Raw genomic sequence first — 55,339 nt, 5'->3', positions numbered from 1 at the left:
CGAAGATCATCGCCAGGGGGATCCACCACAGCAGCTTGTCGACGCGATCCACCCAGCGGCGCCGGCGCCCACCACCGGCGGCGAAGAGGGCGCTGCGGCGCCGGCCCCAGAACCCCAGCAGGGTCATGCGGCGGCCGCCAAGGGCAGCAGGCGTGCTGCCAGATCACGGAAGGCCTGAGCCGTGAGCGATTCCGGGGCACTCAGCACCGCCGGGCGGCCGCCATCTCCCCCCTGCACCACCGCCAGCTCCATCGGCAGTTGGGCCAGAAGGGGCACCTCGCTCTCTTGCGCCAATTGGGCGCCGCCACCGGCACCGAACAGCTCGTAGCGCTTCTCTGGCGCGTCGGGCGGAATGAAGGCGGTCATGTTTTCCACCACCCCCAGCACCGGCACCCCCAGCTGCTGGAACATCGCCAGGCCGCGGCGCGCATCCTGCAGCGACACCATCTGCGGCGTGGTGACGATGATCACGCCTGCCATGGGCACCGCCTGGGCCAGGCTGAGCTGGGCATCGCCAGTACCCGGTGGCAGATCCACCACGAGCACGTCGCGCTCACCCCACTCCACCTGATAGAGGAACTGGCGAATGATGCCGTTGAGCATCGGCCCACGCCAGATCACCGGCTGATGGGCATCAATCAACAGCCCCATCGACACCATGGCGATGCCACAGCTCTCCAGGGGCGTAAGGATCTGGGCGTTGCCGCTGCCCTGCACCTGGGGCGTCTGATCCGCCACCCCCAACATCGTGGGGGCGTTGGGGCCATAGATATCGGCATCGAGCAATCCCACCTTGAGGCCAGAGGCCGCCAGGGCACAGGCCAGGTTGACGGCCACGGTGCTCTTGCCCACGCCACCTTTGCCGCTGCTCACGGCAATCACTTGCTTCACCCCGGGGATGGGCTGGCGCTCAGGCCCGCCGCCGCCATGGCCCGCGGCACCGATCGGAGCCTGCTGATGGGGGGCAGCCGCCGGCGCCGGGGGCGGTGCCAGCTCGATCTGCACATCCTCAATACCGCCCAACTGCAGCAGGGCACCGCGGGCGTCGGCGGCAATGCGCTCACGCTGGGCATTGGCATACCCCGGCAGGGCCAGGCGGAACACCACCCGGTTGGTCTGCACGCGCACCTGCTGAATCCACTCCAGCTCCAACAGGCTGCGGCCGCTGCCGGCGTCGGTGAGGGACTCGAGGGCGGCGAGGGCCTGGGCTAAGGCCTGATCTGCGCTGGCCATCGGGCTGGAGGAAAGGACCCGGATCCTAGAAGCGGTTGCCGGAAGCACCAGCGGCCAGCCACGCCACGCGAACCGCATCCTGCGATCGTGATCACGAAGCCTCTCGAAAGCTTGTGCGCCGGCCGGGTGAGCTGAAAAGGTGAGGCGGTTTGCCGGAGCCCCGCAGGGGTTGCACTGATGTTGAAGGGCCTGCTGTCGCGAGCCAAAGCCAAGCTGGGCAGCGCCCCCGCCCCGGCACTGGAGGCCCCACCGGCCGATTCACGTCAGCGGGCCAAGGCGCTGCTGATGGGCCTGCAGGATTCGATCTGCGCCGGGCTGGAGCAACTCGATGGCACCGGCCGCTTTGCCGAAGAAAGCTGGGTGAGGCCCGAGGGCGGCGGCGGTCGCTCGCGGGTGATGAAGGGCGGCCGCGTGTTCGAGCAGGGCGGCGTGAACTTCTCGGAGGTGGAGGGCAGCGAACTACCTCCCTCGATCCTGAGTCAACGCCCGGAGGCCAAGGGCCATCGCTGGTTTGCCACCGGCACCTCGATGGTGCTGCACCCCCGCAACCCCTACATCCCCACCGTTCATCTCAACTACCGCTATTTCGAAGCAGGCCCGGTGTGGTGGTTCGGCGGCGGCGCCGACCTCACTCCTTATTACCCCTTCTTAGAAGACGCCAAGCACTTCCACAGCACCCTCAAGGGCGCCTGCGACAGCGTGAACCCCTCTTTTTATGAGGTGTTCAAACCGTGGTGCGACGAATACTTCTATCTGAAGCACCGCGATGAAACCCGCGGTGTAGGCGGCATCTTCTACGACTATCAAGACCCCCGCGGCGTGCTCTACAAGGGCCAGAACCCCGCCGGGCCCGCCGCCGCTGCCGGCCAGCGGGTGGGCGCCCAACCCCAGAGCTGGGAGCAGCTGTTCGCCCTGGCCAGCGCCTGCGGCAACGCGTTCCTGCCCAGTTATGCGCCCATCGCCGAGAAGCGCCAGCACACCCCCTACGGCGAACGGGAACGGCAATTCCAGCTGTATCGCCGCGGCCGCTATGTGGAGTTCAACCTGGTGTTCGATCGGGGCACGATCTTCGGCCTGCAGACCAATGGCCGCACCGAATCCATCCTGATGTCGCTGCCGCCGCTGGTGCGCTGGGAATACGGCTACCAGCCCGAGGCCGGCAGCCGCGAGGCGCTGCTCACCGATCTCTTCACCAAGCCCCAGAACTGGCTGGGCGACGACTCACTGATCGCCCGCTGCCAGCCCCACGGCGCTGTGAACTGACGGCTGAGGCGACACGGCGAGGGGCTGCGGCCGCTCGCCGACCCCCAGCTCCAGGGCATTCACCACCCGCATGGTGATGGTGGCAAGAGCCTGCTCGCGGCTGGCTGGATTGCGCAGCGCCGTTTCCAGTGGGGCCTCCAACTTGCCGATCTCCAGCAAGGTGATGCCCCGGCGGGGCCCGCCCAAGCCGCCGCGGAAGTGGCGCGGATAGCCGCCGAACGCCTGGGCCAGGCTCTCATCGATGCTGCTGTGGGGGCGATGCAACGCCGGGATCACGCCGGAGCCCACCCCATCGGGGCCGTAGGCATCGAAGTGGATCTCGAGGGCATAGCCACCGGCGGCGGCATGGACCTTGCCCACGCTCCAGTTGGTGCGGGGGTCGTTGCCGTTGTGGATCGTGCGTACGGGCGGCTCATAGAAGCGGATCGCAAGGCCGCGCTGCTGGCCCAACGCCACCACACGCCGCGCCACTTCGAGGTTCCAGTAGAGCTCGTCGCGGATGCCGGGCTGCATCGGCCGGGCCCCGGCCAGATCCACGGCCGCCCCGGACGTGCCCGCACCGGCGATGCCCTGGGAATCAGCGTGGCCAGCCATCACCAGGATCTCCACCTCGCGCCCCAGCTGGCGCCGCCCCACCCAATCGCGCTGCAAACGGCTGCGCACGCCGGTGAGCGGATCACGGCCACCTGTGCGGGGTGCGGGTGCCTCGGCCGCCGCCGCCAGCCCCAGGGTGGCCAGCAGCAATCCCACCAACAACACACTGCGGCGAAGGCCAGTCGGGCAGGCCATGCGTGACGGCGTCGATGTCAACTGATCACTCTGGCTCAGATCGGGGAGCTCAGCAGATTCCCATCGCTGAACAGACCCAGCTGCGGCCCCAATTCCTGCTCCAGCGCAATCAGCTCATCACGGTGGGCACGCAGGCGCAGGGCGCTGCCGGTGGCCTGGTCATGGCTGATCAGGCGCAGCTCCACCACTTCGGCGCGGGCGGCGCGGCGGCGATACAGCACCCCGGCGAGGGGTCCCAGACCGATCAGCAGCAGCGGCCACCAGTGCAACGGCGGAATCAGTTGGCGCAGCACCAGCCCCAGGCAACCGGCCCCCACACCCCCCAGCAGCGAGAGCAGCACCGCCAGGCCGCCACTGGCCTGCACCTCGCCGCGGAAGCGCAGCAGGCGCCGCTCCGGGTTGCTCTCCTGCTCCAGCCAACCGCGCTGCTTGAGCCAGTCGGCCATCACGGGCAGCACTTCGAGGGGCGGCCGGGAGGAGCGCACCTCCACCACGGTGGTGCGGTCTTTACTGGCGGCCCGCAGGAAGAACACCAGGCCGACAGCCAGGAGCAGGGTGAGCAGCAGGGTGGAACCCAGAGCTGGGGGCATGCGCGCCGCCGTGCAGATGGGCTTCATTCTCCTCAAGCCAGTGCCGCCATGGCGTCATCAGCTCCTGGGCCGCATCGCGGTGCTCATCCAACAGGTGCAGCATGCGCCGCGGCCGGCCTCGGCTGGGGCAGCGCTGGCTGTAGCTGCTGATCGCCCCCTCGTGATCGAGAAAGTGGATCGACTGCTGCAGCACCGTTTCCGACAGCCTCAACTTGGGATGCGCATCGCTGAGGTCGTGCATCAGCGCGGTGGGGTAGCTGTCGCGCTCAAGCAAGCACTCGAGGATCCAGCAGACAGCCAACTCCAGCCCCAGATGCTGAATGGGGGGCTGCTCAAAAAAGGCTCGGATCGCTCCAAGACCCGAGGGCCCCGAGGGGCGGGGGGATCGCATCACAAAGGCCCGGCGGCACACCCATCTGCTAGCGCAGTCTCATTTCGATTTTCAAGAGCGAAAGATGATCTTGGGTTTTGCCGGTGCATGGCCGGCGGTCCGCGACGATGGCCCAAGCTCCTGCCTCCACCTTGACCAGCCCCCAATCCAGCGGTCCCGTTGCACCGGCCGCCGGCTCTAACCCGGCCCGCTTCGCCGTGCTCGATGGCGATCTCACGCCGGAATGGCATGAGCTGCTCGGCCGCTCCAGCGCCCTGGCGGTGGACACCGAAGCCATGGGCCTCGTGCATGGCCGTGATCGCCTCTGCCTGGTGCAGATCAGCGACGATCAGGACAACGTGTGCTGCATCCGCATCCTGCGGGGCCAGAGCGAAGCCCCACTGCTCAAGCAGCTGATGGAGCACTCGGGCATCGTGAAGGTGTTCCACTTCGCCCGCTTCGATGTGGCAGCCCTGGGCGAGGGCCTCGGCATCGCCGTGAATCCACTGTTTTGCACCAAGGTGGCCAGCCGCCTGGCGCGCACTTATACCAACCGCCATGGCCTCAAAGAGCTGGTGAGCGAGCTCTGCGGGGTGGAGCTCGACAAGGGCGCCCAGAGCAGCGACTGGGGCCGCGTGGAAGAACTCAGCGAGACACAACTGGCCTATGCCGCCAACGACGTGCGCTACTTGCTGCCCGCCCGGGAACGGCTGACCCAAATGCTCGAGCGCGAAGAGCGCCTGGATCTGGCGCAGCGCAGCTTCCAGTGCATCCCGGTGATTGCCGAGCTCGATCGCGGCCGCTTCGGGGCGATTTTCGAGCACCGCAGCTGAGCCAAGGCTCAGTCGTCGCCCAGGTAGTTCTCTTCTTCCTTCACCGCTTCGAGGAGCACGTCGAGCAACTGCCTGGATTCCTGGCTCACGCCCTCGCTCTCCACCAACAGCCGTTGGGCGATGAGCAGGCGGCCAGCGTTGTCGCGCACTTCCTCACGGGCGGCCACCAGATCCACCTTGCGGCGGGCGGCGGCAATGCTGATGCTCAAAGCGCTGGCCAGCTTTCCGCAGGCCATCACGTAGTCCTTGTCCTGGGGGGCTGCCATGCGAGCTGCAGAAGGCCTAGCGCCATCATCCCGCCTGGCCTGCAGCCGGCTCGAGCAGGCGCTGCTCCAGCAGCCGTGCCAGCGCTTCACTGCCGCCGGCTGCGCCCATCCGGCGCCTGCCGATCCGGCCCAGGGCATCCCGCTGCGGTGGATCGTGCAGCAACAGCGCCAGGCGCATGGCCAACGCCTCCGCCGTGCGGCACACCTCCACCGAGCCCCCGAGCAGGCGGCTCTGGCGCTGGGCAAACCCCAGCTTGAACTGGGGGCCGGGCCCCGGCAGCGACAGAGCCGGCACGCCCAGCCCTACCAATTGTTCGGTGGCCGTACCGGCGGCTGCCAAGCCGATCTCTGCGCAGCCGGCCCAGGCCGCAAATCGCCCGGGCCCCACCGCCAGCAGCACAGGGCCCCGCCGCCAAGCCGCCGCCGCCCGCAATGACGGTGGCGCAGCCGCCGGCTCAAACCCCAGGCCGCCCAGCAGCGGCGCCCATTCCTCGGGGGCCGGCCTGGAGCCGCAGGGAGCCAGCACCAACAGGGGATCCTGCTCCTGAAGCAGCGCCAAGGCTTCCAGCAACCGGCGCAGATTGCCCAAGGCCTCGGGCATGCGGCTGCCCCCCAACAACAACAGACGCCGGCAACTGCTCAGCTCCTCGGGGAGAACTTCAGCCCGCAAGCCGTCCATCATCGGGTTGCCGGGCGCCAGCGCCTGCACCCCGTGCCGCCGCAGGCCGCGAGCGGTGAGGCGATCGCGCATGGCCACCAGGCGGCAGCGGCGCACCGCCATCAAGGCCCATTCCCAGGGATCCCACTCGCTGCCCTTGCAGCGGTGATAAAGAGCCGCCAGCCCCGCCGAACCCGGACCGCTGGCCCAGGTGTAATCGCTCTTGGGCGTGCCGATGAAGCCATAGGGAGCGCCGCTGCCCCAGGCGAGCAGCAGCGGCAACAGATCCCCCACGGCCAGCACCGGATCACCGCGGCGCCCCCAGCGGCGCACCAAGCGCCATTGGCGCCAGCTCAGGGTCAGCACGCCAGCCCAGAGATCAGCCAGCAGGCCCCGCAGGCTCTGATTGCTGAAACCACCACTGGGGAGGTGGCGGCGCGGGCCCACCCGGCGCAGCACCCCGGCCGCCTCGGCGGCGGCGAAGGCTCCGCCCTCGCCCACCAAGGGCATCACCGCAATCTCCAACTCGGGCCGGCGGCCATGAAGGGCCTGAAGCACCCGCAGAGCGATGAGGTCTTCCCCATGGCCGTTGCTCAGCACCAGCAAACGGCCGGGCATCCCGTGACTGATACGATCCGCCCTGGGAGTTTGCTCCCACCCGGCGGCATGGCCAAGTGGTAAGGCAGAGGATTGCAAATCCTTTACCCCCAGTTCGAATCTGGGTGCCGCCTCTGAATTTTGAAACCACAGAGGCGCCTTATCTGGTGCCCTGACGAACAGGAGTAGGCGTCGAGGCACCATATCTGGAGTCCTCGGTTGTTGCGACCTGGCGATCCAGTCCCCTCTCAGGCGGAAGGTGAGCGGAAGGTGACAAGGGGTGCGCCTCTGGTCTTGGAAAAGGTTCCCAGGATTCACCTTCCCAGCGCCTGTCGCTCAACTCATTGCGCCCAATCCACACCGAGGTGCTCAAGGGCACCACGCAGCATCTCCACGACGCCCACAGCGCCTCCTGGACGCTGCGGATGCCACCCAGACCACGCCTGGTACTGGACGCCCCTCCCACCCTTGTTGCGGCGCCTCAGCACCCGCAGGGCAATCACCTGGATCACGGGACACCAGGGCACCATTTCCCCCTGAAGGAACGCTGAGAGCACCGAGTCGGCGATAGAGCAGCACCCTCCATCCCCCCCCCGTGGCGGATGAGGGACAGAACCGAACAGGAGATGCCGCGGCGAAGGGTGGCGATATGCGATATAGTTATGCCCCCCCTAAAAGCAGATGGCGACAGTATCAGCACCATCCATTACCAATAAAACTTCACCAAACAAGAGCAAATACCGCCCCGAGATTGATGGTCTGAGGGCATTTGCGGTGGTTGCTGTCATCATCAATCACTTCAACAAGAACCTGCTGCCCAGCGGATATTTGGGCGTTGATATTTTCTTCGTGATTTCGGGATATGTGATCACTTCGTCGCTGGCGGGCAGGGAGTCCAAGAACTTCCTGGATTTCCTTACTGGGTTTTATGTGCGACGGATCAAGCGCCTGGTGCCTGCACTGGTGGTCTTCGTCCTGATCACCAGTGTTTTGATATGCCTTTTCAATCCTGATCCCACGCTTGCCCTGATAACAGGTGGCACCTCGCTCGTTGGTTTGTCAAATCTCTATCTACTCAATCAATCAACCGACTACTTCGCCCAATCAACGGAACTGAACCCCTTCACGAACACTTGGTCACTTGGGGTGGAAGAGCAGTTTTACCTACTGTTCCCATTCCTGATCTGGTTCTCAGGGTTCGGGCGGCAGAAGGACAAAGGAGCACGAAATCTATTTCTATTAGTTGGATCGCTGACGATTGCTTCACTAATCAGTTTCATTTACCTGTATCAGATCAATCAACCTGCTGCCTACTTCCTGATGCCACCTCGGTTTTGGGAGATGGCAGCAGGATGTCTAATTTTTATTGGTTTTCAGAGGAGGGCAAGGGTTGAGCAAGCATTAGAGCAGGTTCCACCTCTTCTAGTAATGCTGGCAATGGTGGGGGTGATGTTCCTGCCCATTGGCGCAGCAGTTCCTGCAACCATATCAATTGTGCTGCTTTCAGCAGTGCTGATTGCCTGCCTCAAAAAAGGAACTATGACATATCACTTTTTCACCCTTGAAAAGGTCGTTTATGTGGGTCTGATCTCTTATTCGCTATATCTATGGCACTGGTCAGTGCTTTCAATAAGTCGTTGGACTTTGGGCATTCATTGGTGGTCTGTCTTTTTGCAAGTTCCCGCCATGTTTTTTATAGCATATCTATCTCACAAGTATATTGAGAGTCCATTGCGCAAAACAAGGCATATCCAAAGCATCCAAACGGCAATAGGAGCAGCACTTTTGACAACGAGCGTGAATGCGTCTATTATTTTCCTCCTAAACCACAAGTCGGCAAATGTTTTCCAATTTGCGAACCCCCAAGTGCGACTAATTGAAAAGCGGCTTGACAATGGAAAAGTTTATAGATCATTGATTTTAAAAGATTCTGATAGTTGGCAGAAATGGGGGCAAGCAGCAGGTATCAAGAAGACCAAGGGGTGCCATAAAAGCGACTTGATAAGAGAATCAGATTTGAGCAAGTGCCTTGGAATTGACAAAAGCGATGGGTTCAAGAGCAGAATTTATGTTATAGGAGATTCTCACGCAAGTGCATATGCCCCAGGTCTAACGAACGCATTTCCAGACGCCGCGGTTAGAACTTATACAGTGGGATGGGGGTGTGCATATCTACCTAGATCTACCGCAGCACATATATCACGAATCAAGAACTTTAATTGCAATGACTACATTGCCAATATTGATACCTTCGTTTCCAATGATATACGCCCTAAAGATATGGTCGTATTGAGCATGGACTGGAGGGATGGAGCAGGGAAGAAGAATTCTCCTGGGTTGGGAAATGCTGTTGCATCTCTTGCTGAGCGCATTGTGTCGCAAGGAGCATATTTTATTCTTTTAGATGATGTTCCTGCGCTTGGAGATCCGTTACTTTGTCAGAAAACATGGTATAGACCCTCCCCCCTATCTTCATGCGTAAAGACAATCAGAGAAGTGGCAACAGATCAGTCATCACTTGATGCGATTGGGCGAATGATAACTTCCGCCAGTCAGACCAACACAAAGTATATAAATTTAAGGCAAGAATTCTGCGATAAGAGGGGCATTTGCTCGATTTATCTTGATGGAGTTCAGATTTTTCGCGACGATGGGCATATTACTGAAAACGCAGCAGTTCGGTATGCTTCCAAAGTGCTGAAGAGCGAATTGGCATCTTTAATGCGGTAATTCGCTCGTATCGTTTTATGGAGCATTGTGATCCACGAATAACTATTGCCCTCCTTGAAGTTGGCGCATTTGCGGGCAGGCGCCATCGTGGGAGCGTTCCAAAAACCGAACGGAAACCAGAGCATCGCCCAAAACCCAATCCACTGGGTTCTGAGCGTTCCAGAAACAGTGTTCGGATGGTAGAGTTTCCGAAACGACCTTTCTTGGAACAGTGACCGCCAGAAGCGTTGGTTACGCCCGCTGCTCAACCGCCCACCAGACCACCGATGCCCAGGTCGCTGCCCTGAAAGCGGCAGGGTGCGCCGTGGTCTTCCAGGAGACCATCAGCACCAGAACGGCGGAGAAGGATCGCCCCCAACTCCAGGCGGCGCTCAATGCCCTGGTGGATGGCGACGAACTGGTGGTGGCGAAGTTGGATCGCCTCGGCAGGGATCAGCGGAGCGTCATCAACCGACTCCACGACCTCCAGGAGCGTGGGATTCACATTCGGACTCTGGACAACCTTGTCAATACGAAGGCACTGGGCAAGTTCGCACCTGTTCTGATCGGACTCTTGACAGGTCTGGCGGAGGTGGAGCGGTCACTGATCCGTGAGAGGACTCTTGAAAGCGTTCAGCACAGGCGGGAAGCGGGTGGGAAACTTGGCGGCAGACCCAAGACCAACCAGGCAAAGGAGCGCCTTGTGTTGCGGTTGAGGGATGAGGGGTGCTCCTACCGCTCCATCAGAGAACAGACGGGTCTGGCGCTTTCCACGATTCGGCGAATCATCAGTGAGGCACAGTGATTTCGCTGATTTCTCTTGATAGAAACTCAAGGGTAAATATCCAGAACTGGCAACAACCTTCTGAAATCAACTAAAAAATATGAAACCGTGAAGTGTTTCTCGCGGTCTTAGGCGGTATTCAATCAGAAAGGGGTTCCCAAAATATCAAGTTCGCTATATAATTACTGGAGACAATCAAATCCGAAAACCATTAGGCAGAGGTCATATGGCGGAACGAGGAGAAAAATAAGGATCTGCTGGGAAGAGTCCAATCCACAGAGGAATAAGGACTAAGAACTCATAAGGGTTATCAACCCTCAAAGACCTTGTGGTCACAAGAGATTCAACGAAACCATAACTCTCAAATCAACTATGACTTACACAAGAATTCGTTGCGAACGAAGTGAGCAACAATCACACGCGAAGCGGGTGATTGAATCAGGACACCACCAAATCCAGAATTTGCTACTGGATTCCAAGAACTATCAAGATCCCACCAGAATCCATAAGGCAATCATTGAATACCAATTCCAGAAGGTCTTCCAACCCTGTTGGTTTGGCAGCATTCAATGGCAACCCTTTATCACTGACTACGCCACAGCGGTGAAGGAAGCGCGGCATTTCCGAAACAAGTTCTTCTGTGCCCTCCTGAATACGAAACCAACCAAGATTCCAAATCCTCCTGAACGACCACGAATCATCTGGTTTCACGAAAAGGCACCAGTGTGTATCAATCCTCAAGATCCCAAGAATCCACGCTACAAGATCGCATTCCATACCCACTTTCATCTTGAGGAATGCCCTGAACCTTATGACACCTGGATCCGTTTGGATTGGTTGATCCGTAATCAAGTTGGCAAAGGGTTTCAACGGTTCTCCACCAGCAACTCAAAGGAGAACAAAGGATTCGTCCTGAAACCTTGGATCCGCGAGCATCACGCCAACTACAACCTCAAGGATTACTACCGCTTCAGGCACCATCAGGATTCAGACCTGGTGCTGGACATTGAGAACTCAGATCTTCAGTTCTCCAGGAACTAAATAGCAGGAAGGCATTCACATTCCAACCATATGAATCAAACCCTATCCCCTGAGGGCAAATCCATCAATATCTTTTTTGGCAACAAGCACCAGGAGACCTTTGAGGAGTTTGAGTCCCTTTCCAAAACCTTGAGGCGATCCAGAACAGGAACTCTCCACTTCCTCCTGACCCACTACAGGTGGTATGAGAAATACAAGCAGACGGTGATGTGACGATGGCAAAACCGATTTACCTGGACTCCGTTGAATATGAAATGTTGCTTGAGATTGCCAAGCGGAACCGCCTGAAACCAGAACAGTTTCTCAAGAAAGCAATTCAAGCAGCATATGGGCAACTCAAGTAAGCAGCAGGTGTTCTCCAAGATTCGGTTCCTGGAGGATCAACTGGTGTCACTGGATCACTACCTCCCTGAAACCTACGACTATCTGATGCGGGAGTTGGACATTCAGAAACGCATCCTGGCGGAACTGGAGGTTCAGGAGACCTTCGCCGCTATTGACCAAGGGCGTCAGTGAGATAGCAGTTGAAAAGTGAGCAGGGAACCTAACCTACAAAGCATTCCATTCGTGTTCAAAAGAATCCCGCCAGAAATCCAACCAGGAAGGGAGTGGATAAATCCTTATGGCGAAACTCTTTTCACCATTGACCATTGCCCAGGTTTGATTTGTGTTCTTACTCTCTTCGCGGTTGCTTCTTCCTCGATGAAACGCAGGTAGGTTCGCTGAAGCATTTCTGCTGAGGTCATCCCGTTTTGGGCAAAGGCATAGATCCCAGGAGGACGACCCAGTTCAGGAACTTCTTCAAGGGTGAGGCGAAATGCCGTATGGCGAATGTTGGTCATTGTCACCGCTTGAGATAGGATTGGCGGATCGCATTGGTCGAGCACATACCTCAACAGGTCGTTTAGATTCTTCTTGAGAGTCCCTGAAACATCCGACTCAGAGCGTTTGATGTGTGGAAATACAAGTAACCCTTTTGGTCGCCTGAGGTTCATCCTTCTCCAGTTGGCAATCGCATCAGGGCGGTAGTGAGTTGTGCGTTGCTGAGGTCGGTTTCCTTTGGTCTGCTCCAGGAGACAGATGATCTCTTCGCCGTGGTCCTGGAACCATTCTGCTCTGAGTCGTGGGAGGTCCTCTGCACGCAGGTAGAAGAACCACATCAGGTTGAGAGTGTCGTAGAGATCGACCCAGTTCCTCTGGTTCAAGCGATTTGCTGCTTTCCACTCCAGCGCCTTGTATTGCTGGGGTGTGAGGTCTGCCCTTGCTACTCCGCCTGAAAGTTCGACGATCTTGCCCATCAGGCGGTCCCATTCATCTCGCTTCAGGTGCTGAACCTGTTTGACCTGTCTTGAGATGGAAGGGAAATCTGGAATCGACAGGTGGGGGAAGTCCGATCGTGCCTCCTTGAGCAGTTCCCTGATCAGGGTCTTCTGCTGTGCCTTGGTGCCACCCATATCGTTGGTCGCAGTCCTGCGGGCATCAAGCACTGCCCAGTAGTCCGCAAAGTCAGCAGCGGTGATCTTCTCAACTGACTTCTGCGCCCAGGGTTGGTGCTTCACCCCATAGGACTGCCCATCCCACTTCAGGCGGGTGTCCCTGCTCCAACGGGCAAAGTTCCGCTGGGTCTTGCGCTTGCTGCTCTCACGGGCATACCAGCGTTCCCAGTAGATCTCCAGGGCGTGTTGCTGCTCCGCCTCCTGCTGCTCTTTGAGGATGCGTGCTGAGCGTTGGAGTTCCTGAACCCATTCCACCGCCCTCTTTGCCGCCTCATAGGGGTCAGGAGTGCCCATAGACCCACGCAGAGGGTCGCGCTTGCCTGTCTTCCCTACACGCCCCTTGTCAGGGCGATGGTCTTCCTCCAAAGAGGGCAACCACGACGCTGAGAGGTTTTGCGTGCGTGCGACTTTACGAATCTTCAGATTGTTGGGGTAAGACCCCTTGATGCCGAGGTCGGAAACGCTGAGCACCGACCAGTTCTCTGGCAGAGGTCGTGACCCTGATTTCACCTTCCTTTTGCCCCAGTTTTGGGAGGCGGTCAAAGCACTGACTTTATCCCTACTGGAAGGTGAGTGGAAGGTGAGCAAGGGCGCTTGACCCTTGATTTAGTGCCGTTCTGGCGCTTCTGACACCACATATGGCGTCTAATATTGAAGATATTGTAATTTTCTCCAGTTCGAATCTGGGTGCCGCCTCTCGTTCACAACTCAGCGCAGCTGCGCTGAAATCCTCCATGGCGGCTCACCGGCCGCCGCAAGGGCAACGTTCAGGGCTTCACAGCGCAATTCGCTGGGGTCGATCTGGCAACTCCCCTGCGCTGACCAGGTGCGGGGCAATCCCTGCACCAATCCGCGCCCATCGAAACGGGCCAGGCTGAAGCTCACCAGGCTGAAGCTGAGATCGCGCTTCAGCGAGCAGCTGCCGTTGCGGCAGACCATGGGTTTGCTGCCTTCCGTCAACGCACCCACCAGGGTCAGTCTGAGCAATACGCCGGGCTCCTTGGTCTCGGCCTGCACGCTGAGGCGCACCACCTGAGGGCTGCGCTGATCCAGCTGCACGTCCTGGCAGCGCAGCTTGGGGGCCGCTCCGTGTTCCACCACGCAGCTGTTGGGCCGCGTGCGCCAGCGCCCGAACACATCCTCGGCCGCGGGCACTGGGTTTGCCGTCGAGGCCAGCAGTGCAACCCCGGCCAAGGCGATGCAGCGAAAGGATCCCCGCCGCATCAGTAGCCGGAATCGGCCACACAGGCGCCGATGCACACCAGTCCGTTGCTGGCGGTGCGGCCGCAATGGCCGCAAAGCACCGGATCGGGCGCCATTTCTGGCGCCGCCTCATCAGAGCGAGGAGCGCCATCGGCTGGAGCGGCAGCAGCGCCAGCGGCCACGGCAGAGCTGGGCAGAGAATTCACCGCAGAGATGGCCCCGACTGGCTCGATCATGGCAAGCGGCAGCGGACAACCCGGGATCGGGGTGGGCACCTGGGCCTGGGGCAATCAATTCCTGTGGGGCTACGACCCCAAACGCGACGACGATGCTCTGGCCGCCACCTTCCAGCGCTGCCTGGAGCGGGGGCTGCACTTTTTCGACACGGCCGATTCCTATGGCACAGGCCGGCTGAACGGGCGCAGTGAAACACTGCTCGGGCGCTTCGCCATGGCGGCTCCGGCCGAGCAGCGCCATCAGCTCTGCATCGCCACCAAACTGGCGCCCTTCCCCTGGCGCTTCGGCCGTCAGGGCTACCGCCGCGCCTTCGCCGCTTCCCAGGAACGGTTGCAGGGCCAGATGAAACGGGTGCAGCTGCACTGGAGCACGGCCCGCTATGCCCCCTGGCAGGAGGGCCCCTTGCTCGATGGCCTGGCTGACCTAGTGCGCAGCGGGGCGGTGGAGAGCCTTGGAGTCTCGAATGTGGGGCCCAAGCGGCTGCGCGCGCTGCACCAGCGCCTGGCGGACCAGGGCGTTCCCCTGCGCAGCCTGCAGGTGCAGCTCTCGCTGCTGGCACCGCAACCGATCCAGCCGGGTGGCGTGGCCGAGGTGTGCCAGGAGCTCCAAATCGATCTGATCGCCTACAGCCCCCTGGCCCTGGGGTTGCTCAGCCGCAGCGAGGAAACACCGAGCCGGCCGCTCACTGGCACCCGCCGCAGCCTGTTCCGGCGGCTGGAGCCCCAGATGCATCAGCTGCGGCAACGCATGGAGGAGATCGCTGCGGGCCGGCCCGGCGGCCTGGCGGCCGTGGCCCTCAACTGGTGCCGCGCCCACGGAGCCATGCCCATTCCTGGGCTGCGCAGCGTGGAGCAGGTAGACGCCACCGCCTCAGCGCTGAGCTGGGAGCTCAGCAGCGATGAGCAGCACAGCCTCGATCAGCTGGCGTTGATGGCAGACGCCGCCAGGATGCCTGCCAATCCGTTCCAAAGCGCCTGATCAGGCCAGTCCCATCTGGGGCGAGGGATCTGGGGTGAGCACCACGGGCATACGCTCGCGCTCGGGGGCTTCAGCCGCTTCGGCGGGGCGGCTGAGCGACACCAAGCGGGGGCGCGGCGCCTCAAGGGCCGGCGGTGCTGCCGGCTCTTCAGCCGCAGCTGGGCCCTCATCACAGGCGGTGAGCGCTTCCTGCAGCAGGGAGTCGAAGGTGGCACCGGGCAAGCGGTGGCGCGCGATCTCGAGGAACGCGCGAGCCAGGGATTCACCGGCCGCCGCCTTCAGGGCTGGGTTGGTGCGGCGTTGCTCCTGCTCCTCCTCCACGGCGCGGATGAACCGCTCGGTCACATCGCGCTTGGTGGCAGCACGGATCCGGGTTTCCTGCTCCTGGGGGGAGAGCTGCAGCTGCTGATCGAGCTCCTCGAGGCGGCGGCTGATGCTCTCAAGCACCTCGCGGGCTTCCTTGCCCACATGGGCCAGCTGACCATCCGAGAGGCGAGGCAGATCCGCCACAAACACCTTGCCGTGGTCGCGCAGGGTGAGGAAGGTGGGCCGCACGCTGCTGCGGCTGGGGTAGGCGTCGCGGGGGCGGAGCGGGCGGTTGGGGGGGATCGGACCAGCGGAACTACGCCGGCGGGTGATTCGGGTGGAAGCGTTTAAAAGCGAGCCGTTTAACGACATCTCGAACCTATGAAGAACGGAACCTATGTGCTGAGTTCTGCGTGACCGAACAATCAGACCCGGCGCGGCTAAGAACGAAACCGCACCGCAGTGCCCAGACCCTAATGGGCTGAAGCGGATTCACCGGGCGCAAACGCCAGGCTGATGCAATTTGGCAGCTGAAGCCGCTGAATCAGTACGGCAATCCAGCCAGGGGAGTCGATCCGGCTGCACCGGCCTCCACCTGACCCAGCAACCAGGCCTGATGCCCTTGGCGCTGGCAGACCTGCAGGGCCGCATCCACAGCCGACTCGGGCAGCACCAGACAGAAGCCCACCCCGAGGTTGAAGGTGTTCCAGAGATCGGCCTCGGGCACCTCACCGTTCTCCTGAAGCCATCGGAAGAGCGCAGGACGCTCCCAACTGCCAGCATCGAGACGGGCATGCAGACCAGCGGGCAAGGCCCGGGGCAGATTTTCAGGCAAACCGCCACCGGTGATGTGGGCCATGCCATGGAGCTCGAGCCCATCGGCCAGCAGCGCCTGCACTAGCGAGGCATACAAGACAGTGGGCGCCAGCAGGGCATCCAGCACACCCGGGCCACCGGGGCTCAAGCAGGTGTCGGGCGTGACCCCGCGCATGTCCAGGATGCGGCGCACGAGGCTGAAGCCATTGCTGTGCACGCCACTGCTGGCCACTGCCACGATGCGATCGCCGGCCTGCACCCGCGCTGGGTCGATCAGTTCGTCTTCTTCCACCACGGCCACGCAGAAGCCCGCCAGGTCGTAGCGGCCGGGGCCATAGAAACCAGGCATTTCAGCCGTTTCACCGCCCAGCAGGGCACAACCGCTCTGGCGGCAGCCATCGGCGATGCCCTCCACCACCTGAGCCATGGCCTCAGGGGTGAGCTTGCCGGTAGCGATGTAATCGAGAAAGAACAGGGGCTGGGCGCCACTGGTGATCACGTCGTTGACGCACATCGCCACCAAATCAATGCCCACCCCGTGGTGCTGGCCATGGGCCTGAGCCAGCTCCAGCTTGGTGCCCACACCATCGGTCCCCGACACCAACAGCGGCTTGCGCATGCCCTGGGGCAAGCGACAAAGCCCACCGAAACCACCTAGACCGCCCAGCACCTCAGGCCGCCGCGTGGACTCAACACTCGAGCGGATGCGCTCCACAAAGGCACGCCCCGCCTCCACATCAACGCCGGCTGTGCGGTAGTCCATCCCTGCAAGCACTAACGGATCCTTCGATCCTGCCCCGCCAAGGTCCCACCGGAACAGCCAATCGGGCAGCCGGCCGCCAGATTGGCACGCGCTTCGATCAGTCCCGCTTATCCAGGCGATCAGCGGCCGTGATCCATTGCCCCCCTTGCCAACCCCACAGATCCCTGCGATAGCCAAAGGTTCGGGATTTGATCGCAAATGCTGATCAATCCAATCCGTGCAATTGAAGACCAAATCAACCACGCACCACCAGTAACTTTGCGGCGTCGTTAATTGCCGATAGGAACTCCGTCATCCCATCAGTTCAGAAACGGCTCGCAATTTCCGCGCAGCTTGATTCGAATTGGTCCGAGGTTGATGGGCCACACCTTTTCCAGTGGCTGCTGTGTTGATCGCGGCGAGTTTCGCTTGTTATGCGTCGCCTCTGTCTCCTTGGTGGTTCGGCACTGTTGCTCTCCGGCAGCACTGGTTTGCCCCCGGCCTTCGCCACCACCGGCCGCGTTGCTGCTGAAGCTGGCAGCCCTTCCCTCGATCTGGCCATCCGCAGCGTGGAGCCCAGCCTCGAGTCGGCCGAGCCCTCAGACGAGCTCCCGATCAAACCCGCCGCACCCGTGCTGCCCATCGCCACACCCCCGCAGCAACCGCGGGTGAAGTCGGTGAGCAAAGGTCAAGCCAGCTGGTACGGCCCCGGCTTCTACGGAAACCGCACCGCCAACGGTGAGGTGTTCCGTCCCGGCACCCTCACTGCAGCGCATCGCACCCTGCCCTTCGGCACCAAGGTGCGCGTCACCAACCTGGGCAACGGCCGCAGCGCCATCGTGCGCATCAACGATCGGGGCCCCTTCCATGGCAACCGCGTGATTGACCTGGCCCATGGCGCTGCCAACAACCTGGGCTTGATCTCCAGCGGCATCGCCAACGTGAAGCTGGAAGTACTTCAGCCCTGAATGCCTTGATTGGCATCCCCCAAGCCCACTGGCCTCGGCCGGTGGGCTTTTTGCTGGCCCGGTAGGGTCGGCCTTGAGCCGGAAGAGCCCGTGCGCCTGCTGCGCCGCTGCACCGATCTGGAGGCCTGGCGCCGCAGCACCGGTGCGGCGCCTCTGCATTTCGTGCCCACGATGGGCGCCCTGCACGCTGGGCACCAGAGCCTGATCAGCCGGGCTGCACGGCCCGTGGCGGGCCTGCAGCCGCAGGTGTTGGTGAGCGTGTTCGTGAACCCTCTGCAATTCGGGGCCCACGAGGATTTCGGCCGCTACCCCCGCCAGCTCGAGCGGGATGCCGAGCTGGCCGAGGCCGCCGGCGCCCATGCCCTCTTCGCCCCCAGCGTGGAGGAGCTCTACCCCGCCGGCGACGGCGAACTCACGCGGATCCAACCGCCCGAATCCCTGCAGAGGGGCCTATGCGGCCGGCACCGCCCCGGCCACTTCAACGGCGTGGCCACGGTGGTGGCACGGCTGCTGGGGTTGATCCGGCCCGATCAGCTCCTGCTGGGCGAAAAGGATTGGCAACAGCTGGTAATCCTGCAGCGGATGGCTGCGGATCTGGGCCTGCCGGTGCAGGTGGTGGGCTGCCCCACCCTGCGGGAGAGCGACGGCCTGGCGCTGAGCTCACGCAACAGCTACCTCAGCCCGGCACAGCGCCAGCAGGCCAGCGCATTGCCCCAGGCGCTGCAGGCTGCCGCCGCCTCCCCGCTGCCCCCTGGCAGCGCCCTGGCCCCCGCCCTGGCGCAGGTGCAGCAGCAGCTGGAGCAGGCCGGCCTGGTGCTCGACTATGTAGAAGCGGTGTGCCCCCGCAGCCTGCAGCCCCGCAGCAGCCTCTCGGGCCTCACCCTCCTGGCTGCCGCCGCCCACTGCGGCCCCAGCCGCCTAATCGACCACGTGTTTCTGATGAGCCGAGCCCCGATCGTTGCCATCGACGGCCCTGCCGGAGCCGGCAAGAGCACGGTGACCCGCGCCTTTGCTGAGCGGCTTGGGCTGATCTATCTCGACACCGGCGCCATGTACCGGGCCGTGACCTGGCTGGTGCAGCAAAGCGGCGCGGACGCCAGCGATGCCGCCGCGGTGGCGCCGCTGCTGGAGGGCCTCGATCTGCAGCTGAGCACCGCCGCCGCCGGGAGCCAACGGGTGAGCGTGAACGGCCACGACGTGACCGAGGCAATCCGCTCACCGGAGGTGACCGCCCAGGTGTCGGTGGTGGCAGCCCATGGCTGCGTGCGCGAAGCGCTCACCCGCCAGCAGCAGGCGATGGGCAAACGGGGCGGGCTGGTGGCCGAAGGACGCGACATCGGCACCGCCGTGTTTCCCGATGCCGAACTGAAGGTGTTTCTCACCGCCACGGTGGCCGAACGGGCCCGCCGCCGCGCCCTTGATCTGGAGCAGCGCGGCTTTGCCGTGCCGGCTCTGGCGGAACTCGAGGCCCAGATCGCCGAACGCGACCATCTCGATTCCACGCGGGACGTGGCCCCGCTCACCCAGGCCGGCGATGCGGTGGAGCTGATCACCGATGGCCTGAGCATCGACGCGGTGATCGAGCAGCTGGTGCAGCTGTTCCGCCAGCGGGTGCCCCACGACGCCTGGCCGGAGCCCGCGGCCTAGCGCTCCTCGCGCAGCAGGCTCTCGAGCAGCCCACCGCAGGCATCCTCCAGCAGATCGAGCACATGCTCGAAGCCCTGCTCGCCTCCGTAATAGGGATCGGGCACCTCGCTGGCCCGGTGCTGGCGGCAGTGGCTGGTCATCGGCTCAATCCTCGCCAGACCCGGCCGATCCCGCAGTTCGCGCGCCAGAGAACGCACGTTGCGCAGGTTGTCGTCATCCATGGTGAGGATGCGATCGAAGGCGCTGAAATCCGCCAGCTCGATCTGGCGCGCGCGGCTGGGCAGATGAATGCCGCGGCGCTCCGCGGCGGCGCGCATGCGCCGATCCGCGGGGTTGCCCACGTGCCAGCCACCGGTGCCGGCGCTATCCACCACAAAGCGATCTTCCAGACCCTCGCGGGCGATCAGGTGCAAAAACACCCCCTCGGCGGCCGGTGAGCGGCAGATGTTGCCGAGGCAGACAAACAACAGGCGCTGCTCAGCCATGGTTCACCCCCAGGCGCTGCAGGGCCAGGGCGGCCCGGAGCTGCACCACTGGGGCCTCCTCCGTTGGATTCCGGCACAGACCGATCAGCGCGTCGTGCAGGCGCTGCTGCGCAACGGGCCCCTCGGCCAGCTCGGGATGCACGGCGGGCGCGAGCGATTCAAGCCCCACCACCACGGCGTAACGCACCACCCACTCACCATCGCGGCAACCCTCCACCAAGGCGTGCAAGCAGCGCTCAGCCGTGGCGCGGCGCTGCGGTGGCGGAAGCGCATCGAGCCGCAATTGCCCAAGACCCCGGGCCGCCGCACGGCGCACGCTGGGGCCGATGTCTTTGCCGAGGGCATCTTCGAGCACCTCCAGGCCGCGCACATCACCGATGCCGGCCAGGGCGCGCACGGCCCAGGCACGAGCGCCGTAGTTGTAGCCGTCGATGTTGGAGAGGATCGTGTCAACGGCAGGCACGCCGATGGCGATCAGGCCATCAACGGCGGCCACGGCAGCGCCAGGGTTGTTGAAGCCCAGCACCTCCACCAGGCAGGTCGCACCATCGGGATGGGCGGAGGCGGCAAGGGCTTGGGTGGCCTGCAGAAGGCCTAAAGCGCTATCGGCGCGCTGCACGGCCTCCACCAGGGCCGCCACATCCGATGGGGTCATCACAGAAGTGCTCACAGCAGGGCATCCATGGCATCGAGCACCGCCACGGTGGCGGCATCAGGTGCCTCGCCTGACGAAGCGGCATGGCCGCCCGCCGAACCAGCGCCCTGCTCCACCAGACCGCGCAGAGCAATCAGCTTGAGGCTGTTCTCTGCCAGGGTTGCAGCAATGGGCTCCAGGGCCTCGCGCCATCCGGCGGCCCCCAGATCCATCAGAGCTGCGCGGCGCACCTGCAACTGCTGGTGGTGCAGCAATTGCACCAGCTGATCACCCCAGCGGCGCTCTTGGGTGAGCTGCAGCAGGGCCCGACAGGCGGCGCTGCGGATCAAGGGCCGCTCATGGCCCACAAACGGCTCGATCACCGCCAACACCGGCGGCTCGGCCACACCGATCTCTCCAAGGGCTTCGAGCAGCGCTTCACAGGGTTCCTGCAGCCGGGGCGTGCCGGGTTGCTGGGCTCCGGCCACCGCCGGGCCACTAGCTAATCGGCGGCGCAGGGGCTCAACTGCCGCTTGAGCACGCAGATCACCGAGGGCGCGCGCTGCAGCTTCGCGCAGGCCGTGGTCGTCGTCCTCAAGGGTGGCCAGCAGATCAGGAATGGCCGCTTGGGCGCTCTGGCCGAGCTTGCCGAGGGCGCGGGCTGCATTGCGCGCCACGGCATTTTCTTCCACGCCAGCCCCGGGGTCGCGGGGGCGGCGCTGACGCAACGCCTCCTGCAACAGGGGCACCGCATCGGGATGCGTGCTGCGGTTGCGGCCCAACCACCAGGCCGCGTAGTACTGCGCGGAGGGGTCATCGGTGAGGCGCAGGCGACGCAGCGCCTCCTCTTCACTGATCGGATCTCCGTTGCCCGGAATCGATGGGTCGGCGTCGCCGGCGGCCATGGCCCAAAACGATGGCGATGGTGATGCTGCCATCGCCGCCGGTCCCATCGCGGACGGATGCAACAAAAAAAGCCCCCCTTTCGGGGGGCTCGGGGCAACTCGCGGTTGCGCTGTGAATCTGAAAATCAGACCAGAGCGGCGATCGCGTAGTCGATGTAGTTGTTGGCGATCACGCCGGCGTCGCCGGAGATGCCGTGGTTGGCCTTGATGTAGTTCAGAGCTTCCACATACCAGGAGGGGGAGAGCTCGAACGCACGGTTGATCTCGTCGAGACCTGCGATCAGGTACTCGTCGATGGGGCCGGTGCCACCAGCAACCAGGCAGTAGGTCACCTGACGCAGGTAGTAGCCGATGTCACGGGCGCACTTGGCCTTACCGCGCGCGTCGGAGGCGTAGTTGCTGCCCTGCATCTGGGTGGTGTAGGGGAACTTGTTGTAAACGGCCTGGGCAGCGCCGTTCACCAGTTCGTCAGCCTTGGCGGTCAGAGCCTTGGCAGCAGCCAGAGCGTTGGCAGCGCGCTCGAAACGGCCGAAAGCGGCGTTCAGCTCGGTGTTGCTCAGGAAGCGGCCCTGGGAATCAGCGGCTGCAACGGCTTCGGTGAGGGGGGTCTTCATTGTTCGAAGTGAAGAAGAAGGGTGGACCTAGAAATGACGCGGAGCAGCGTTGCCTCAGGCAACAGCAGCAGCAGCGCGATCGAAGTAGGTGCCGATCTCGCTCATCAGAGCGGAGCAGTCGCCGGGGGTGATGCCGTTGCGATCGTTGGCGATCGAGATGGCGGCGTCCTTCATCTTGCGGATGCCTTCGGCCACGGAAGCGCCAGGAACGCCCAGAGCCAGATAGGTCTCACGCAGGCCGTTCAGGCAGCGGTCTTCCAGCACGGAAGCGTCGCCGGTGAAGATCGCGTAGGTCACGTAGCGCAGCACGATCTCCATGTCGCGCAGGCAAGCAGCCATGCGACGGTGGGTGTACGCGTTGCCGCCGGGGGCGATCAGAGCGGGCTGCTGGTCGAACAGTTCGCGAGCAGCGTTGGTGACGATCTTGGAAGCGTTGGAGGTGATGCGGTTCACAGCATCCATACGCTTGAAGCTGTCGCCAACCATCGCCGAAAGGGCGTCGATTTGACCAGCGTTCAGGAATTCGCCGCGGGCATCAGCCTGGGCAACGACCTTGGTGAAGGCGTCGAACATTGAGAAGCTCCTGTTCTCGACGTGAGTCGGGGAGGGGGATGAGGGGTGCCATCAACAGCAAGGGGGCTGAAGGTCAACCCTGTTGCGCGCTGATCGCGATGGTCACAATCACCCAATACCGAAACAACGGAGTGTTGAACGGTTTGTTTGATCGCTGACCCAAGCATTGTGGCCAGGGCTGCCGGCGTGATCATCGAGGACCACTGGGAAGTTCACAAAGGGTCACCGTTCTGGCGAAACCGCAGGCGGAGACAGGGCTCCACCCGGCAATTGCGAACAAAATCGGAAGCAATTCCGCGCAAAAGCTGAAACGCAAAAAGCCCCGCCGAAGCGGGGCATCTTGAACCGGCGTTCGTTCAGTTCACCGGGGTGACACTGGCCACCCGGCCGCCCTGGCGGTGAATCTGCTGCTGGGCCTCCAGCATTTTGTCGAAGGGGATGAAGCGCACGGTGTTGCTGCGCTTGTGCAAGCGGTAGTTGTTGAGGCCGGTGACCTCCACGCGATACACGCGTGCCTTCTGGCCGATGCCCTGGGCCATGGCCGTGATGGCGGTGCTGGCCACGCCCGCCGGCTGCACGGCGGAGCCACCGGCGTTGGGGCTCACCACGGGTACGGCACGGTTCTGGTGCAGGGCGGGGCCCAGACGGGAGGCAATGCCGGTGATCTCGCCTTTCACCGAAGCAGCAGCACCACGGGTGAGCTGCATCAGCCAGGAGAACTGACGGCCCGCATGCCCCTTGGAGTAATCCCAACCATGCAGGAAGGGCACCTGCTCCTCACCGAAGCGCTCCTGATACTCAGCGCTATCGAGATAGGAATCAATCTCGGCATCGTAACCCTGCTCCTGGAGGATCGTGAAGTGATGCAGCATCTCGTCGCGCCCCTGGGGCGCACGGCCGAGCAGGTGCTTGAAGTTGAGCTCGATGAAGTGATACGGATTGGTGTTTTCGAAGAATTTCGAGCGATACAAACCGCTCTTGGCCACCGCCCTCACGAATTCACGCACACTCAGATAACCGTTGCGAAACAACGACTCCGCCCCGGTGAGGCGCTCGCTCTCCATCACATATTGATAACCCAGCACCTGGCGATACACCGCACGAATCAACGCGGCTTTGTCGCTCTGGCTGGAGCCAGCCGACCAATTTTCATTGTTGCGGTCGTTGGCAAAGCGTTCGATGCCCAGATAGGCGGCATTAACCAGGGTCATGGCAGGCGAACCGGGGAGAAAGAGGGGGACAGATCAGCGACTCAATGCGGCAACAGACGCAGCCGAACGAGACAACAGTTCCATCCAAAAAATCCTATGAGCAACAACGAATGATTCCTGAGAGACGCGCATCATTTCGTTACAGGCTCAGCAGATCTGCGGAGTTCAACAAGCGCAGACACAAAAAAGCCCCCTTGCGGGGGCTCGGGGCAACTCGCGGTTGCGCTGTGAATCTGAAAATCAGACCAGAGCGGCGATCGCGTAGTCGATGTAGTTGTTGGCGATCACGCCGGCGTCGCCGGAGATGCCGTGGTTGGCCTTGATGTAGTTCAGAGCTTCCACATACCAGGAGGGGGAGAGCTCGAACGCACGGTTGATCTCGTCGAGACCTGCGATCAGGTACTCGTCGATGGGGCCGGTGCCACCAGCAACCAGGCAGTAGGTCACCTGACGCAGGTAGTAGCCGATGTCACGGGCGCACTTGGCCTTACCGCGCGCGTCGGAGGCGTAGTTGCTGCCCTGCATCTGGGTGGTGTAGGGGAACTTGTTGTAAACGGCCTGGGCAGCGCCGTTCACCAGTTCGTCAGCCTTGGCGGTCAGAGCCTTGGCAGCAGCCAGAGCGTTGGCAGCGCGCTCGAAACGGCCGAAAGCGGCGTTCAGCTCGGTGTTGCTCAGGAAGCGGCCCTGGGAATCAGCGGCTGCAACGGCTTCGGTGAGGGGGGTCTTCATTGTTCGAAGTGAAGAAGAAGGGTGGACCTAGAAATGACGCGGAGCAGCGTTGCCTCAGGCAACAGCAGCAGCAGCGCGATCGAAGTAGGTGCCGATCTCGCTCATCAGAGCGGAGCAGTCGCCGGGGGTGATGCCGTTGCGATCGTTGGCGATCGAGATGGCGGCGTCCTTCATCTTGCGGATGCCTTCGGCCACGGAAGCGCCAGGAACGCCCAGAGCCAGATAGGTCTCACGCAGGCCGTTCAGGCAGCGGTCTTCCAGCACGGAAGCGTCGCCGGTGAAGATCGCGTAGGTCACGTAGCGCAGCACGATCTCCATGTCGCGCAGGCAAGCAGCCATGCGACGGTGGGTGTACGCGTTGCCGCCGGGGGCGATCAGAGCGGGCTGCTGGTCGAACAGTTCGCGAGCAGCGTTGGTGACGATCTTGGAAGCGTTGGAGGTGATGCGGTTCACAGCATCCATACGCTTGAAGCTGTCGCCAACCATCGCCGAAAGGGCGTCGATTTGACCAGCGTTCAGGAATTCGCCGCGGGCATCAGCCTGGGCAACGACCTTGGTGAAGGCGTCGAACATTGAGAAGCTCCTGTTCTCGACGTGAGTCGGGGAGGGGGGATGAGGGGCCAAACCGAGGAGCTGGCCGAAACCGCCTCATCGCTTGGCCTGGTCATTGTTGGACAAGCTGATCACCCTCATCAGCAGCGCTTAACAAACGGTCATTCCAAGGGGTAAAGCGACTGCGCTGCAGCGCATTTGGAAGATGAGAAAGCCCGCTGAAGCCAGCCTGCAGCGCCGCCAGCCGCCGCCGCTGTGACCACGCTGACAGCGCGTTCCGCCAGAACGCACAAAAAAGCCCCCTCGCAGGAGGGGGCTACGTGCTGAAGTCCATCAGAGCGCTCGGATCAAGCAAGCGCTCTGTGGAGCTGGATCACTCAGCGTCGATGCCGCCGGTGACATTCACGGCGGTGATCTTGCCGCCCATGCGCTGCACGAGACGCATGGTCTCGTTCATGCGGGTGTAGGGCACGTTCATGACCACATCCGCAGTGCGGGAGTAGTCGTTGTTGGCCAGACCGGTCACGGTGAATGACACCTGGCGGTCGTTGCTGAAGCTGGTGCCGCGGTTGCCTGCAGAAACCTTCATCGGAGCTACGGGGGTAACAGGGAGCGAAGGAACCGATCAGTTGACCGGAGTGATGCTGGCGATCCGGCCGCCTTCGCGGTGGATCTGCTGCTGGTACTCGAGCAGCTTGTTGAAGGGGATGAAGCGCACGCGATTGCTGCGCTTGTGCAGGCGGTAGTTGTTGAAGCCGGTGATCTCCACGCGGAAGGTGCGACCTTCTTCGCCGGAACCCACGCCCTGGCGGGTCACACCATCAGTGCCCACCTTGCGGAACACGTTGCCCTTGGCGATCGGGCTCACCACCGGCACCGGCAGCTCAGCGTGCACGGAGGGATTGAGACGCGACTGATTCTTGGTGATGTCGCCCTTCACGGAAGCAGCGGCACCGCGGGCCAGCTGCAGCATGTAGGAGAACTGCAGGCCCTGCTGACCGGTGGAGTAGTTCCAGCCGTGCAGGTAAGGCACGCCTTCCTCACCGAAGCGCTCTTGATACTCAGCGCTGTCGAGGTAGGAGTCGATCTCGGCGTCGAAACCCTGCTCCTGCAGGATCGTGAAGTGGTGCAGCATCTCCGCCTTGTTCTGGGGAGCGCGACCGAGCAGGTGCTTGAAGTTGAGCTCAATGAAGCGGTAGGGGTTGGTGCTCTCGAAGAACTTCTTGCGATAGAGACCACTCTTCGCCACCTGGCGCACAAACTCGCGAACGCTCAGATAGCCACGCTTGAACAACGACTCGGGACCCTCCAGCCGCTCGCTGGACATCACGTATTGGTTACCGAGCACCTGCTGGTACACGGCGCGGATGAGCGCAGTCTTGTCGTCAGCAGAACCGGTCATCCAGTTCTCATTGACGCGATTGTTGGCGTAACGCTCGATGCCCAGATAGGCAGCGTTGGCGAGGGTCATGGGGCTACGGGAAGCGGGCTTGGACGGCTTGCTTGGGAAGGCGTGCCTGGGGGAGAAGACGCACCGAAACGGCTGCCAGCACAGTTGGCGCCAGAGCCGGATCCTATGGGTGCTCAATGACATCCTCAGAACGCTTTCAGAATCGTTACAAAACGCAGGCCTGGCGCCACTCGCCAACATCGGTACCATCCGGCCAGATCCTTTTCGGCCCAAGGCATGTCAGCGAGCGCGTCCCCCAGTGCTGGAGCGTTGCAACTGCGGCTCAGCGAACAGATGCAGGCCCTCAGCCTGGTGAGTGAAACCCTCACGCTGCGGCTCCTGGAACTGGAGGAACGACTGAGCGCATTAGAGGGGCAACTGGAGGGATTGCAGCACCTTCAGAGCAACACCCTCAGCAACGATTCCGCCGACATGCTCACCGCCACCGAAGAGCGAATTGCACGGCTGGAGGATCTGCTCACGGAGCAAAGCGCACCGCAGCGCGCCACCGTGCATCCGCTGCAAAGGCCCACGCCGGAAGCCAACGCCCACGACGCTGACTTCAACGAGCCTGAACTGGAGCTGAACCCCTTCCCGGAAGAGGACGAGGAACAGCCCTTCATGGATGAATTGAGCGCCTGAGGCTCAACCGGCGGAGCCGGTGCCGAGCATGGCGCCGGCTGAGGTGAGCAGCACCCGCAGCACCTCCAAACCACCGATGGCAGCCAGGGCCAGCCAGATGGTTTGCGCCAGCTTGGGGGGCTGGCCGCCCACCCAGGCGGCTGACATCTGACCGCCGCTGAACTGAGCACCGCCACCGGCAAAGGGGTTGGCCGGGGCGCGGCGAGCGCTGGCATCACGCCAGTAGGCGTTGTAGCGAGGCGCTTGTTGGTTAAAAGGAAGCTGCGGTTTGGCATGGCCGGCCAACACGCGGGAGCGCTGATAAGGCACGGTTTCCAAACCGAAGGCCTCGAGATACTCCTGCGAATTCAGCAGGGCATCCACGAAACCTTCCAGCCCCTGATTGGCAATCACGATCGACCAGGCGATGCGCTCCTGATCGCCATGCACCTCGCGGCCGAGCACGCGACCCACGATCTGCTCCACCACCCGGTAGTTGCTGTTGCAGCGGTAAAAGCCGTCGCGGAATTTGCGGGAGAGGAGCAAACCGCGTACGAAATCGCGGGCGGTGAGATCGCCGTTGCGGAACTGCATCTCGAGCATCGGCTCGCGATCCACCTTGAAGGCATGGAAGAAGATCTGGCGATAAGCACGCTCGATCTGCTCATCCACATCCACTTGGGTGCGCGGCGCTTCATCCGTGCCGATGCAGAAGTTGTTCACCCGAGCGTTTTGGGTGATCGGCTTGGTGGCCAGCAGCGGGAGGGCCATGGCGGGAGAGAAAACCAGCGGCGAAGCTATCGATGGCAAGCCGCCAATGTTCTCAGCCCCTTACACAGCTTTACCTCGCTGCCTGGTTACGCAGCCAACCAATCGGCCGGTAATTCGTGGCTGTAGTCGTCGGTGCGCTCGAATTCAAACGGCCCCGCCAGCGATCCCCACAGCTGCTCATGGGTGGCGGGATCGTGACCCCGATCGATGGTGCGCATGCCGCGGCCGCTGAGCTCAAAGCTGCTCACCAGATACGACAACGCCCCCTTGCGCTCCACCATGCAGCGGCAGCCCGGCTCCACCTCACCGATGAAGCCATCGGCGGTTTCGCGCACCACATAGGCGCAGCCCTCGAGGGACTTGAGATCGGCAACCTTGATCTGAGCCCGCTTCTCGGGATCGTCGACGGCGCCCCAGAAGCGCTGCTCATCGGCGATGGCCTGGTTGGTGATGATCAGCTCAGTGCCGCGCTGCTCCGCCCGCAGCACCCTCAGGCGATAGGGAGCAGCCGGATTGATGGCATACGACTGATCCAGCAGCAGGGAGCCTGGCTCCAGCTGCGGCAGCGGCCGGAACTTCACCAGGATGTGGGCGTAGAGGGGCGGATTGTCGAAGGCCTGCTGCTGATTGCTGAAACCAGCGCTCAGCTGGCGCAGCAGACGAGCAAGGGGGCTGGACATCGCTGATGGCAGGGGTTGGGCCGGATCCTATGGGGAACGGCTTAGAGCCCCAGCAAGCGAATGCGGAAATCGGCCACCTGATCCGCCATGGCGGGATTGCTGAGCATGAAGGGATGATCGGCGCAGGCCTCCAGAGCCAGGCGCTTCTTCTCGTCGCTGCTCATAGCTGCCGCCTCGGGCTGAGCGAGGAGTTTGCTCCAGGCAGCGTCGAACACCATCGCGAAGCTGTCGGCGTTGTCGAACAGCTGGCCGGGCTTATCCGGAATCGAAATGGGCATGAACGAAATGAGGCGTGAAAGCCTCATGTTTTGCAATGCCAGGACCCAGATTTGAACTGGGGACACGGCGATTTTCAATCGCCTGCTCTACCAACTGAGCTATCCCGGCCCGTCGCCTTGGCGACCTGCGGATACTAGATCACCGCGTGACGCCAGCTGGGGTTCGAGCCAAGGCGAGCACCCCTTGAACGGCATGCCCCGCGGCCTGGAGCGCGTGGGCGGCACTGCAGGCGGTCGCACCTGTGGTGAGGATGTCGTCGACCAGCCAGAGCGGCCGGCTCGAGCCAGTGTGAACGGGCGCAGCGCCAAAGGCATGGCGCAAATTTCGGGCCCGCAGGCTGCGGCCCAAGTGGTGCTGCCCCAGGGTGGGTCGGCTTCGCCAGAGCAACTGCGGTGGCGCCAGCTCAGCCCTGCCGCCGCTGGCCTCGGCCAGGGCACAGGCCACCAGCACGGGCAACGGATTGCCGGAGCGCTTCCAACTGGGCACCGGCACCAACCACGCGCCTGGCAACACTGAGGCGCAGCAGTGATGCAGCCGCTCCGCCAAGAGGGCAACGACAGACCGATCCGCTGTGGGTCGCTGGCGCAGCAGCAGGCCGCGCAGCTCGCCGGCGTAGGGGGCCAAGGCACACCAAAGCAGCGGCTGATCCCCCTGGAGCCCCCCTTCCGGCAGGGCCAACGTCTCGAGACACGGCCCGCAAAGGGGGCTGGAGCTGGCCAGCTCACAGGACCCACCGCAGCTGCGGCAGCGGGCTGTGCTGATCAGATCCAGGGCGTGCTGCCAAAGACGGAGCCCCATCCAGCGGCGATGCGATTACCGGGAGCATTCCCCGCTGGCACTGGCGCTGGCCTCAGGCCTGGGGCATGGCCCGCAGCATCGCCACCAGGGTGCGGTGGGCGTCTTCGCTGTCGCTGAGGGTGTGATCAAAGGCCACAGCCAGACGCTCCCCATCCACCTCGAGCTCCATGGCCTCGGGCCGCACCGCCACCATGCGCGCCTGTTGCGGTGCGGCCACGCCGCCGTAATGGCGCGCGTAGGCCAGCACCGCTTCGGCGTGGTCGTCGTTCATGTGCTTGCAGATACGGTCGCTAACGGCGCTGGTGAGGGGATCGGCGGCCATGGGCGGTGGATGGGGGGAGGGCCCGATTCTGGGGGCTCAGGCCACGCCGAAGCGCTGCCAGAGCAGCAAGGCCAACCGCACACCCGAGAAGGTCACGTAACCGGCCAGCACCACAAACAACCCCATGGCCAACCAATCGCGCAGGCGGGTGTTCATGGCGTGGGTGCAGCGGAGAGCGCCAGTCTGGCCATACCCAGCGCCGCCGTGCACTGAGGGCGGTTGAGCACCGGGCGCTGCAGCAGGCGCTGGCGCAAGACACGCCACTGGGGATTGCGGGCGCCGCCGCCGAGGCTGATCACCCGCTGCACCACCGGCGCGCCCAGCTGCTCGAGCCGCTGCCAACCGGCCTGCTCGATCGCCGCCAGGCCCTCCAGCAACCCCTGCAGGTAGAGCGCATCGCTCACGGGCCTGGGTTCCAGCACCGGCTCAAGCAGCGGATCATCCACCGGAAAACGCTCGCCAGGGCGCGGCAGGGGCCGCAGCGCCAAGCCACTGCTGCTGCGTGGATCGATCTGACGGCTGAGCTCAACCAGCTGAAGATCGCTGAAGAAGCGGCGCAGCACACCGGCACCTGCATTGGAGGCACCGCCCACCAGCCACCGGCCCGCCACCCGCTGGCAGCTGATGCCGGGCCCCTGCAGGGGCTGATCACTGAATTGCTTGAGCACCAAGGTGGTGCCGAGCACCGTGACGCCATCGGCCGGTTGCAGATCAGCTGCCAGCACCGCCGCACTGGCATCGGTGGTGCCAGCCACCACCAGGCAAGCCTGCGGCAGACCAAGCGCCGAGGCGGCATCGGCGCCCAAGGGCCCAAGGAGCTGGCCTGAACGGCAGATCTCCGGCAGGGCAGTGCTCCAAGGCTGCTCGGCGATCGTGCCGAGCCAACGGCCCTGCTGCTGATCCCAGCCCAGGCGCAGGTTGTTGCCTTCTTCGCCCCAACGCCAAGTGCCCAACAGCCAACCCATCAGCCAATCGGCCTGATGGCGCAGCAACCAGGGGCCGCGCTCAGCGGTGCCGCCGAGCTGCTCGAGCAGGCGCAAAGCGCGGGCGAGGCTGCCACTGGCACTGGCGGCGGGCAAACCCGCACCAGCAGCACCCACCAGAGCCGCAGCGGCCTCAGCCTGCTCCGGGCAGGCCAGGTGATACGGCAGAGCCTGATCGAGTGGGCTGGGGCCGAGGCTGCCGTCTGGACGGCAGAGCAACAGGGTGCCGGAGGTGCCATCGATGGCGACGGCCACCACCGCCGCCCTCAGGTCGGCGGGGAGTTGCAGGCATAGCGCCTTCAGACCCTCACGCCAGCCCAAGGGCTGCTCAAAGGCGGCGGGATACGCCGATTGGCATTCGGCCACTAATTGGCCGGCGGTGTTCACCACCGCCAGCCTCAAGCCACTGGTGCCCAGGTCAACGCCCAGGCCCAGGCGTTCAGGCGGCAACGCGGCTGGCGGTGGCCTGCTTCAAGGTGGCGGCGATGGCGTCCACGTTCTCCCAAGGGAGGTTGAGGTCGCTGCGGCCGAAGTGGCCGTAGGCGGCCACGTCTTGATAAAAGCGGCCACCGCGCTGCTGGGGCAGCTCCCGCAGGCCAAAGATTTCGATGATCGCGCCGGGGCGCAGATCAAAGTGCTCCTGCACCAGGGCGGTGAGATCGGCGTTGCTGATCGCGCCGGTGCCGAAGCTCTCCACCAGGATGCTCACGGGCTTGGCCACACCGATGGCGTAGCTGAGCTGCACCTCGGCCTTACGCGCCAGGCCAGCAGCCACCAGGGCCTTGGCCACATAGCGGGCGGCATAGGCAGCCGAGCGATCCACCTTGGTGGGGTCTTTGCCGGAGAAGGCGCCGCCGCCATGGCGGGCATAGCCGCCGTAGGTGTCCACGATGATCTTGCGGCCCGTGAGGCCGGCATCGCCCTGGGGGCCGCCCACCACGAATTTGCCGGTGGGGTTCACCAGGAAGCGGGTGGCCTCTTTCGAGGGCTTGAGGCTGAGATCGGAGGTGGCGGGCTCCACCACATGGCTCCAGAGGTCGGCGGCAATGCGCTCGCGCAGGGCCTTCTCCTCCGACACACCATCGATCTCAGCGGTGTGCTGCGTGGAGATCAGGATGGTGTCGATCGCCACGGGCTGATCGTTTTCGTACACCACGCTCACCTGGGTTTTGCCGTCAGGCAGCAGGTAGCCCAGGGTGCCGTTGTGGCGCACTTCCGCCAGGCGGCGCGCCAGGCGGTGGGCCAGGCTGATCGGCAGCGGCATCAGCTCCGGCGTTTCATCGCAGGCATAGCCGAACATGATTCCCTGGTCGCCGGCACCCACGAGATCGAGGGGATCGCCGGCGTGGTCATCGGCCTCATCCACACCCTGGGCGATGTCGGGCGACTGCTGATCGAGAGCCACCAGCACGGCGCAGCTGTTGGAATCGAAGCCACCGGCGCGGGCGCCGCTGTAACCGATCTGCTGGATCACACCCCGCACCAGGGTGTTGAAGTCAACCCGAGCGGTGGTGGTCACCTCGCCGGTGATCAGGCACAGACCCGTATTCACCACGGTTTCGCAGGCCACACGCGAGGCCGGGTCTTGGGCGAGCAGCGCATCGAGCACCGCATCGCTCACCTGATCACAGATCTTGTCGGGGTGACCCTCGGTCACCGATTCCGAGGTGAACACGTAGCGCGATGGCGCCCCGGCGGTGCTGCTCATTCGCTCAGCTGGATGGCAAATAGCCCACCACCCTAGGAGCCGGCCAAGCTGAGCTCCTTCCAGTGATGAATGAGCGGGTGCGGTTCCGCCAGCGGCGGCGGGCTGCTCCAGGCGGCGGTGTAACCGAGGGCCAGCTGATGGGGGATCCCAGCCGCCACAGCCATCCGCAGATCGCTGTTGGCATCGCCAATCAAGGCACAACGGTGCGCCTCCACCCCCAGCTGCTCGCACAAACCATGCACCGCAGCGGGATCGGGCTTGCGAGGCCGGTGTTCCGCGCTCCAGAGGCCAGCAAAAAACAGATCTAAGCCATGGCTGGAGAGGAAGTGCTCAATGCCGGCCATGTCGTCGTTGCTGATCACCGCGCACACCACACCGGCCGCCTGCAGCTCCTCCAGCCAGGGGCGTAACCCCTCGGTGGTGGTGCTGGTGTGGCCGGCTGCCTCCTGACTGCGGCGCGCATCCTGCTGGTCGGCCTGAGCAAACACCTGCTCGCTCAGAGCCAAGGCCTCAGGCCACCCCATCCCCACCTGCACCAGAGCCGTAGCCGTGGCGATCAGGTTGTGGTCGCGGCTGGCCACCGCCGTGATGCCCGCCGGGCAGATCGCGGCTGAGCTGAGGCCGTAAGCCCGCTCCAGCAACTGCTGAAGGTCGGGCAACACGGCAGCGGGTAGGGCCAGGGCAGCCTGCTCCAGGCAAAGAAAAACCCTGGCCGAAGCCAGGGTGAGGAGCTGAGGCTCGCTGATGCTGAGGGTGCCGTCCTTGTCGAACAGCACCGCATCCACAGAACCCAGGGCCGTGCCGCGTAACTGCAGGCACACCATGGCGTGATCAGTCGAGGGTGACGCCCATGGGCTCGTTGTCTTCGGCCTGCTCGAGCAGCATCTGCTTGTAGCGGGCAGCCATCTCCTCGGCCTTCTCGAACACCTTCTGGGGGTCGGTGAGCATGTCGCCGGGCTCGGGCTCGAGGGCCTTGGTGGACAGGGAGATCCGACCACGCTCGGCGTCGAGATCGATGATCATCACCTTCATCTGATCGTTCACGTTGAGCACCGTGTGCGGTGTCTCGATGTGCTCGTGGCTGATCTCAGAGATGTGCAGCAGGCCGCTGACACCACCGATGTCGATGAAGGCGCCGTAGGGCTTGATGCCGCGGACGGTACCGATCACCACTTCGCCCACCTCGAGGCGGTTCATCTTGCGCTCCACCAGGGCGCGGCGATGGCTGAGCACCAGGCGGTTGCGCTCTTCGTCCACCTCGAGGAACTTGAGGGGGAGGAAGTCGGCCACCAGCTCTTCCTTGGGCTTGCGGGTGCTGATGTGGCTGCCGGGGATGAAGCCGCGCAGACCTTCCACCCGCACCAGCGCACCACCGCGGTTGGTGGCAAACACTTCGCTGTAGATGGTGGCGTCTTCCTTCTGCAGCTGACGCACGCGCTCCCAGGCGCGCTGATATTCGATCCGGCGGATCGAGAGGGTGAGCTGACCGTCTTCGTTCTCTTCGCTGAGGATGAAGAACTCGCGCTCTTCACCGGGCTCGAGCACATCGCTGATGCTCTCCACCCGGTTGATCGACACCTCCTGCATGGGCATGAAGGCGGCGGTCTTCGCGCCGATGTCGATCATCGAACCCTTGGGCTCGATGGCGAACACGGTGCCCTTCACCACGTCGCCAGGCTTGAAGTTGTAGTCGTACTTGCTCAGCAGCGAGGCGAACTCATCCAGGGTGAAGCCCACACCGTCGAGATCGCGGCCGGCGTTACGGCTGCTGGAGTCGTCGGCACTGGGCACCTCTTCCGGAATGCCGAGTTCAAGCTCAGCAGCCGCGTCAGCGGCGAAATCCTGATCCACGGCGAGCTCCTGCTCGCTGGTGGTGAGTTCGGAAGGGGTCACGGTCATGGAGAGTCGGCGGCCTGCCTGGGGCAGTACGAGAGAGCCTCTGTCGCCGCCCGCCAACGGGCGCAGAGGAATCTCACACTATACAAACCGTGGACCCAGGCTCCTCAGCCCACTGCGGCTAAGCGCTTCGCGTTGCTGCGCCGGCCTGAAGCGCCCTGGAGCCCCTCAAGCGTGGCAACGAAATCACCCACGCTCTGGAACTGGCGATACACCGAGGCGAAGCGCACATAAGCGACATCGCTCATCTCAGCCAGTTGCACCAGCACCAACTCACCAATATCGCCGCTGCTCACTTCACGACCACTGCGACCCTGCAGCTGCAACTCGAGCTCATCCACCACCGTTTCGAGGCGGCTTGGCTCCAAACCGGTTTTTTCACAAGCCCGCAGCAATCCATGCAGCAGCTTGTTGCGATTGAAGGCTTCACGGCTGCCATTGCGCTTCACCACGGTGATCGGCACCGTTTCCACCCGTTCATAGGTGGTGAAACGAAACTCGCAATGCAGACATTCACGGCGACGCCGCACACTGCGCCCGGAATCAGCAGAACGCGATTCCAGAACGCGGCTGTCGGTGTGCTGGCACGAAGGGCACTGCATGGCCCAAAAGTCCGCCGGAAATGTGAAGCAAGTGTAGACAGTCTTCGTCCCATTGAGAAGGGAGATGCTGCCTTGGGTTTTGATCTGTGATCGGCGCAAAGCAGCGCCAGAGCGTGAGACTGACCGAACGCACGGGTTCCGAACAACAAAAAACCCCTGCCGGAGCAGGGGTTGATGGGCCTAAGCGGCGGATCATCACTTACCGATCTTCGGGGGATCGCGGAAGGCGATGGCGAAGAACAGGGTGGAAATCCCGAGCGCCAGGATGAGGATGTAAGCGAAGCTTTCCATGGATGAACCTCCTAGCGATCAGCTGAGGGTGGTGCCAGCGGGGGGCACGTAGCCCTCCGGCAGGCGGCGGGTGGAACGGTCGCCCAGCTTCTGGAACAGACCGAATTCCACCTGTTCGCCCAGATCCGGGTCAATACCGGCGAACACGTCGCGGTACAGGGTGCGAGCACCGTGCCAGATGTGACCGAAGAAGAACAGCAGCGCGAAGCAGGCGTGGCCGAAGGTGAACCAGCCGCGGGGTGAGCTGCGGAAGGTGCCGTCGGAGTGGTAGGTCTCGCGATCGAACTCGAAGGCTTCGCCAAGCTGAGCCTTACGAGCCAGGCGCTTCACGTCTGCGGGATCGGTGAAGGTCTGACCATTCAGGGCACCGCCGTAGACGGTGGCCGTCACACCGGTCTGCTCGAAGGAGTACTTCGCTTCAGCACGGCGGAATGGGATGTCAGCGCGAACGATGCCCTGGTTGTCTTCGAGCACCACAGGGAAGTTCTCGAAGAAGTTGGGCAGGCGGCGCACTTCCAGATCGCGGCCGTCCTTGTCGGTGAAGGCAATGTGACCCAGCCAGCCGGTGGGCAGGCCGTCGCCATTCACCATCGGACCGACGCGGAACAGACCGCCCTTGGCAGGGCTGTTGCCCACGTAGTCGTAGAAGGCGAGCTTCTCAGGGATCGAGGCGTAGGCCTGTTCCTTGGTAGCGCCGTTGTCGAGCGCGGTTTGCACGCGACGGTTGATTTCAGTCTTGAAGTAGCCCTGGTCCCACTGGTAGCGGGTGGGGCCGAACAGCTCAACGGGAGTCGCAGCTGCGCCGTACCACATGGTTCCGGCCACGACGAAGGCGGCGAAGAACACAGCGGCAATGGCGCTGGAGAGCACCGTTTCGATGTTGCCCATGCGCAGCGCCTTGTACAGGCGCTCGGGCGGACGGGTGGTGATGTGGAAGATGCCGGCGATGATGCCGACGATGCCAGCGGCGATGTGGTGGGCCACGATGCCGCCCGGGTTGAAGGGGTTGAAGCCTTCAGGTCCCCAGGAGGGCTGCACCGGCTCGAGATGACCAGTGATGCCATAGGGGTCTGACACCCACATACCCGGGCCGAACACACCCGTGAGGTGGAAGGCGCCGAAACCGAAGCAGGCCAGGCCTGCGAGCAGCAGGTGGATCCCGAAGATCTTGGGGAGGTCGAGAGCAGGCTCGCCGGTGCGAGGGTCCTGCCAGATCTCCAGATCCCAGTAGGTCCAGTGCCAGATGGCGGCCAGGAAGAGCAGGCCGCTGAGAATGATGTGAGCAGCTGCCACACCTTCGAAGCTCCAGAAGCCGGGGTCCACACCGGTTTCACCGGTGATGCTCCAGCCACCCCAGCTACCGGTCACACCCAAGCGGGCCATGAACGGCATCACAAACATGCCCTGGCGCCACATCGGGTTGAGCACCGGGTCGGAGGGATCGAAGATGGCCAGCTCGTAGAGCGCCATGGAGCCGGCCCAGCCGGCTACCAGAGCGGTGTGCATGAGGTGCACGGCCAACAATCGGCCCGGGTCGTTGATCACGACCGTGTGCACCCGATACCAGGGCAATCCCATGGGGGTTAGGTCCGGGGAAACAATCAGCCGCCCGCGCCGGTGACCGGCATGCGGTTGGCAACACGATCAAGCCCAACCAGTCGAAACCAGCAGACACTTGATCCGTGCTGGCGATGGTAAGGGGTTCGCGTGGCTCACTGATTCGATCGCCGCACAGCTGAAACGTGCCGTGATGGCAAGGAGCCCGCTGACAGCGGATCCCTTGCGAGCCGGCGGTTACAAAACGCAACCCTCGGCCTCAGAATGCGGCTGTTGCCCAGGGATTGCCATGCCCGTGATTCGGTTTGTTCGCGAAGGTCGCGACGTGGAGTGCTACCCGGGTGAAAACCTGCGGGAGGTGGCCCTGCGCGAGGGCATCGCCCTCTACGGCCTGAAGGGCCAGCTCGGCAATTGCGGCGGCTGCGGCCAGTGCATCACCTGTTTTGTGGATGTGGTGGGCGAAAGCAGCCCCGGCAGCCTCAGCGGCCGCACCGCTGTGGAAGACCAGAAGCTGCGCCGGCGCCCGCAAACCTGGCGCCTGGCGTGCCAGACCCTGGTGAACCAATCCGTGCTGGTGGTCACCAAGCCGCAAACCGGCCTCAGCGATCTCGATCAGAAGGTGAATCAGGCCAAGGCCCAGCCGCTGCCGGCAGGCCCCACGGCCTGGCCAGTGCAGGAAAGCGAAGACGATGACGACGCAGAAACCAGTTCCGGCGATGCGGCGTCTGGCCAAACCACTACGAGCGATGAAGAGGCCTGATCGGCGCCATGCGGCGGTGATACCGTCATCGCGCTAAAGGCTCTTGCAATGGAAACCAACGATCTCGGCTTTGTCGCCAGTCTGATGTTCGTGCTGGTTCCGACCGTGTTCCTGCTGGTTCTGTATATCCAGACCAGCAGCCGCCAGGGTTGATTCCCGCGACTCGCTTCGGCCCTTCGGCCACCTGAGATGCGGTAGGCCCAAACCGGCCACCCCAAACACCACGAAACCCCGGAGCAGCTGATGGCGACTCCGGGGTTTTTTGCTGCCGTTTTTTTTGCTGCCAGGGTTTCTCCTGGCAGCTTGTAAGAGATGGGCAGGCGCCGATCAGCGGCGACCTTCCGGCTCACGCACCAGGAGCACCGGTGCCGGCGCATGCACCCGGATGTAATCGCTCACCGACGAGCCGAGCAGGCGATCGATATCCACCAGGCCCCGTGCCACCAGGGGGCGTCGATCCTGGGAGGCAATCACCAGCAGATCCGACTTTTCTTCAGCCGCCGCATCACACACCCCACGGCCAATGTCGCCCGTGCGGTGGATGGCCTTCATCTCCACGCCGTAGCCACGGGCCCGCTGCACGGCTTTCTCCAGCAGTTCATCGGCAGGAGATTTGCCACCGCGGGACGGGGTGATGTCTTGCCGGCTGATGTGGATACCGGTGAGGCTGGCGCCAGGGGTGTCCCGCACCAGCTCACAGGCCAGCCGCAGGGCGTCATCGCCCACGCCGGTGCCATCCACCGCCACCATCACGCGGTTGATATGGCGCACATAGAGGTCGTCGCGCACCAGCAGCATCGGCCGCGTGGAGAGCTGAAACACGTACTGGCTGGCGCTGTTGCTCAGGATTGATTGCAGCCGCCCCAAGCCGCGGGAGCCCATCACGATCAGGTCGGCATCGAGCTCATCGGCCACCTTGAGCACGGTCTGCTTGGTGTCGCCCTGGCGGATGATCGTGTTCACCTCCGCGGGATTGAGCCCAAGGCGCTGCACGGCTTCGGCCACGATGCCGGCCGCCTTCTGGGAATGCTCGGCGTAGTTCTCGCCGGCCTGCTCCGACACCACATGCAGCAGGTTGATTCGCGCCTGCTTCACGGCCGGGATGTCGCGCAGCATGCGCACCATCTCTTCAACGTGGCCCTTGCCGGAATCGGCGATCAGAAGGTTGCGGAACACAGCCGTTGCAACGCGCTCGGGCAGCCTATGGCTGATCCGCCGCCGCGGACCAACCGCAGCTAACACCGTGACGGAGCAACAACAACCGCAACCCTGGCGCCTGATCCGGCGCGTGCTGCCCCAACACACCGACCATGCCGGCGTGATGTGGCACGGAGCCTATTTGAGCTGGCTCGAGGAAGCCCGCGTGGAAGCTCTCAGCGCCGCCGGCCTGGCCTACGCGGATCTATCGGCAGAAGGCCTGGAATTGCCGGTGGTGAGCCTCTCCATCCAGTACCGCCAGGCCCTTCTCCATGGCGAGGAGGTGTGCGTGTGCAGCTGGGTGCTGGCGCGGCAAGGGGTGAAGCTGCCTTGGCGCAGCGCCTTCCTCAAAGCCGATGGCAGCGTGGCAGCCGAGGCCTCGGTGGAGCTGGTGCTGGTGGATTTGTCAGCCGGAGCGGGGCAACGCAAGCTGATGCGCCGACTCCCCCAGACCCTGAGCCAAGCCCTCCAACAACTGGAGCGAGGCCCAGACTGAGACCCACCGCTCTCGCTATAGTACTGACGTACTGGCGAGATTGGGTGCATGGGAGAACTGCTGCGGGCGCCATTCGCTGCGGCCAGCACGGCCCCCAAGGGTTCCCAGAAACACCGGCAGCTCCGAGCCGGCCGGCGGCAGCAGCGGGGGCACGATCCCAGCGTTGAACGCGAACGCCTATGGCGGCTGCTGTGGTCGAGCTGCCCTGGCATCGGCTGGCAGCGCTTGGAGCGACTGGAGGCGATGTTCGGCAGCCTTGAGCTGGCCTGGGGCGCCAGTGCAGCCAACCTGATCCATGGGCTGAGCGGCCACACGCGCCTGCACCAGCGGGAGCTCGAGGCGCTGGAGCGCTACCGCAGCAGCCACGGGCCAGCACCCATCAGTGAGCCACCCAGCGCGGAGCAACGGCAGCGCTGGGCAACGCCCGCATGCCTGCTCCCCTCTGATCTCACCTACCCGGAGGCCATGCTGCAGCTCGAGCGACCACCGCTTCAGCTGTTCTGGCGAGGCCAAGGGTCGAGGTGGTCTGCCCTGAGCCAAAGCCAGGCGGTGGCAGTCGTGGGCACACGGCGCCCCTCCCGCCATGGCCTCACCATGGCTCGCCAAATCGGGCGGGCCCTCGCCGAAGCCGGCTGGCCGGTGGTAAGTGGGCTGGCGGAGGGGATCGATGCGGCGGCCCACCAGGGCTGCCTGGAAGCCGGAGGCTGCCCTGTCGGGGTGTTGGGCACGCCGCTCAACCGCGTTTATCCCCGCCATCACGGCCAGCTGCAGGCAACCGTGGCCGAGCAGGGGGTGCTGGTGAGTGAGTTACCGGAAGGCACCCCGGGGCGCGCCGGCCACTTCGCCCTGCGCAATCGACTGCAGGTGGGGCTCGCTCAAGCGCTGGTGCTGGTGGAATGCCCCGCCAACAGCGGAGCGCTCCATTCAGCTGAGCTCGCCTGGGAGCTGGGCATGCCGATCTGGGTGGTGCCGGCTGATGCCGGCCGCATCAGCGCCGCAGGCAGCAACCGCTGGCTGCAGCAAGGGGCCACGCCACTCCTCAACCCCAGCGATCTCACCACCAGCCTCGGAGTGGGGCCGCTCAGGCCACCCCGCAGCAGCACTGCTGGACCAGCCGCCGCGCCCCTGCTGCAGCGAGAAGCCGCACTGCTGGCCGCCTTGGGCGCAGGTGCCTCCCTGGATCAATTGTGTGATCGGCTGCGGCTGGCTCCAGGGGTGATCAGTGAACGGCTGCTGCGGCTGGAACTGGCGGGAGTGCTGCGCAGTGAACCGGGGCTGTGGTGGCGGCCGTGCTGAAGCCACCCCTGCTTAGGGTTGCTGCATGGCCACCACGCTTGCCGCAGCTGAACTTCTGCAGTGGCGGCGCAGGCAGCTGGAGGCCGGTGGTGAAGCCAGCCAGCTCGATTGGCTCTTGGATCTCGAAGGCGGCATCCGCTGGCAAACCCTGCAGCAGCTGCGGCTGTATCCGGATCAATCCGTGGAGCTGGAGGCGCCGCTGCCGCGGTTGGAGTTGCTCTGGCAGCAGCACCTGAACAGCGGTACGCCCTTGCAATACCTGGTGGGGCGATGCCCCTGGCGCGATCTGGAACTGGAGGTGCAGCCTGGCGCCCTGATCCCGCGCCAAGAAACAGAACTGCTGGTCGAGCTGGCGGAGCAACGGCTGAGCAGCAGTGGCGATGCACCAAGCGGAGCAAGCCCGCTGCACTGGGCTGATCTGGGCACCGGCTCTGGATGCCTGGCGGTAGCCCTGGGCCGCTGCTGGCCGGGGAGCCGCGGGGTGGCGGTCGATCAATCGAGCGAAGCGCTGGCACTGGCGCAGCGAAATCTCAGCAAGCACCACCTGCTTGAACGCGTGGAGCTTCGGCAGGGCAACTGGTGGGCCCCACTGGCGGACTGGGCGGGCCAGCTGGATCTGGTGATCTCGAATCCTCCCTACATCCCAACAGCGGTGTGGAAGCAACTGGAGCCCACCGTGCGCGATCACGAACCAGCACTAGCCCTTGATGGCGGAGGTGATGGCCTTGAGGCCATCAGAGCCATCGCAGCGGGTGCAGCTGCCCATCTCGCCCCGGGCGGATGGTTGCTGCTGGAGCACCACCACGACCAAAGCGAGGCCGTTTTGGCCCTGCTCAATGGGGCCGGGCTGGAGCAGGTGAGCCCCCACCGCGACCTCGAAGGAATCTGGCGCTTCGCCAGCGGCCAGCGGCCAGGCGCTACACCCTGATCAACGGATCCCCTCAGCCATGTCGAGCCTCAGCTGCAGCCCGAGCGATCTGGCCCACAGGCTGCAGGCGGGCGAAGCCGCGCTATTCCCCACCGATACGCTCCCGGCCCTGGCCACCAAGCCCGAATCGGCGGAGCTGCTGTGGGAGCTGAAGCAGCGGCCGCGCCACAAGCCGGTGATCCTGATGGCCGCCACTGGCCAGGCACTGCTGGAGTGCCTGGGGCAACCGATCGAGCCGGCTTGGCAGCACATGGCTGATCGTTACTGGCCCGGCGCCCTCACCCTGGTGTTACCCGCCAGGGGCACCTGGCTCGAGCAACTCAATCCCGGCGGCAGCACGCTCGGCCTGCGGTTGCCGGCCTGCCCAGCGGCCCTGGAATTGCTGACCCTGAGCGGCCCCCTCGCCACCACCAGCGCCAACCGGTCTGGAGAACCGGCCTGCCTGGATCACAAGGAAGCCGCTGAACGCTTTCCCCAGGTGGCCCAGCTGGCCCCCGTGCCCTGGCCCGCTCCATCGGGCCAGGGCAGCACCGTGATCGAGTGGCTCCCGTCGGGTCAGTGGCAGCTTCTGCGCGCCGGTGCTCTACTGCCGCCAGAACTCGGCGCCAACGCCTGAACTGCCGTGAGCGCCCTGATCCTGTTGATTGCAGCCCTGCTGGGGTTCAACCACTGGCTACTGGAGCCCGCCGTGGAGGCCAGCAGTGAGCTCCTCGAGCTGGCATGGCTGCCGTGGCTGCTGCTGGCGCTGGTGGCCTGGTTGCTAGCGGGGCAACCCAGCCAGCGCTGAGCGCAACACACGAAAAAGCCCCCGGCCAAGGCCGGAGGCTGATGTCGTCCCTCGAAGAGGGCAAGAGGTGAGGGGAAGCGGCTGAAGGAATCAGCCGCTTGGGATCAACCGAACTTGCCGGAAGTTGAGGCGATCAGGAAGGCGGCGTAGGTCACGAAGTAGCCCACGGTGAAGTGAGCCAGACCAACCACACGGGCCTGAACGATCGAGAGAGCCACGGGCTTGTCGCGCCAGCCCACCAGGTTAGCGAGCGGAGTGCGCTGGTGAGCCCAGACGATGGTCTCGATCAGTTCCTGCCAATAACCGCGCCAGGAGATCAGGAACATGAAGCCGGTGGCCCAGATCAGGTGACCGAACAGGAACATCCAGGCCCAGACGGCGAGGTTGTTGCTGCCATACGGGTTGTAACCGTTGATCAGCTGAGAGGAGTTGAGCCACAGGTAGTCGCGGAACCAGCCCATCAGATAGGTGCTGGATTCGTTGAACTGAGCCACGTTGCCCTGCCAGATGGCGAGGTGCTTCCAGTGCCAGTAGAAGGTGAGCCAGCCCACGGTGTTCAGGGCCCAGAAGACAGCCAGATAGAAGGCGTCCCAGGCACTGATGTCGCAGGTGCCGCCACGGCCGGGGCCGTCGCAGGGGAAGGAGTAGCCGAAGTCCTTTTTGTCGGGCATCAGCTTGGAACCCCGGGCATCCAGGGCGCCCTTCACCAGGATCAGGGTGGTGGTGTGCAGACCCAGGGCGATGGCGTGGTGCACCAGGAAGTCGCCAGGGCCGATCTGCAGGAACAGATCGTTGCCACCGTCGTTGATGGCATCCATCCAACCGCCCATGTAGGCGGCGCTGGCATTGCTAGCAGCGCTAGCGCCATTGGAGAGGAGCACATCGAAGCCGTACATGGCCTTACCAGAGGCGGCCTGCACGAACTGTGCGAACACGGGCTCCACCAGGATCTGCTTCTCGGGGGTACCGAAGGCCACCACCACGTCGTTGTGGACGTAGAGGCCCAGGGTGTGGAAACCGAGGAACAGAGACACCCAGCTCAGGTGGCTGATGATCGCTTCTTTGTGCTCGAGCATCCGAGCCAGGACGTTGTCCTTGTTGGCTTCGGGGTCGTAATCACGGATGAAGAAGATCGCACCGTGAGCGAAGGCACCGCACATCAGGAAGATGGCGATGTACTGGTGGTGGGTGTAAAGCGCAGCCTGCGTGGTGTAGTCCTTCGCGATGAACGCGTAGGACGGCATCGAATACATGTGCTGCGCCACCAGGCTGGTCACAACGCCCAGGGAAGCCAGGGCCAGACCGAGCTGGAAGTGGAGCGAGTTGTTGATGGTGTCGTAGAGACCCTTGTGGCCAGCGCCGAGGTCACCAGGGGTGCCCTTGGGCGGGTTGTGGGCTTCGAGGATCTCGCGGATCGAGTGGCCAATACCGAAGTTGGTCCGGTACATGTGGCCGGCAATCACAAACAGACAGCCAATCGCCAGGTGGTGATGGGCAATGTCGGTGAGCCAGAGGGCCTCACTCTGAGGGTGGAAACCACCCAGGAAGGTGAGGATGGCGGTGCCTGCGCCTTCTGAAGTACCGAACACCTGGTAGGCGGTGTCGGGGTTCTGGGCATAAACGCCCCAGTTGCCGGTGAAGAACGGAGCCAGACCCGCGGGGTGAGGCAGCACATTCAGGAAGTTGTCCCAACCCACGTGCTGACCGCGGGATTCAGGAATCGCCACGTGCACGAGGTGACCGGCCCAAGCGATGGAGCTGAAGCCGAACAGCACCGCGAGGTGGTGGTTCAGGCGGGATTCAGCGTTCTTGAACCAGGCCAGGGAAGGCCGGAACTTGGGCTGCAGGTGCAGCCAGCCAGCGAACAGAGCCCAGGCCGACAGGATCATCATGAAGATGGAACCCTGATACAGCTCGGCGTTGGTGCGCATGCCGATGGTGTACCACCAGTGGTACACGCCGGAGTACGCAATGTTCACCGGGGAGGAGGCGCCAGCCTGAGTGAAGGCCGTGATGGCGCCTTGGCCGAAGTGGGGATCCCAGATCGCGTGAGCGATGGGACGGACATGCAGAGGATCGGCGACCCACTGCTCGAAGTTGCCCTGCCAGGCGACGTGGAACAGGTTGCCCGAAACCCAGAGGCCGATGATCGCGAGGTGACCGAAGTGGGTGGAGAAGAGCTTTTGGTAAAGCTTCTCCTCCGTCATTCCGTCATGGCTCTCGAAGTCGTGAGCCGTGGCGATCCCGTACCAAATACGACGGGTTGTCGGGTCCTGTGCCAGACCCTGGCTGAACGAAGGAAATTTCGTTGCCATTGGGAAAGGTCAGGAGAGGTCAGCCGACCGCAATGATGCGGGCCAGGAAGAACGACCAGGTGGTCGCGATGCCGCCCAGCAGATAGTGGGCAACACCGACGGCACGGCCCTGGGTGATGGAGAGCGCCCGCGGCTGAATGGCGGGAGCAACCTTCAGCTTGTTGTGAGCCCAGACGATGGACTCAATCAGCTCTTGCCAGTAGCCGCGGCCGCTGAACAGGAACATCAAGCTGAACGCCCAGACGAAGTGGGCACCCAGGAACATCAGACCGTAGGCACTGGTGGCAGAGCCATAGCTGTTGATCACCTGTGCGGCCTGAGCCCACAGGAAGTCACGCAGCCAGCCGTTGATCGTGATGGCGCTGTTGGCAAAGTTGCCGTTGGTGATGTGAGACACGGTTCCGTCAGCGTTGACGGTGCCCCACACGTCGCTCTGCATCTTCCAAGAGAAGTGGAAGATGACGATCGACAGGGAGTTGTACATCCAGAACAGGCCCAGGAACACGTGGTCCCAAGCCGACACCTGGCAGGTACCGCCACGGCCGGGGCCGTCGCAGGGGAAGCGGAAACCGAGGTTCGCCTTGTCGGGAACCAGGCGGCTGCTGCGGGCATACAGAACACCCTTCAGCAGGATCAGCACCGTCACGTGAATCGTGAAGGCGTGAATGTGGTGGACCATGAAGTCGGCCGTTCCCAGGGGGATCGGACCGGCAGCCACCTTGCCGCCCACGGCCACCACGGTGCCGTTGAACACTTCGCTCACGCCGGCGAGGGCATTGGGAGCGGTGCTACCGGCAGCAGCAGCGTGCAGACCCTGAATCCACTGCGCGAAGACGGGCTTCAGGGCAATGGCGGAGTCGCTGAACATGTCCTGGGGACGGCCCAGGGCACGCATGGTGTCGTTGTGGATGTAGAGGCCGAAGCTGTGGAAGCCCAGCCAGATGCACACCCAGTTGAGGTGTGAGATCAGGGCATCACGCGCCTTGAGCACCCGGTCGAGCACGTTGTCCACGTGCTTGGCGGGGTCGTAGTCGCGGATCATCGCGATGGCGGCGTGGGCGCCGGCACCAACGATCAGGAAGCCACCGATCCAGGTGTGGTGGGTGAAGATCGACAGCTGGGTCGGGTAGTCGATGCCGATGTAGGGATACGGAGGCATCGCATACATGTGCTGAGCAACGATGATGCTCAGCGAGCCCAGCAGCGCCAGGTTCACAGCCAGCTGGGCGTGCCAGCTGGTGGTCATGAACTCGTAGAGACCGTCATGACCGTTGGAGGCGGGGAACAGCAGGGGGTCGCCCTTCTGGCCCTCGAGGATCTCCTTGATGCTATGGCCGATGCCCCAGTTGGTCCGGTACATGTGACCGGCCACGATGAACAGCACCGCAATCGCCAGGTGGTGGTGAGCGATATCGCTCATCCACAGGCTGCCGGTTACAGGATTCAGACCACCTTTAAAGGTGAGGAAATCGCTGTAAGCGGCCCAGTTACCGGTGAAGAAGGCATTGATGCCAGCACCGAAACCGGGGAACAGCTGGGCGATGAGGTCCTGATTCAGGAACTCGTGGGGGAGGGGAATGTCGGCGTAGGTGGCGATGGTTTTGCCGTTCAGCGCCAGCGGCTTGCCGGCGTCGATGGCATCCATCAGCGCGGTCGTGGGCAGCGACACATGGATCAGGTGTCCAGCCCAGGACAGGGAGCCCAGACCAAGCAGACCGGCCAGATGGTGGTTGAGCATCGACTCAACGTTCTGGAACCACTCGAGCTTGGGAGCTGCCTTGTGGTAGTGGAAGACGCCGGCATTGAGCATCAAGCCGGCCATCACCAGAGCACCGATGGCCAGAGCCATCAGCTGCGTTTCGTTGGTGATGCCCCAGGCCCGCCACACATGGAAGAGGCCGGAGGTGATCTGAATGCCGTGGAAACCGGCACCCACATCGCCATTGAGGATTTCTTGGCCGAACACGGGCCAAACCACCTGCGCACTGGGTTTCACGTGCGTGGGGTCGGCCAGCCAGCCGGAGTAGTTGGAGAAGCGAGCGCCGTGGAAGAAGGCACCGCTCAGCCAAATGAAGATGACGGCCAGGTGACCGAAGTGGGCCGAAAAGATCTTCCGGCTGACCTCTTCGAGATCACTGGTGTGGCTGTCGAAGTCGTGAGCGTTGGCGTGGAGGTTCCAAACCCACGTGGTGGTTTTGGGACCTTTGGCAAGGCTGCGATCGAAATGGCCGGGCTTACCGAACAGTTCGAAGGTGGCCGGGTTGTTCACCCGGTCGACCTGGGCCTTCGCCGTTTTCCCACGCTCTGGTGGGCTGATGGTCATCGAGACGTTCCTCGAGGGACGGGGTCGAGGTGGAGGTCCACCCTTCCGACCCGGGGCACCGGCAAGCCGGAGGCCACAGGCCAGTGGAGCCACAGGCACAGCGGAAAACCGCATGCACCCATGGGCGCCGGCATGAGCGGGAGGTGCAGCCGAAGCCGAAACCCCTTTTCATGACTGGCGCTTGGGCCCCAGATAGGGGACCGCTGGCGGAAGTATAAAAGTGAATTCCAAGCCCTTTGGCCTGGCAGTTACAAAGGTTCAATCCGGAGCCGCGCCAGTCAGGGACTGAGCTCTCGCGGAAGCAAAACATCAGCGAAAAATCGCGTGTTTACGCGCTTGATGTAGGCCGACGCAAGCAAATAAAGGCGCTTTTTTGTTAGCAACCACCACTTGCGCAGCGGGTTGTTGTCCGCAACGCTGCAGACTGTGCTCAACAAGCTCAAAACGAGCCTTAGGAGGAATCACCATGCTGGCGGCACCACGGCGGGCGCTCGTAGCCCTGGTGCTGGTGGTGCTCACGCTGGTGAGCGGGGGCTGCGGAAGCAAAACCGCACCAGATGCATCAGCGGCGAGCCCCAGCAACCTCAACGCCACGGCACCCTCCGGCGCGCTGCAGGAAGTAGCGCCTCCGGGAGCCGTGCAACAGCTCAATGAACGACTGAATGATCGGGCACCTCAGGTGCGGGTGCTGGCTCCGCAGGACAACGCCCTGCTGCCCGCTGGACCCTGGACCCTGAAGCTGCAAGTGAGCGACTGGCCCTTAAGCGATGCCAGCCCGCTTGGACTGGGCCCCCATCTGGTGGTGCAGCTCGATGATCAGGCACCGATTCGGATCACCAGCAGCGACGCCGCCGCCGCCGTGGCGATGCCGGATCTCAGACCCGGCAGCCATCGGGTCACGGTGTATGCCGCCCGCCCCTGGGGTGAGGCGGTGAAGGCTCCAGGCGCCAGCACCCAGATCCGGGTCCACCGCGTGGCCCGCAATGCCGCCGAACTGCCCGCCAGCGGCAGTGCCCAGCTGATTGCCAGCAGCCCGGAGGCCCCGCAGGCGATGGAGCCGGTGCTGATCGATTGGTTGCTCCTCGATGCGCCCCTGCAGAACCTGCGCGGCGACGATGCCCGCTGGCGCCTGCGCATCAGCGTGAATGGCGACAGCTTTTTGGTGGACCGTCAGACGCCGCTGTGGCTGAAGGGCTTCAAGCGCGGCAGCAACGCGGTGCAGCTGGAATTGCTCGATGGTCGGGGCGACCCCCTCAATCCACCGTTTAACAGTGTGGTGCGCGAGGTGGTGATCGGATCAGGTAGCCAGCCGGCCTGGCTGCGCCCCACGCTTTCCCCGACCGATCTGGCGCTGCTGGCCGGCGAAGCACAGGCCCCTGAGCCCCCGGCACCGCCTGCAGCTGTAGCTGAGCCTGAACCAGAACCCGAGCCCATGGCCGCCGAGCCTGAGCCTCAACCGGAGCCAGAACCCGAACCAAGCGCCAACGGCTTGGCCGAGCCCGAGCCCGCTGCCTCTGAGCCAGCCGAAGCCCCCCAAACCGAAGCAAGCCCGGTGCCTCCTGCGGCCGAGCCGGCACCGGCCACTGCGGAGACCACCACGGAGACCACCACGGAGGCCATCAACGAGCCCTCCCCAGAGCCGGAGCCCGAAGAGGTCAAGGAACAGCCGGTGTCACCTGAACCGTCATTGCCGCCTTCGGCTGCACCCAGCGCAACACCGGCACCGGAGCGGATTGCGCCGCAAACCAGCCTGAGCGGCTCGGCCCGCGACCAGGTGAATGCTGATGGGTCGCTCCAGCAGCCCACCCCGCGCGGCCCGTTGGCCGGGCTGCGGGAGAAGCTGGGTGGATGAGTGAACGCCTGAGCTGGGGTTTTGCCCTCAACAGTCAAGCCCTGCCCCTGTTGCGTCAGCTGCTGGAGCGAGGCCTGATCGACCGCATCGCCAGCCCCGCCGATGGCATGGCCTGGCAACCCGGTGACCTGCAGCGACTGCTCGAGAGCGAATGGCAGCGCAGCCGTGCCTTTGTGGCCATTGGCGCCTGCGGCGCCATCACGCGGCTGATCGCTCCATTGCTGCAAGGCAAAGAACACGACCCCGCCGTGGTGGTAGCCGACGCCCAGGGCCGCTTTGCCATCCCGCTGCTCGGAGGCCACGGGGCCGGAGCTGAGTCGCTGGCCCACAGCGTGGCGGCGCTGCTGGGGGGAGAAGCCGTGCTCACCGGCACCAGCACCAGCCAGCAACACCTCGCCCTCGATGCCTTTGGCAGCCGGTGGGGCTGGCGCCGCGGCCCCGGCGACTGGGACACGCTGATGAAAGCGGCCGCCCGCCTTGAAGCCGTGGCCCTCGAGCAGCAAAGCGGCAATCCACGCTGGCTAGAGCTGCCTGGCTTGCCGCCTCAGAGCAGCGCCGGGGTACCCCTGAGTGTGGGGGTCGAGCGGAGCGATCAGTGCCGCTGGCACCCACCGGCCTTGTGGGTGGGCATGGGTTGCGAGCGGGGCACCAGCCTCTCGCTGCTGCAGCGCTGCCTGGAGCAGAGCCTCGCAGCTGAGGGGCTGGCCATCGAAGCCGTCGCGGGCCTCGCCAGCGCCGATCGCAAGGCCGATGAACCAGCCCTGCTGCAACTGGCCGAACAGAACGGCTGGCCCCTGCGCTGCTTCAGCAGCGCCGCCTTGAGCGCTGTACCGGTGCCCAATCCCTCAGCGGTTGTGGAGGCCGAGCTGGGCACCGCCAGCGTGGCGGAGGCGGCGGCGCTGCTGGCCTGCGGCCCCAAGGCCCAGCTGCGTAGCCCCAAACACATCGAGCGCGCCAACGCCGGCGAGCAAGGGGCCGCCACAGCGGCCATCGCCGAGGCGCCCCAGCAATGGGCACCCCAGCGGGGCTGCCTGCACCTGATCGGCAGCGGGCCCGGCAGCCTCTCGCTGCTCACCCCCGATGCGCGCGCTGCTTTGGCGGAGAGCTGCGTGTGGGTGGGCTATGGCCTCTATCTGGATCTGCTGGAGCCGCTGCGCCGGCCCGATCAACTCCGCAGCGACGGGCAACTCACCCTGGAACGCGAGCGCTGCAGCGAAGCCCTGGAGCTGGCTTGCCAGGGCCTCACGGTGGCGCTGGTGTCGTCGGGCGACAGCGGCATTTACGGCATGGCCGGTCTGGCCCTGGAGCAATGGATGGCCCTGGCCGAGCACGATCGACCGGCCTTTCAGGTGCATCCAGGCCTCTCGGCCCTGCAGTTGGCGGCAGCCCGGGCTGGTGCTCCGCTGATGCACGATTTCTGCACCGTGAGCCTCAGTGATCGCCTCACCCCCTGGGCGGTGATCGAGCAACGCCTCAAGTCCGCCGCCGACGGCGACTTCGTGGTAGCGCTCTACAACCCGCGCTCGAAGGGGCGCGATTGGCAACTGGGCCGAGCCCAGGAGCTACTGCTGGCAAAACGGCCAGCGGACACACCGGTGGTGGTGGCGCGCCAGCTCGGCCGCCCCGAGGAAGACGTGCGCTTGCACAGCTTGGGAACGCTGCCCATCGAGGAGATCGACATGCTCACGCTGGTGCTGATCGGCAACAGCAGCAGCCGCGTCGAAGGCGGACGCATGGTGACCCCCAGGGGCTACCCAGGCGCCGAGCTCAGCTGAAAGTCGGGATGACAGGATTCGAACCTGCGGCCCCTTCGTCCCGAACGAAGTGCGCTACCAAGCTGCGCTACATCCCGATGCCGGGAGTGTAGGAGATGGCGCTCCTGCAAAGGGTCTGGCCTGCCTCAGGCGGCAGCCTGAGCGATGGGGCCGGTTTCTAGAGTTAACAGCTGATCTGCGCCTGCGGGCGGAAGTGGCGCTGTGCTCAAACCCGACTGGCTGCGTGTCAAGGCTCCCCAGCGCGAGCGGATCGGCGAAGTAGCTGATCTGCTCTTGGATCTCAAGCTGAACACGGTCTGCCAGGAAGCCAGCTGCCCCAACATCGGCGAGTGCTTCGCCGGTGGCACCGCCACCTTTTTGATCATGGGGCCGGGCTGCACCCGCGCCTGCCCCTACTGCGATATCGATTTCGACAAGAGCGTTCGCGAGCTCGACCCCACCGAACCCCAGCGGCTGGGTGAAGCCGTGGCGCGGCTAGGGCTCAAACACGTGGTGATCACCTCGGTGAACCGCGACGATCTGGCCGATGGAGGCGCCAGCCAGTTCGTGGCCTGCATTGAGCAGGTGCGCCAGCGCTCTCCCCTCACCACGATCGAGCTGCTGATCCCGGATTTCTGCGGCAACTGGCAGGCCCTGGCCACCGTGATGGACGCGAGCCCCGATGTGCTGAACCACAACATCGAAACGGTGCCTCGGCTGTACAAGAAAGCCCGTCCGCAAGGCATCTATGAGCGCTCCTTGGAGCTGCTGCAGCGCGTGCGGGAAGGCTGGCCTCGCACCTACTCCAAATCAGGGCTGATGGTGGGCTTGGGCGAGAGCGACACCGAGGTGATCGAGGTGCTCGCAGACCTGCGCCGCCACCAGGTCGACATCGTGACCATTGGCCAATACCTCTCCCCCGGGCCCAAGCACCTGCCGGTGGATCGCTTCGTAACCCCGGAGCAGTTCGAGACCTTCCGCCAGCACGGGGAAGGGGAACTGGGCTTTCTGCAAGTGGTGAGCACGCCACTCACCCGCAGCAGCTATCACGCCGGCGAGGTGCAACGGCTGATGGCGCAGTACCCGCGCTAGGAATCGAGCAGAAACTCCGCTTCCAAGGCGCAGGCCTCGAGCGCCATGGGGCCGGCGGCGAGGGCATCAATGCGGCTGTTCACCAGGCTCACGGGTGCCTGAAGTTGGGCGCAGTGCTCGAGAAACGCCACGGCCATCTGGCGGGCGAAGAGCTGCTGCATGTGCTGGGCGAATTCGGGAGGCATGGCTGCCGGTGCAAGTGCCAGCAAGCTATGCAGAGCCACTGAAACCCGAGGCCGGGCCAACCGAACCCGCCGGTGGGGCGAACCGACCGGCGGGTGCGACAGCCGAACCAGGGAGTCGGCTAACCGATCAGGCGGCCACCGTCTCCCGCTCGGCCAGGCCCACATTGGCCTTCTCACTGGGGGGCACCAGCAGCTTGAAGCGCGTCTTCCAGTTGCTCCAATCGGCCAGGATCGCCGCGGCCTTGCTGCTGCCGGTGGCCTCAAGGTGGGCTTCCAGAAGAGGCTTCAGCAGTGCTTCCTGCTCCGGGGTGGTGAGCGCGCAGATGGCCACGATCTCGGGGTTCACCCGCTCGCTCAGGCCGCCGGTTTCATCCAGCAGGAAGGCCACGCCACCAGTCATGCCGGCGGCCACGTTGCGGCCGGTGCTGCCCAGCACCACCACCACACCACCGGTCATGTATTCGCAGCAGTGGTCGCCGGCGCCTTCCACCACGGTGCGGGCACCGCTGTTGCGCACAGCGAAGCGCTCACCGGCGCGGCCCAGGGCAAACAGCTCGCCGCCGGTGGCGCCATAGAGGCAGGTGTTGCCGAGGATCACCTGGCTGCCGGGATCGCGACCACCGGCAGGCGGCACCACGGTGATGCGGCCGCCATTGATGCCCTTGCCCACGTAGTCGTTGGCTTCACCCACCAGGCGCACGTTCATGCCTTGCACGTTGAAGGCACCGAAGCTCTGACCAGCGGCGCCCTCGTAGGTGAGGTCGAGCTGGCCCTGGAAACCGGTGTTGCCATGGCGCGCAGCGATCTCGCCGCCCAGGCGGGCGCACACGCTGCGATCGGTGTTGATGATCGGCAGGGTGCGGGCCACGCGGCCATGCCCCTCGATCGCTGCAAGCAGCTCGGCATCGGCCAGCAGCTGGTCTTCGAGGATCGGGCCGTTGCCGTGGGCTTGGGCGTCGTGCTGCAGCCAGGAGCGATCGGCAGCCTGGGGAATGGGATCGAGCAGGCAGGAGAGATCGATCGCCTTGGTTTTAGCCAGCTGCACAGCGCGGGGCTGCAGCAGCTCGGTGCGGCCGATCAGATCCTCGAGGCGAGCTACACCGAGCACACTCAGCAGCTGCCGCACCTCTTCTGCCACAAACAGGAAGAAGTTCACCACGTGCTCGGGGATGCCGGTGAAGCGCTTGCGCAGCGCTTCCTTCTGGGTGGCCACCCCCACCGGGCAGTTATTGGTGTGGCAAACGCGGGCCATGATGCAGCCCTCGGCGATCATCGCGATCGAGCCGAAGCCGTATTCCTCAGCACCGAGCAGGGCGGCGATGATCACATCCCAGCCGGTCTTGAGGCCGCCATCGGCGCGCAGCAGCACCCGATCGCGCAGACCGTTCTCGAGCAGGGCGCGGTGAACCTCGGTGAGGCCAAGCTCCCAGGGCCCGCCGGCGTGCTTGATCGAGCTCAGCGGCGAGGCGCCGGTACCGCCGTCGTGGCCTGAGATCTGGATCACATCGGCATTGGCCTTGGCCACACCGGCGGCAATGGTGCCGATGCCGATCTCGGCCACCAGCTTCACGCTCACCTTGGCGGCGGGGTGCACCTGGTGCAGGTCGTGGATCAGCTGCGCCAGATCTTCAATCGAATAGATGTCGTGGTGGGGCGGCGGCGAGATCAGCGCCACGCCGGGCTTGCTGTTGCGCAGCCAGGCGATGTACGGATCAACCTTCGGGCCGGGCAGCTGACCGCCTTCGCCGGGCTTGGCCCCCTGGGCCACCTTGATCTCCAGCTGCCTGCCGCTGCGCAGATATTCAGGGGTCACGCCAAAACGGCCTGAAGCGATCTGCTTGATGGCGGAGCAGGCGGTGTCGCCGTTGCGCAGGCCCTTGATCGTGGGCAGGGTGGCGGAGCGGCCCTCGCCGTCCACATCTTGCAGGGCATGGAAGCGGGCCGGGTCTTCGCCGCCCTCGCCGCTGTTGCTCTTGCCGCCGATGCGGTTCATGGCGATGGCCAGCACCTCATGGGCTTCCCGTGAAAGGGCGCCGAGGCTCATGCCGCCGGTGCAGAAGCGCTCGCAGATGCTCTCCACGCTCTCCACCTGATCCAAGGGCAGCGCCGCAGGAGCCGGCTTGAGCTCGAGCAGATCGCGCAACGCCGTAACCGGGCGGTTCTCCAGCAGGGTTTTGTAGGTGGAGAAGTGGTCGTAGCCGGGGCCGGCTTCCACGGCGGAGTGGAGCGCCTTGGCCATCTCCGGGCTGTTGAGGTGGTATTCGCCGCCGGTGCGGTACTGCACAAAGCCCATGAACTCGAGCTTGGTGCGGTTGAGCTCGGGGAAAGCCTTGGCGTGGAAGCTCAGGGTTTCGCTGGCCAGTTCGCTGAGGCTCAGGCCAGCCACACGGCTGGTGGTGCCCTTGAACGCCAGTTCGATCAAGTCGGCGCCGATGCCGATCGCCTCGAAGATCTGCGCGCCGTGGTAGCTGGCGAGCAGCGAAATACCGATCTTGGAGAGGATCTTGCGCAGGCCATCCTCGAGGGCCTTGCGCACATTGGCCTGCACCAGATCCGGCGTGAGGGCGGGCAATTTGCCACGCTCGATGTTGGTTTGCACCTTGGGCTGCGCCAGCCAGTGGCGCGCTGTTTCCCAGGTGAGCCAGGGGCACACGGCGCTGGCGCCGAAGCCGATCAGGCAGGCCACGTGGTGGGTGCTCCAGCACTGGGCTGTATCAGCCACCAGTGAGGTCTGCAGGCGCAGGCCGAGATTGAGCAGGTGGTGGTGCACCGCACCCACCGCCAGCAGGGGCGGCATGTAGGTGGTGGTGGCGTTGATGCCGCGATCGCTGAGCACCAGGATCTGGCTGCCGCTGCGCACGGCGGCTTCGGCGTCGACCTTGAGCCGCTCGACCGCCGCCGCCAGGCCGGCGGGGCCATCGGTGATCGGCATCAAGGTGGAAAGGGTGCTGCAGGGGATGCCCTGCTGCGCCACGGCCGCCAGCTCGGCTTCGTTGAGGATCGGGCTGCTCAGGTGCAGCGCGGCTGCAGCAGACGCCTGGGGCTGCAGCGGTGAACCGCGCTTGCCCAGGTGCATCTCCAGGCTCATCACCAACTTTTCGCGCAGCGGATCGATCGGCGGGTTGGTGACCTGCGCGAAGCGCTGCTTGAAGTAGTCGTAAAGGAGG

General features: G+C 64.0%; 59 protein-coding genes and 3 tRNA genes (2 of these 62 running past the window's edge). 21 read left to right on the top strand and 41 right to left on the bottom strand.

What is annotated here, in order from left to right:
• Positions 1-127 carry the 5' end (the start) of a rod shape-determining protein RodA gene (gene rodA / locus CB0101_RS10530; protein ID WP_010311732.1) on the bottom strand. The gene continues 1,160 nt to the left of window position 1, outside the view, so only the first 127 of its 1,287 coding nucleotides appear in the window; it begins with the start codon at positions 125-127; its stop codon lies beyond the left edge, outside the window.
• Entirely contained in the window at positions 124-1,233 is a 1,110-nt protein-coding gene (locus tag CB0101_RS10525) for an Mrp/NBP35 family ATP-binding protein (protein ID WP_010311734.1), read from the bottom strand. Before CB0101_RS10525 ends, rodA begins: the two co-directional genes overlap by 4 nt.
• A gap of 177 nt (positions 1,234-1,410) precedes the next feature.
• Here CB0101_RS10525 and hemF point away from each other — a divergent pair, with 177 nt between their 5' ends.
• Entirely contained in the window at positions 1,411-2,496 is a 1,086-nt protein-coding gene (gene hemF, locus CB0101_RS10520) for an oxygen-dependent coproporphyrinogen oxidase (RefSeq protein WP_010311736.1), read from the top strand.
• Here the strand turns inward: hemF and CB0101_RS10515 are convergent.
• Genes CB0101_RS10515 through CB0101_RS10505 form a run of 3 tightly spaced genes read right to left on the bottom strand, consistent with a single transcriptional unit; the run spans position 2,455 to position 4,266 of the window.
• Positions 2,455-3,285 carry a hypothetical protein gene (locus CB0101_RS10515; RefSeq protein ID WP_010311739.1) on the bottom strand — a complete coding sequence of 277 codons (831 nt, stop codon included), beginning with the start codon at positions 3,283-3,285 and terminating at the stop codon, positions 2,455-2,457. The two genes, hemF and CB0101_RS10515, sit on opposite strands and share 42 nt — an antisense overlap.
• A gap of 35 nt (positions 3,286-3,320) precedes the next feature.
• Complete coding sequence (locus tag CB0101_RS10510) at positions 3,321-3,875, bottom strand: cofactor assembly of complex C subunit B (protein WP_010311743.1); 555 nt, start codon at positions 3,873-3,875, stop codon at positions 3,321-3,323.
• Positions 3,793-4,266: a PadR family transcriptional regulator gene (locus tag CB0101_RS10505; RefSeq protein ID WP_043718174.1), complete on the bottom strand. Its 474-nt coding sequence runs from the start codon at positions 4,264-4,266 to the stop codon at positions 3,793-3,795. Before CB0101_RS10505 ends, CB0101_RS10510 begins: the two co-directional genes overlap by 83 nt.
• A 107-nt stretch (positions 4,267-4,373) precedes the next feature.
• Here CB0101_RS10505 and CB0101_RS10500 point away from each other — a divergent pair, with 107 nt between their 5' ends.
• Positions 4,374-5,078, top strand: coding sequence for a ribonuclease D (locus tag CB0101_RS10500; protein ID WP_010311748.1), 705 nt, complete (start codon positions 4,374-4,376; stop codon positions 5,076-5,078).
• A gap of 8 nt (positions 5,079-5,086) precedes the next feature.
• On the opposite strand, the gene CB0101_RS10495 is transcribed toward CB0101_RS10500, so the two are convergent.
• Together CB0101_RS10495 and CB0101_RS10490 are read right to left on the bottom strand one after the other, a co-directional pair.
• The gene (locus CB0101_RS10495; protein WP_010311750.1) at positions 5,087-5,344 is read right to left on the bottom strand and encodes a hypothetical protein; all 258 of its coding nucleotides are present in this window, start codon (positions 5,342-5,344) and stop codon (positions 5,087-5,089) included.
• Between the two features lie 25 nt (positions 5,345-5,369).
• Positions 5,370-6,620, bottom strand: coding sequence for a lipid-A-disaccharide synthase-related protein (locus tag CB0101_RS10490; protein ID WP_010311752.1), 1,251 nt, complete (start codon positions 6,618-6,620; stop codon positions 5,370-5,372).
• 42 nt (positions 6,621-6,662) lie between these two features.
• Between CB0101_RS10490 and CB0101_RS10485 the strand changes: the two genes are divergently transcribed.
• The 5 genes from CB0101_RS10485 to CB0101_RS10460 all read left to right on the top strand — a co-directional run bounded on the left by CB0101_RS10485 (position 6,663) and on the right by CB0101_RS10460 (position 11,649).
• Positions 6,663-6,733 (top strand) — tRNA-Cys (locus CB0101_RS10485).
• A gap of 547 nt (positions 6,734-7,280) precedes the next feature.
• A complete protein-coding gene (locus tag CB0101_RS10480) occupies positions 7,281-9,329 on the top strand; it encodes an acyltransferase family protein (RefSeq protein WP_010311756.1) in 2,049 nt (682 codons plus the stop codon).
• A gap of 211 nt (positions 9,330-9,540) precedes the next feature.
• Entirely contained in the window at positions 9,541-10,113 is a 573-nt protein-coding gene (locus CB0101_RS10475; protein ID WP_010311759.1) for a recombinase family protein, read from the top strand.
• A 351-nt stretch (positions 10,114-10,464) separates the two neighbouring features.
• On the top strand, positions 10,465-11,133 hold the full coding sequence (locus CB0101_RS10470; protein ID WP_246833746.1) for a hypothetical protein: 669 nt from the start codon (positions 10,465-10,467) through the stop codon (positions 11,131-11,133).
• A gap of 327 nt (positions 11,134-11,460) precedes the next feature.
• On the top strand, positions 11,461-11,649 hold the full coding sequence (locus tag CB0101_RS10460; RefSeq protein ID WP_010311765.1) for a hypothetical protein: 189 nt from the start codon (positions 11,461-11,463) through the stop codon (positions 11,647-11,649).
• Between the two features lie 104 nt (positions 11,650-11,753).
• On the opposite strand, the gene CB0101_RS10455 is transcribed toward CB0101_RS10460, so the two are convergent.
• From CB0101_RS10455 to CB0101_RS10445, 3 genes are all read right to left on the bottom strand, one after another.
• Positions 11,754-13,100 (bottom strand): hypothetical protein, encoded by a 1,347-nt coding sequence (locus tag CB0101_RS10455; protein WP_246833745.1) that lies wholly within the window; start codon positions 13,098-13,100, stop codon positions 11,754-11,756.
• A gap of 237 nt (positions 13,101-13,337) precedes the next feature.
• Complete coding sequence (locus CB0101_RS10450) at positions 13,338-13,784, bottom strand: hypothetical protein (RefSeq protein ID WP_168187976.1); 447 nt, start codon at positions 13,782-13,784, stop codon at positions 13,338-13,340.
• A 68-nt stretch (positions 13,785-13,852) separates the two neighbouring features.
• Positions 13,853-14,038, bottom strand: coding sequence for a hypothetical protein (locus tag CB0101_RS10445; RefSeq protein ID WP_136644090.1), 186 nt, complete (start codon positions 14,036-14,038; stop codon positions 13,853-13,855).
• Positions 14,039-14,045: 7 nt separating this feature from the next.
• On the opposite strand from CB0101_RS10445, the gene CB0101_RS10440 reads away from it, so the two are divergent.
• Complete coding sequence (locus CB0101_RS10440; protein WP_210409953.1) at positions 14,046-15,047, top strand: aldo/keto reductase; 1,002 nt, start codon at positions 14,046-14,048, stop codon at positions 15,045-15,047.
• On the opposite strand, the gene CB0101_RS10435 is transcribed toward CB0101_RS10440, so the two are convergent.
• The gene (locus CB0101_RS10435; protein WP_050778813.1) at positions 15,048-15,725 is read right to left on the bottom strand and encodes a hypothetical protein; all 678 of its coding nucleotides are present in this window, start codon (positions 15,723-15,725) and stop codon (positions 15,048-15,050) included.
• A gap of 172 nt (positions 15,726-15,897) precedes the next feature.
• Positions 15,898-16,932 (bottom strand): phosphoribosylformylglycinamidine cyclo-ligase, encoded by a 1,035-nt coding sequence (gene purM / locus CB0101_RS10430; protein WP_010311778.1) that lies wholly within the window; start codon positions 16,930-16,932, stop codon positions 15,898-15,900.
• A 413-nt stretch (positions 16,933-17,345) separates the two neighbouring features.
• On the opposite strand from purM, the gene CB0101_RS10425 reads away from it, so the two are divergent.
• Positions 17,346-17,879: a septal ring lytic transglycosylase RlpA family protein gene (locus tag CB0101_RS10425; RefSeq protein WP_010311780.1), complete on the top strand. Its 534-nt coding sequence runs from the start codon at positions 17,346-17,348 to the stop codon at positions 17,877-17,879.
• 117 nt (positions 17,880-17,996) lie between these two features.
• A complete protein-coding gene (locus CB0101_RS10420; protein WP_246833876.1) occupies positions 17,997-19,526 on the top strand; it encodes a bifunctional pantoate--beta-alanine ligase/(d)CMP kinase in 1,530 nt (509 codons plus the stop codon).
• Here the strand turns inward: CB0101_RS10420 and CB0101_RS10415 are convergent.
• The 10 genes from CB0101_RS10415 to CB0101_RS10370 all read right to left on the bottom strand — a co-directional run bounded on the left by CB0101_RS10415 (position 19,523) and on the right by CB0101_RS10370 (position 26,700).
• Positions 19,523-20,011 carry a low molecular weight protein-tyrosine-phosphatase gene (locus tag CB0101_RS10415; RefSeq protein ID WP_010311787.1) on the bottom strand — a complete coding sequence of 163 codons (489 nt, stop codon included), beginning with the start codon at positions 20,009-20,011 and terminating at the stop codon, positions 19,523-19,525. The genes CB0101_RS10420 and CB0101_RS10415 overlap by 4 nt on opposite strands.
• Positions 20,004-20,666, bottom strand: coding sequence for a HEAT repeat domain-containing protein (locus CB0101_RS10410; protein ID WP_010311789.1), 663 nt, complete (start codon positions 20,664-20,666; stop codon positions 20,004-20,006). The genes CB0101_RS10415 and CB0101_RS10410 overlap by 8 nt, the downstream gene beginning before the upstream one ends.
• 11 nt (positions 20,667-20,677) lie before the next feature.
• Positions 20,678-21,550, bottom strand: a complete 873-nt coding sequence (locus CB0101_RS10405) for a HEAT repeat domain-containing protein (protein WP_010311791.1) — start codon at positions 21,548-21,550, stop codon at positions 20,678-20,680.
• Positions 21,551-21,675: 125 nt separating this feature from the next.
• Complete coding sequence (gene cpcA / locus CB0101_RS10400) at positions 21,676-22,164, bottom strand: phycocyanin subunit alpha (protein WP_136644088.1); 489 nt, start codon at positions 22,162-22,164, stop codon at positions 21,676-21,678.
• Positions 22,165-22,218: 54 nt separating this feature from the next.
• Entirely contained in the window at positions 22,219-22,737 is a 519-nt protein-coding gene (locus CB0101_RS10395; protein WP_136644087.1) for a phycocyanin subunit beta, read from the bottom strand.
• A gap of 356 nt (positions 22,738-23,093) precedes the next feature.
• On the bottom strand, positions 23,094-23,948 hold the full coding sequence (locus CB0101_RS10390) for a phycobilisome linker polypeptide (protein WP_136644089.1): 855 nt from the start codon (positions 23,946-23,948) through the stop codon (positions 23,094-23,096).
• A gap of 240 nt (positions 23,949-24,188) precedes the next feature.
• Positions 24,189-24,677: a phycocyanin subunit alpha gene (cpcA, locus tag CB0101_RS10385; protein WP_136644088.1), complete on the bottom strand. Its 489-nt coding sequence runs from the start codon at positions 24,675-24,677 to the stop codon at positions 24,189-24,191.
• Between the two features lie 54 nt (positions 24,678-24,731).
• Positions 24,732-25,250 (bottom strand): phycocyanin subunit beta, encoded by a 519-nt coding sequence (locus CB0101_RS10380; RefSeq protein ID WP_136644087.1) that lies wholly within the window; start codon positions 25,248-25,250, stop codon positions 24,732-24,734.
• A 352-nt stretch (positions 25,251-25,602) separates the two neighbouring features.
• Entirely contained in the window at positions 25,603-25,818 is a 216-nt protein-coding gene (locus tag CB0101_RS10375; protein WP_010311802.1) for a phycobilisome linker polypeptide, read from the bottom strand.
• A 36-nt stretch (positions 25,819-25,854) separates the two neighbouring features.
• Positions 25,855-26,700, bottom strand: a complete 846-nt coding sequence (locus tag CB0101_RS10370) for a phycobilisome rod-core linker polypeptide (RefSeq protein WP_010311803.1) — start codon at positions 26,698-26,700, stop codon at positions 25,855-25,857.
• Positions 26,701-26,916: 216 nt separating this feature from the next.
• On the opposite strand from CB0101_RS10370, the gene CB0101_RS10365 reads away from it, so the two are divergent.
• A complete protein-coding gene (locus tag CB0101_RS10365) occupies positions 26,917-27,321 on the top strand; it encodes a hypothetical protein (protein WP_136644086.1) in 405 nt (134 codons plus the stop codon).
• A 3-nt stretch (positions 27,322-27,324) separates the two neighbouring features.
• On the opposite strand, the gene CB0101_RS10360 is transcribed toward CB0101_RS10365, so the two are convergent.
• From CB0101_RS10360 to psbB, 13 genes are all read right to left on the bottom strand, one after another.
• On the bottom strand, positions 27,325-28,071 hold the full coding sequence (locus CB0101_RS10360) for a phycobilisome rod-core linker polypeptide (RefSeq protein ID WP_010311808.1): 747 nt from the start codon (positions 28,069-28,071) through the stop codon (positions 27,325-27,327).
• A gap of 86 nt (positions 28,072-28,157) precedes the next feature.
• Positions 28,158-28,751, bottom strand: a complete 594-nt coding sequence (locus CB0101_RS10355; protein WP_010311810.1) for a chromophore lyase CpcT/CpeT — start codon at positions 28,749-28,751, stop codon at positions 28,158-28,160.
• Between the two features lie 41 nt (positions 28,752-28,792).
• Positions 28,793-29,029, bottom strand: a complete 237-nt coding sequence (locus CB0101_RS10350) for a hypothetical protein (RefSeq protein ID WP_010311812.1) — start codon at positions 29,027-29,029, stop codon at positions 28,793-28,795.
• 36 nt (positions 29,030-29,065) lie between these two features.
• Positions 29,066-29,138 (bottom strand) — tRNA-Phe (locus CB0101_RS10345).
• Between the two features lie 30 nt (positions 29,139-29,168).
• Entirely contained in the window at positions 29,169-29,828 is a 660-nt protein-coding gene (locus CB0101_RS10340) for a ComF family protein (RefSeq protein ID WP_010311814.1), read from the bottom strand.
• Between the two features lie 52 nt (positions 29,829-29,880).
• On the bottom strand, positions 29,881-30,150 hold the full coding sequence (locus CB0101_RS10335) for a DUF2470 domain-containing protein (protein WP_010311816.1): 270 nt from the start codon (positions 30,148-30,150) through the stop codon (positions 29,881-29,883).
• A gap of 152 nt (positions 30,151-30,302) precedes the next feature.
• A complete protein-coding gene (locus tag CB0101_RS10330) occupies positions 30,303-31,583 on the bottom strand; it encodes an FGGY-family carbohydrate kinase (RefSeq protein WP_010311820.1) in 1,281 nt (426 codons plus the stop codon).
• Complete coding sequence (gene metK / locus CB0101_RS10325) at positions 31,573-32,841, bottom strand: methionine adenosyltransferase (RefSeq protein WP_010311822.1); 1,269 nt, start codon at positions 32,839-32,841, stop codon at positions 31,573-31,575. The genes CB0101_RS10330 and metK overlap by 11 nt, the downstream gene beginning before the upstream one ends.
• A gap of 32 nt (positions 32,842-32,873) precedes the next feature.
• On the bottom strand, positions 32,874-33,665 hold the full coding sequence (locus tag CB0101_RS10320; protein ID WP_010311823.1) for an HAD family hydrolase: 792 nt from the start codon (positions 33,663-33,665) through the stop codon (positions 32,874-32,876).
• Positions 33,666-33,672: 7 nt separating this feature from the next.
• Positions 33,673-34,740, bottom strand: coding sequence for a 30S ribosomal protein S1 (locus CB0101_RS10315; protein ID WP_010311825.1), 1,068 nt, complete (start codon positions 34,738-34,740; stop codon positions 33,673-33,675).
• A 104-nt stretch (positions 34,741-34,844) separates the two neighbouring features.
• Positions 34,845-35,339 carry a transcriptional regulator NrdR gene (gene nrdR / locus CB0101_RS10310; RefSeq protein WP_010311827.1) on the bottom strand — a complete coding sequence of 165 codons (495 nt, stop codon included), beginning with the start codon at positions 35,337-35,339 and terminating at the stop codon, positions 34,845-34,847.
• A gap of 195 nt (positions 35,340-35,534) precedes the next feature.
• On the bottom strand, positions 35,535-35,630 hold the full coding sequence (locus CB0101_RS10305; protein ID WP_010311829.1) for a photosystem II reaction center protein T: 96 nt from the start codon (positions 35,628-35,630) through the stop codon (positions 35,535-35,537).
• A gap of 18 nt (positions 35,631-35,648) precedes the next feature.
• Positions 35,649-37,208, bottom strand: coding sequence for a photosystem II chlorophyll-binding protein CP47 (psbB, locus tag CB0101_RS10300; protein WP_010311832.1), 1,560 nt, complete (start codon positions 37,206-37,208; stop codon positions 35,649-35,651).
• Positions 37,209-37,476: 268 nt separating this feature from the next.
• Here psbB and CB0101_RS10295 point away from each other — a divergent pair, with 268 nt between their 5' ends.
• Both CB0101_RS10295 and psbM read left to right on the top strand, forming a co-directional pair.
• The gene (locus tag CB0101_RS10295) at positions 37,477-37,947 is read left to right on the top strand and encodes a 2Fe-2S iron-sulfur cluster-binding protein (protein WP_029553153.1); all 471 of its coding nucleotides are present in this window, start codon (positions 37,477-37,479) and stop codon (positions 37,945-37,947) included.
• Between the two features lie 48 nt (positions 37,948-37,995).
• Positions 37,996-38,100, top strand: coding sequence for a photosystem II reaction center protein PsbM (psbM, locus tag CB0101_RS10290; protein WP_010311839.1), 105 nt, complete (start codon positions 37,996-37,998; stop codon positions 38,098-38,100).
• 174 nt (positions 38,101-38,274) lie between these two features.
• Here the strand turns inward: psbM and CB0101_RS10285 are convergent, their stop codons facing one another.
• A complete protein-coding gene (locus CB0101_RS10285) occupies positions 38,275-39,123 on the bottom strand; it encodes a universal stress protein (RefSeq protein WP_010311840.1) in 849 nt (282 codons plus the stop codon).
• A 67-nt stretch (positions 39,124-39,190) separates the two neighbouring features.
• Here CB0101_RS10285 and CB0101_RS10280 point away from each other — a divergent pair, with 67 nt between their 5' ends.
• Genes CB0101_RS10280 through CB0101_RS15420 form a run of 5 tightly spaced genes read left to right on the top strand, consistent with a single transcriptional unit; the run spans position 39,191 to position 42,651 of the window.
• Positions 39,191-39,640, top strand: a complete 450-nt coding sequence (locus CB0101_RS10280) for an acyl-CoA thioesterase (RefSeq protein ID WP_010311842.1) — start codon at positions 39,191-39,193, stop codon at positions 39,638-39,640.
• Positions 39,641-39,688: 48 nt separating this feature from the next.
• Positions 39,689-40,936 (top strand): DNA-processing protein DprA, encoded by a 1,248-nt coding sequence (locus tag CB0101_RS10275; RefSeq protein ID WP_010311844.1) that lies wholly within the window; start codon positions 39,689-39,691, stop codon positions 40,934-40,936.
• 25 nt (positions 40,937-40,961) lie between these two features.
• Positions 40,962-41,864 carry a peptide chain release factor N(5)-glutamine methyltransferase gene (gene prmC / locus CB0101_RS10270; protein ID WP_010311846.1) on the top strand — a complete coding sequence of 301 codons (903 nt, stop codon included), beginning with the start codon at positions 40,962-40,964 and terminating at the stop codon, positions 41,862-41,864.
• Positions 41,865-41,883: 19 nt separating this feature from the next.
• Positions 41,884-42,480 carry an L-threonylcarbamoyladenylate synthase gene (locus tag CB0101_RS10265; RefSeq protein WP_010311849.1) on the top strand — a complete coding sequence of 199 codons (597 nt, stop codon included), beginning with the start codon at positions 41,884-41,886 and terminating at the stop codon, positions 42,478-42,480.
• Between the two features lie 6 nt (positions 42,481-42,486).
• Positions 42,487-42,651: a hypothetical protein gene (locus tag CB0101_RS15420; protein WP_010311851.1), complete on the top strand. Its 165-nt coding sequence runs from the start codon at positions 42,487-42,489 to the stop codon at positions 42,649-42,651.
• Between the two features lie 104 nt (positions 42,652-42,755).
• Here the strand turns inward: CB0101_RS15420 and psaB are convergent, their stop codons facing one another.
• A complete protein-coding gene (gene psaB, locus CB0101_RS10260; RefSeq protein WP_010311854.1) occupies positions 42,756-44,966 on the bottom strand; it encodes a photosystem I core protein PsaB in 2,211 nt (736 codons plus the stop codon).
• A gap of 19 nt (positions 44,967-44,985) precedes the next feature.
• Positions 44,986-47,289, bottom strand: a complete 2,304-nt coding sequence (psaA, locus tag CB0101_RS10255) for a photosystem I core protein PsaA (protein WP_010311856.1) — start codon at positions 47,287-47,289, stop codon at positions 44,986-44,988.
• Positions 47,290-47,755: 466 nt separating this feature from the next.
• Between psaA and CB0101_RS10250 the strand changes: the two genes are divergently transcribed.
• Both CB0101_RS10250 and cobJ read left to right on the top strand, forming a co-directional pair.
• Positions 47,756-49,141, top strand: a complete 1,386-nt coding sequence (locus CB0101_RS10250; RefSeq protein WP_010311858.1) for a hypothetical protein — start codon at positions 47,756-47,758, stop codon at positions 49,139-49,141.
• A complete protein-coding gene (gene cobJ / locus CB0101_RS10245; RefSeq protein ID WP_010311860.1) occupies positions 49,138-50,916 on the top strand; it encodes a precorrin-3B C(17)-methyltransferase in 1,779 nt (592 codons plus the stop codon). Before CB0101_RS10250 ends, cobJ begins: the two co-directional genes overlap by 4 nt.
• Positions 50,917-50,919: 3 nt before the next feature.
• Here the strand turns inward: cobJ and CB0101_RS10240 are convergent.
• A tRNA-Pro gene (locus CB0101_RS10240) sits at positions 50,920-50,993 on the bottom strand.
• Positions 50,994-51,117: 124 nt separating this feature from the next.
• Here CB0101_RS10240 and lipA point away from each other — a divergent pair.
• Positions 51,118-51,987, top strand: coding sequence for a lipoyl synthase (gene lipA / locus CB0101_RS10235; RefSeq protein WP_010311862.1), 870 nt, complete (start codon positions 51,118-51,120; stop codon positions 51,985-51,987).
• On the opposite strand, the gene CB0101_RS10230 is transcribed toward lipA, so the two are convergent.
• On the bottom strand, positions 51,984-52,172 hold the full coding sequence (locus CB0101_RS10230; protein WP_010311865.1) for a hypothetical protein: 189 nt from the start codon (positions 52,170-52,172) through the stop codon (positions 51,984-51,986). The two genes, lipA and CB0101_RS10230, sit on opposite strands and share 4 nt — an antisense overlap.
• A 127-nt stretch (positions 52,173-52,299) precedes the next feature.
• Positions 52,300-55,339 carry the 3' portion of a glutamate synthase large subunit gene (gene gltB / locus CB0101_RS10225; protein ID WP_010311867.1) on the bottom strand. The gene runs 1,544 nt beyond the window's last position, so only the last 3,040 of its 4,584 coding nucleotides appear in the window; its start codon lies beyond the right edge, outside the window; it ends in the stop codon at positions 52,300-52,302.

Origin of the sequence: Synechococcus sp. CB0101, assembly GCF_000179235.2 — a bacterium.
Classification (GTDB): Bacteria; Cyanobacteriota; Cyanobacteriia; order PCC-6307; family Cyanobiaceae; genus Vulcanococcus.
This window is presented reverse-complemented; position numbering and strand designations above follow the sequence as displayed.

Coding starts and splice junctions, on each gene's coding strand:
- CB0101_RS10315 (WP_010311825.1), bottom strand. CDS start 34,740: ATGACCGTGACCCCTTCCGAACTCACCACCAGCGAGCAGGAGCTCGCC.
- CB0101_RS10380 (WP_136644087.1), bottom strand. CDS start 25,250: ATGTTCGACGCCTTCACCAAGGTCGTTGCCCAGGCTGATGCCCGCGGC.
- CB0101_RS10405 (WP_010311791.1), bottom strand. CDS start 21,550: ATGGCCGCCGGCGACGCCGACCCATCGATTCCGGGCAACGGAGATCCG.
- CB0101_RS10425 (WP_010311780.1), top strand. CDS start 17,346: ATGCGTCGCCTCTGTCTCCTTGGTGGTTCGGCACTGTTGCTCTCCGGC.
- CB0101_RS10525 (WP_010311734.1), bottom strand. CDS start 1,233: ATGGCCAGCGCAGATCAGGCCTTAGCCCAGGCCCTCGCCGCCCTCGAG.
- CB0101_RS10295 (WP_029553153.1), top strand. CDS start 37,477: ATGCCCGTGATTCGGTTTGTTCGCGAAGGTCGCGACGTGGAGTGCTAC.
- CB0101_RS10365 (WP_136644086.1), top strand. CDS start 26,917: ATGTCAGCGAGCGCGTCCCCCAGTGCTGGAGCGTTGCAACTGCGGCTC.
- CB0101_RS10470 (WP_246833746.1), top strand. CDS start 10,465: ATGACTTACACAAGAATTCGTTGCGAACGAAGTGAGCAACAATCACAC.
- cobJ (WP_010311860.1), top strand. CDS start 49,138: ATGAGTGAACGCCTGAGCTGGGGTTTTGCCCTCAACAGTCAAGCCCTG.
- psbB (WP_010311832.1), bottom strand. CDS start 37,208: ATGGGATTGCCCTGGTATCGGGTGCACACGGTCGTGATCAACGACCCG.
- metK (WP_010311822.1), bottom strand. CDS start 32,841: ATGAGCAGCACCGCCGGGGCGCCATCGCGCTACGTGTTCACCTCGGAA.
- CB0101_RS10305 (WP_010311829.1), bottom strand. CDS start 35,630: ATGGAAAGCTTCGCTTACATCCTCATCCTGGCGCTCGGGATTTCCACC.
- CB0101_RS10460 (WP_010311765.1), top strand. CDS start 11,461: ATGGGCAACTCAAGTAAGCAGCAGGTGTTCTCCAAGATTCGGTTCCTG.
- CB0101_RS10410 (WP_010311789.1), bottom strand. CDS start 20,666: ATGACCCCATCGGATGTGGCGGCCCTGGTGGAGGCCGTGCAGCGCGCC.
- CB0101_RS10480 (WP_010311756.1), top strand. CDS start 7,281: ATGGCGACAGTATCAGCACCATCCATTACCAATAAAACTTCACCAAAC.
- cpcA (WP_136644088.1), bottom strand. CDS start 22,164: ATGAAGACCCCCCTCACCGAAGCCGTTGCAGCCGCTGATTCCCAGGGC.
- CB0101_RS10250 (WP_010311858.1), top strand. CDS start 47,756: ATGCTGGCGGCACCACGGCGGGCGCTCGTAGCCCTGGTGCTGGTGGTG.
- CB0101_RS10435 (WP_050778813.1), bottom strand. CDS start 15,725: ATGTCGTTAAACGGCTCGCTTTTAAACGCTTCCACCCGAATCACCCGC.
- CB0101_RS10500 (WP_010311748.1), top strand. CDS start 4,374: ATGGCCCAAGCTCCTGCCTCCACCTTGACCAGCCCCCAATCCAGCGGT.
- CB0101_RS10335 (WP_010311816.1), bottom strand. CDS start 30,150: ATGGCCGCCGATCCCCTCACCAGCGCCGTTAGCGACCGTATCTGCAAG.
- CB0101_RS10355 (WP_010311810.1), bottom strand. CDS start 28,751: ATGTCCAGCCCCCTTGCTCGTCTGCTGCGCCAGCTGAGCGCTGGTTTC.
- CB0101_RS10350 (WP_010311812.1), bottom strand. CDS start 29,029: ATGCCCATTTCGATTCCGGATAAGCCCGGCCAGCTGTTCGACAACGCC.
- CB0101_RS10320 (WP_010311823.1), bottom strand. CDS start 33,665: ATGGTGTGCCTGCAGTTACGCGGCACGGCCCTGGGTTCTGTGGATGCG.
- psaB (WP_010311854.1), bottom strand. CDS start 44,966: ATGGCAACGAAATTTCCTTCGTTCAGCCAGGGTCTGGCACAGGACCCG.
- CB0101_RS10390 (WP_136644089.1), bottom strand. CDS start 23,948: ATGACCCTGGTTAATGCCGCCTATCTGGGCATCGAACGCTTTGCCAAC.
- cpcA (WP_136644088.1), bottom strand. CDS start 24,677: ATGAAGACCCCCCTCACCGAAGCCGTTGCAGCCGCTGATTCCCAGGGC.
- CB0101_RS10440 (WP_210409953.1), top strand. CDS start 14,046: ATGGCCCCGACTGGCTCGATCATGGCAAGCGGCAGCGGACAACCCGGG.
- CB0101_RS10505 (WP_043718174.1), bottom strand. CDS start 4,266: ATGCGATCCCCCCGCCCCTCGGGGCCCTCGGGTCTTGGAGCGATCCGA.
- CB0101_RS10230 (WP_010311865.1), bottom strand. CDS start 52,172: ATGCCTCCCGAATTCGCCCAGCACATGCAGCAGCTCTTCGCCCGCCAG.
- CB0101_RS10415 (WP_010311787.1), bottom strand. CDS start 20,011: ATGGCTGAGCAGCGCCTGTTGTTTGTCTGCCTCGGCAACATCTGCCGC.
- psbM (WP_010311839.1), top strand. CDS start 37,996: ATGGAAACCAACGATCTCGGCTTTGTCGCCAGTCTGATGTTCGTGCTG.
- CB0101_RS10265 (WP_010311849.1), top strand. CDS start 41,884: ATGTCGAGCCTCAGCTGCAGCCCGAGCGATCTGGCCCACAGGCTGCAG.
- CB0101_RS10340 (WP_010311814.1), bottom strand. CDS start 29,828: ATGGGGCTCCGTCTTTGGCAGCACGCCCTGGATCTGATCAGCACAGCC.
- CB0101_RS10490 (WP_010311752.1), bottom strand. CDS start 6,620: ATGCCCGGCCGTTTGCTGGTGCTGAGCAACGGCCATGGGGAAGACCTC.
- CB0101_RS10375 (WP_010311802.1), bottom strand. CDS start 25,818: ATGAAGGTTTCTGCAGGCAACCGCGGCACCAGCTTCAGCAACGACCGC.
- CB0101_RS10395 (WP_136644087.1), bottom strand. CDS start 22,737: ATGTTCGACGCCTTCACCAAGGTCGTTGCCCAGGCTGATGCCCGCGGC.
- purM (WP_010311778.1), bottom strand. CDS start 16,932: ATGGACTACCGCACAGCCGGCGTTGATGTGGAGGCGGGGCGTGCCTTT.
- CB0101_RS10510 (WP_010311743.1), bottom strand. CDS start 3,875: ATGCCCCCAGCTCTGGGTTCCACCCTGCTGCTCACCCTGCTCCTGGCT.
- prmC (WP_010311846.1), top strand. CDS start 40,962: ATGGCCACCACGCTTGCCGCAGCTGAACTTCTGCAGTGGCGGCGCAGG.
- hemF (WP_010311736.1), top strand. CDS start 1,411: ATGTTGAAGGGCCTGCTGTCGCGAGCCAAAGCCAAGCTGGGCAGCGCC.
- psaA (WP_010311856.1), bottom strand. CDS start 47,289: ATGACCATCAGCCCACCAGAGCGTGGGAAAACGGCGAAGGCCCAGGTC.
- CB0101_RS10275 (WP_010311844.1), top strand. CDS start 39,689: ATGGGAGAACTGCTGCGGGCGCCATTCGCTGCGGCCAGCACGGCCCCC.
- CB0101_RS10515 (WP_010311739.1), bottom strand. CDS start 3,285: ATGGCCTGCCCGACTGGCCTTCGCCGCAGTGTGTTGTTGGTGGGATTG.
- CB0101_RS10370 (WP_010311803.1), bottom strand. CDS start 26,700: ATGACCCTCGCCAACGCTGCCTATCTGGGCATCGAGCGTTACGCCAAC.
- CB0101_RS10360 (WP_010311808.1), bottom strand. CDS start 28,071: ATGGCCCTCCCGCTGCTGGCCACCAAGCCGATCACCCAAAACGCTCGG.
- nrdR (WP_010311827.1), bottom strand. CDS start 35,339: ATGCAGTGCCCTTCGTGCCAGCACACCGACAGCCGCGTTCTGGAATCG.
- CB0101_RS10495 (WP_010311750.1), bottom strand. CDS start 5,344: ATGGCAGCCCCCCAGGACAAGGACTACGTGATGGCCTGCGGAAAGCTG.